This is a genomic window from Aeromonas sp. QDB63 (genome assembly GCF_027707425.1).
GTDB classification, from domain to species: Bacteria; Pseudomonadota; Gammaproteobacteria; order Enterobacterales; family Aeromonadaceae; genus Aeromonas; species Aeromonas caviae.
This window is the reverse complement of sequence record NZ_JAPCIS010000021.1, coordinates 1-56,386: the sequence shown is the minus strand read 5'-3', so window position 1 is coordinate 56,386 and position 56,386 is coordinate 1. Positions and strand designations below refer to the sequence as shown.

The 56,386-nt window shown below is 62.5% G+C and carries 53 protein-coding genes; 20 read left to right on the top strand and 33 right to left on the bottom strand.

Translation table 11 applies throughout. The features are described 5' to 3' along the window. Positions 1-231: 231 nt before the first annotated feature. Both PG879_RS13740 and PG879_RS13735 read right to left on the bottom strand, forming a co-directional pair. The gene (locus PG879_RS13740) at positions 232-888 is read right to left on the bottom strand and encodes an OmpA family lipoprotein (protein WP_010672405.1); all 657 of its coding nucleotides are present in this window, start codon (positions 886-888) and stop codon (positions 232-234) included. Positions 889-1,051: 163 nt separating this feature from the next. Beyond that, the gene (locus PG879_RS13735) at positions 1,052-1,294 is read right to left on the bottom strand and encodes a hypothetical protein (RefSeq protein WP_041212021.1); all 243 of its coding nucleotides are present in this window, start codon (positions 1,292-1,294) and stop codon (positions 1,052-1,054) included. Positions 1,295-1,718: 424 nt separating this feature from the next. Between PG879_RS13735 and PG879_RS13730 the strand changes: the two genes are divergently transcribed. Then, positions 1,719-2,279, top strand: coding sequence for a cysteine hydrolase family protein (locus PG879_RS13730; protein WP_270830325.1), 561 nt, complete (start codon positions 1,719-1,721; stop codon positions 2,277-2,279). Between the two features lie 55 nt (positions 2,280-2,334). Here the strand turns inward: PG879_RS13730 and PG879_RS13725 are convergent, their stop codons facing one another. Continuing rightward, on the bottom strand, positions 2,335-2,913 hold the full coding sequence (locus tag PG879_RS13725; RefSeq protein WP_052814731.1) for a DNA-3-methyladenine glycosylase I: 579 nt from the start codon (positions 2,911-2,913) through the stop codon (positions 2,335-2,337). Between the two features lie 187 nt (positions 2,914-3,100). Here PG879_RS13725 and glyQ point away from each other — a divergent pair, with 187 nt between their 5' ends. The 5 genes from glyQ (at position 3,101) to PG879_RS13700 (ending at position 9,097) form a co-directional block, all read left to right on the top strand. Continuing rightward, the gene (gene glyQ, locus PG879_RS13720) at positions 3,101-4,030 is read left to right on the top strand and encodes a glycine--tRNA ligase subunit alpha (protein ID WP_010672400.1); all 930 of its coding nucleotides are present in this window, start codon (positions 3,101-3,103) and stop codon (positions 4,028-4,030) included. 9 nt (positions 4,031-4,039) lie between these two features. Beyond that, a complete protein-coding gene (glyS, locus tag PG879_RS13715) occupies positions 4,040-6,109 on the top strand; it encodes a glycine--tRNA ligase subunit beta (RefSeq protein WP_270830324.1) in 2,070 nt (689 codons plus the stop codon). 126 nt (positions 6,110-6,235) lie between these two features. Then, positions 6,236-6,736: a hypothetical protein gene (locus tag PG879_RS13710; RefSeq protein WP_270830323.1), complete on the top strand. Its 501-nt coding sequence runs from the start codon at positions 6,236-6,238 to the stop codon at positions 6,734-6,736. Positions 6,737-7,393: 657 nt separating this feature from the next. Continuing rightward, positions 7,394-8,158 (top strand): EAL domain-containing protein, encoded by a 765-nt coding sequence (locus PG879_RS13705; protein WP_103261003.1) that lies wholly within the window; start codon positions 7,394-7,396, stop codon positions 8,156-8,158. Positions 8,159-8,323: 165 nt separating this feature from the next. Then, a complete protein-coding gene (locus tag PG879_RS13700) occupies positions 8,324-9,097 on the top strand; it encodes a hypothetical protein (RefSeq protein WP_048209314.1) in 774 nt (257 codons plus the stop codon). Between the two features lie 57 nt (positions 9,098-9,154). On the opposite strand, the gene PG879_RS13695 is transcribed toward PG879_RS13700, so the two are convergent. Then, entirely contained in the window at positions 9,155-9,331 is a 177-nt protein-coding gene (locus PG879_RS13695) for a hypothetical protein (RefSeq protein ID WP_270830322.1), read from the bottom strand. Between the two features lie 104 nt (positions 9,332-9,435). On the opposite strand from PG879_RS13695, the gene PG879_RS13690 reads away from it, so the two are divergent. Continuing rightward, positions 9,436-9,840, top strand: a complete 405-nt coding sequence (locus tag PG879_RS13690; RefSeq protein WP_010672394.1) for a hypothetical protein — start codon at positions 9,436-9,438, stop codon at positions 9,838-9,840. A gap of 93 nt (positions 9,841-9,933) precedes the next feature. Here the strand turns inward: PG879_RS13690 and PG879_RS13685 are convergent, their stop codons facing one another. The 8 genes from PG879_RS13685 to norV all read right to left on the bottom strand — a co-directional run bounded on the left by PG879_RS13685 (position 9,934) and on the right by norV (position 18,929). Further along, entirely contained in the window at positions 9,934-11,154 is a 1,221-nt protein-coding gene (locus PG879_RS13685) for an aromatic amino acid transporter (RefSeq protein ID WP_069784345.1), read from the bottom strand. 198 nt (positions 11,155-11,352) lie between these two features. Then, complete coding sequence (locus tag PG879_RS13680) at positions 11,353-12,567, bottom strand: aromatic amino acid transporter (RefSeq protein WP_270830321.1); 1,215 nt, start codon at positions 12,565-12,567, stop codon at positions 11,353-11,355. Positions 12,568-12,636: 69 nt separating this feature from the next. Beyond that, the gene (tnaA, locus tag PG879_RS13675) at positions 12,637-14,103 is read right to left on the bottom strand and encodes a tryptophanase (protein WP_010672391.1); all 1,467 of its coding nucleotides are present in this window, start codon (positions 14,101-14,103) and stop codon (positions 12,637-12,639) included. 203 nt (positions 14,104-14,306) lie between these two features. Continuing rightward, positions 14,307-14,378 (bottom strand): tryptophanase leader peptide, encoded by a 72-nt coding sequence (gene tnaC / locus PG879_RS20585; RefSeq protein WP_223302601.1) that lies wholly within the window; start codon positions 14,376-14,378, stop codon positions 14,307-14,309. A gap of 188 nt (positions 14,379-14,566) precedes the next feature. Beyond that, positions 14,567-15,784 (bottom strand): 4Fe-4S binding protein, encoded by a 1,218-nt coding sequence (locus PG879_RS13670; protein ID WP_270830320.1) that lies wholly within the window; start codon positions 15,782-15,784, stop codon positions 14,567-14,569. Positions 15,785-15,906: 122 nt separating this feature from the next. Beyond that, positions 15,907-16,245, bottom strand: coding sequence for a DUF1971 domain-containing protein (locus tag PG879_RS13665; RefSeq protein ID WP_041212030.1), 339 nt, complete (start codon positions 16,243-16,245; stop codon positions 15,907-15,909). A 51-nt stretch (positions 16,246-16,296) separates the two neighbouring features. Further along, on the bottom strand, positions 16,297-17,448 hold the full coding sequence (gene norW / locus PG879_RS13660; RefSeq protein ID WP_270830319.1) for an NADH:flavorubredoxin reductase NorW: 1,152 nt from the start codon (positions 17,446-17,448) through the stop codon (positions 16,297-16,299). After that, entirely contained in the window at positions 17,445-18,929 is a 1,485-nt protein-coding gene (norV, locus tag PG879_RS13655) for an anaerobic nitric oxide reductase flavorubredoxin (RefSeq protein ID WP_270830318.1), read from the bottom strand. The genes norW and norV overlap by 4 nt, the downstream gene beginning before the upstream one ends. A gap of 170 nt (positions 18,930-19,099) precedes the next feature. On the opposite strand from norV, the gene norR reads away from it, so the two are divergent. Beyond that, positions 19,100-20,626 carry a nitric oxide reductase transcriptional regulator NorR gene (gene norR / locus PG879_RS13650; RefSeq protein ID WP_270830316.1) on the top strand — a complete coding sequence of 509 codons (1,527 nt, stop codon included), beginning with the start codon at positions 19,100-19,102 and terminating at the stop codon, positions 20,624-20,626. Between the two features lie 83 nt (positions 20,627-20,709). Here norR and PG879_RS13645 read toward each other — a convergent pair whose 3' ends face one another. After that, positions 20,710-21,714, bottom strand: a complete 1,005-nt coding sequence (locus PG879_RS13645) for a substrate-binding domain-containing protein (RefSeq protein ID WP_042017407.1) — start codon at positions 21,712-21,714, stop codon at positions 20,710-20,712. Positions 21,715-22,149: 435 nt separating this feature from the next. On the opposite strand from PG879_RS13645, the gene PG879_RS13640 reads away from it, so the two are divergent. The 6 genes from PG879_RS13640 to PG879_RS13615 all read left to right on the top strand — a co-directional run bounded on the left by PG879_RS13640 (position 22,150) and on the right by PG879_RS13615 (position 28,025). Then, complete coding sequence (locus PG879_RS13640; RefSeq protein ID WP_039041003.1) at positions 22,150-23,271, top strand: branched-chain amino acid ABC transporter substrate-binding protein; 1,122 nt, start codon at positions 22,150-22,152, stop codon at positions 23,269-23,271. A gap of 66 nt (positions 23,272-23,337) precedes the next feature. Beyond that, positions 23,338-24,264 carry a high-affinity branched-chain amino acid ABC transporter permease LivH gene (gene livH / locus PG879_RS13635; RefSeq protein WP_010672383.1) on the top strand — a complete coding sequence of 309 codons (927 nt, stop codon included), beginning with the start codon at positions 23,338-23,340 and terminating at the stop codon, positions 24,262-24,264. Positions 24,265-24,346: 82 nt separating this feature from the next. Next, complete coding sequence (locus PG879_RS13630; RefSeq protein WP_039041002.1) at positions 24,347-25,615, top strand: high-affinity branched-chain amino acid ABC transporter permease LivM; 1,269 nt, start codon at positions 24,347-24,349, stop codon at positions 25,613-25,615. Then, positions 25,612-26,385, top strand: coding sequence for a high-affinity branched-chain amino acid ABC transporter ATP-binding protein LivG (livG, locus tag PG879_RS13625; protein ID WP_010672381.1), 774 nt, complete (start codon positions 25,612-25,614; stop codon positions 26,383-26,385). The genes PG879_RS13630 and livG overlap by 4 nt, the downstream gene beginning before the upstream one ends. A 10-nt stretch (positions 26,386-26,395) precedes the next feature. Then, a complete protein-coding gene (locus tag PG879_RS13620) occupies positions 26,396-27,097 on the top strand; it encodes an ABC transporter ATP-binding protein (protein WP_010672380.1) in 702 nt (233 codons plus the stop codon). Positions 27,098-27,179: 82 nt separating this feature from the next. Continuing rightward, positions 27,180-28,025 carry an AraC family transcriptional regulator gene (locus PG879_RS13615; protein ID WP_270830315.1) on the top strand — a complete coding sequence of 282 codons (846 nt, stop codon included), beginning with the start codon at positions 27,180-27,182 and terminating at the stop codon, positions 28,023-28,025. On the opposite strand, the gene PG879_RS13610 is transcribed toward PG879_RS13615, so the two are convergent. After that, the gene (locus PG879_RS13610) at positions 28,004-28,597 is read right to left on the bottom strand and encodes a LysE family translocator (protein WP_010672378.1); all 594 of its coding nucleotides are present in this window, start codon (positions 28,595-28,597) and stop codon (positions 28,004-28,006) included. The two genes, PG879_RS13615 and PG879_RS13610, sit on opposite strands and share 22 nt — an antisense overlap. 163 nt (positions 28,598-28,760) lie before the next feature. Here PG879_RS13610 and glpE point away from each other — a divergent pair, with 163 nt between their 5' ends. Together glpE and glpG are read left to right on the top strand one after the other, a co-directional pair. Next, the gene (gene glpE / locus PG879_RS13605; RefSeq protein ID WP_005307320.1) at positions 28,761-29,084 is read left to right on the top strand and encodes a thiosulfate sulfurtransferase GlpE; all 324 of its coding nucleotides are present in this window, start codon (positions 28,761-28,763) and stop codon (positions 29,082-29,084) included. Positions 29,085-29,113: 29 nt separating this feature from the next. Then, on the top strand, positions 29,114-29,947 hold the full coding sequence (gene glpG / locus PG879_RS13600) for a rhomboid family intramembrane serine protease GlpG (RefSeq protein WP_270830332.1): 834 nt from the start codon (positions 29,114-29,116) through the stop codon (positions 29,945-29,947). A 409-nt stretch (positions 29,948-30,356) separates the two neighbouring features. Here glpG and PG879_RS13595 read toward each other — a convergent pair whose 3' ends face one another. Further along, positions 30,357-32,777, bottom strand: a complete 2,421-nt coding sequence (locus PG879_RS13595) for a VolA/Pla-1 family phospholipase (RefSeq protein WP_270830314.1) — start codon at positions 32,775-32,777, stop codon at positions 30,357-30,359. Between the two features lie 301 nt (positions 32,778-33,078). Between PG879_RS13595 and ubiK the strand changes: the two genes are divergently transcribed. Continuing rightward, positions 33,079-33,336, top strand: a complete 258-nt coding sequence (ubiK, locus tag PG879_RS13590; RefSeq protein ID WP_010672374.1) for a ubiquinone biosynthesis accessory factor UbiK — start codon at positions 33,079-33,081, stop codon at positions 33,334-33,336. 139 nt (positions 33,337-33,475) lie between these two features. Here ubiK and fre read toward each other — a convergent pair whose 3' ends face one another. From fre to trxA, 5 genes are all read right to left on the bottom strand, one after another. Next, positions 33,476-34,174: an NAD(P)H-flavin reductase gene (fre, locus tag PG879_RS13585; RefSeq protein ID WP_010672373.1), complete on the bottom strand. Its 699-nt coding sequence runs from the start codon at positions 34,172-34,174 to the stop codon at positions 33,476-33,478. A gap of 155 nt (positions 34,175-34,329) precedes the next feature. Further along, positions 34,330-35,799, bottom strand: a complete 1,470-nt coding sequence (gene ubiD / locus PG879_RS13580) for a 4-hydroxy-3-polyprenylbenzoate decarboxylase (protein ID WP_270830313.1) — start codon at positions 35,797-35,799, stop codon at positions 34,330-34,332. Positions 35,800-35,832: 33 nt separating this feature from the next. Then, entirely contained in the window at positions 35,833-36,840 is a 1,008-nt protein-coding gene (locus PG879_RS13575; RefSeq protein WP_010672371.1) for a hypothetical protein, read from the bottom strand. A gap of 106 nt (positions 36,841-36,946) precedes the next feature. Further along, entirely contained in the window at positions 36,947-38,212 is a 1,266-nt protein-coding gene (rho, locus tag PG879_RS13570; RefSeq protein WP_010672370.1) for a transcription termination factor Rho, read from the bottom strand. Positions 38,213-38,419: 207 nt separating this feature from the next. Beyond that, the gene (trxA, locus tag PG879_RS13565; protein ID WP_010672369.1) at positions 38,420-38,746 is read right to left on the bottom strand and encodes a thioredoxin TrxA; all 327 of its coding nucleotides are present in this window, start codon (positions 38,744-38,746) and stop codon (positions 38,420-38,422) included. Positions 38,747-38,859: 113 nt separating this feature from the next. On the opposite strand from trxA, the gene rhlB reads away from it, so the two are divergent. Genes rhlB through PG879_RS13550 form a run of 3 tightly spaced genes read left to right on the top strand, consistent with a single transcriptional unit; the run spans position 38,860 to position 41,926 of the window. Then, positions 38,860-40,149 carry an ATP-dependent RNA helicase RhlB gene (gene rhlB / locus PG879_RS13560; protein ID WP_029313424.1) on the top strand — a complete coding sequence of 430 codons (1,290 nt, stop codon included), beginning with the start codon at positions 38,860-38,862 and terminating at the stop codon, positions 40,147-40,149. 13 nt (positions 40,150-40,162) lie between these two features. Then, positions 40,163-41,653, top strand: a complete 1,491-nt coding sequence (gene gppA / locus PG879_RS13555; RefSeq protein ID WP_042017418.1) for a guanosine-5'-triphosphate,3'-diphosphate diphosphatase — start codon at positions 40,163-40,165, stop codon at positions 41,651-41,653. Between the two features lie 12 nt (positions 41,654-41,665). Next, positions 41,666-41,926 carry a Rho-binding antiterminator gene (locus PG879_RS13550; RefSeq protein WP_270830312.1) on the top strand — a complete coding sequence of 87 codons (261 nt, stop codon included), beginning with the start codon at positions 41,666-41,668 and terminating at the stop codon, positions 41,924-41,926. Between the two features lie 70 nt (positions 41,927-41,996). Here the strand turns inward: PG879_RS13550 and PG879_RS13545 are convergent, their stop codons facing one another. The 13 genes from PG879_RS13545 to PG879_RS13485 all read right to left on the bottom strand — a co-directional run bounded on the left by PG879_RS13545 (position 41,997) and on the right by PG879_RS13485 (position 56,097). Then, positions 41,997-42,755, bottom strand: a complete 759-nt coding sequence (locus PG879_RS13545) for a class I SAM-dependent methyltransferase (protein WP_233463111.1) — start codon at positions 42,753-42,755, stop codon at positions 41,997-41,999. Positions 42,756-42,806: 51 nt separating this feature from the next. Further along, on the bottom strand, positions 42,807-45,374 hold the full coding sequence (locus PG879_RS13540) for a putative bifunctional diguanylate cyclase/phosphodiesterase (protein ID WP_041214157.1): 2,568 nt from the start codon (positions 45,372-45,374) through the stop codon (positions 42,807-42,809). A gap of 234 nt (positions 45,375-45,608) precedes the next feature. Further along, positions 45,609-47,651, bottom strand: a complete 2,043-nt coding sequence (prlC, locus tag PG879_RS13535; RefSeq protein ID WP_270830311.1) for an oligopeptidase A — start codon at positions 47,649-47,651, stop codon at positions 45,609-45,611. A gap of 221 nt (positions 47,652-47,872) precedes the next feature. After that, on the bottom strand, positions 47,873-48,892 hold the full coding sequence (hemB, locus tag PG879_RS13530) for a porphobilinogen synthase (protein WP_039041081.1): 1,020 nt from the start codon (positions 48,890-48,892) through the stop codon (positions 47,873-47,875). Between the two features lie 3 nt (positions 48,893-48,895). Continuing rightward, positions 48,896-49,681 (bottom strand): TatD family hydrolase, encoded by a 786-nt coding sequence (locus PG879_RS13525; protein WP_270830310.1) that lies wholly within the window; start codon positions 49,679-49,681, stop codon positions 48,896-48,898. 111 nt (positions 49,682-49,792) lie between these two features. Beyond that, a complete protein-coding gene (gene tatC, locus PG879_RS13520; RefSeq protein ID WP_103858683.1) occupies positions 49,793-50,545 on the bottom strand; it encodes a twin-arginine translocase subunit TatC in 753 nt (250 codons plus the stop codon). Next, a complete protein-coding gene (gene tatB / locus PG879_RS13515) occupies positions 50,542-51,000 on the bottom strand; it encodes a Sec-independent protein translocase protein TatB (protein ID WP_270830309.1) in 459 nt (152 codons plus the stop codon). Before tatB ends, tatC begins: the two co-directional genes overlap by 4 nt. A 3-nt stretch (positions 51,001-51,003) precedes the next feature. After that, positions 51,004-51,252, bottom strand: coding sequence for a Sec-independent protein translocase subunit TatA (gene tatA / locus PG879_RS13510; RefSeq protein WP_010672358.1), 249 nt, complete (start codon positions 51,250-51,252; stop codon positions 51,004-51,006). A gap of 39 nt (positions 51,253-51,291) precedes the next feature. Next, positions 51,292-52,932 (bottom strand): ubiquinone biosynthesis regulatory protein kinase UbiB, encoded by a 1,641-nt coding sequence (gene ubiB / locus PG879_RS13505; RefSeq protein ID WP_042017422.1) that lies wholly within the window; start codon positions 52,930-52,932, stop codon positions 51,292-51,294. Next, entirely contained in the window at positions 52,932-53,540 is a 609-nt protein-coding gene (locus PG879_RS13500; protein WP_183149116.1) for a ubiquinone biosynthesis accessory factor UbiJ, read from the bottom strand. Before PG879_RS13500 ends, ubiB begins: the two co-directional genes overlap by 1 nt. Positions 53,541-53,548: 8 nt before the next feature. Further along, the gene (gene ubiE, locus PG879_RS13495; RefSeq protein ID WP_039041078.1) at positions 53,549-54,301 is read right to left on the bottom strand and encodes a bifunctional demethylmenaquinone methyltransferase/2-methoxy-6-polyprenyl-1,4-benzoquinol methylase UbiE; all 753 of its coding nucleotides are present in this window, start codon (positions 54,299-54,301) and stop codon (positions 53,549-53,551) included. Positions 54,302-54,366: 65 nt separating this feature from the next. Then, positions 54,367-54,744: a fluoride efflux transporter CrcB gene (gene crcB / locus PG879_RS13490; RefSeq protein WP_039041077.1), complete on the bottom strand. Its 378-nt coding sequence runs from the start codon at positions 54,742-54,744 to the stop codon at positions 54,367-54,369. Positions 54,745-54,831: 87 nt separating this feature from the next. After that, a complete protein-coding gene (locus PG879_RS13485) occupies positions 54,832-56,097 on the bottom strand; it encodes a cytosine deaminase (protein ID WP_270830308.1) in 1,266 nt (421 codons plus the stop codon). Positions 56,098-56,386: the final 289 nt, after the last annotated feature.

Sequence of the window (56,386 nt, the reverse complement as noted above, 5' to 3'; positions counted from 1 at the left end):
GATGCCGATACAGCCCCGGTCCGTGCCTGCATGCAGGCCCGTCTCGCCCACGAAGGCTACAGGGTGGAAGTACAGCTCACTGCCGCTGTCTAAGAGGCGGTTATCCCCTCATCCCCGACTCTTCTCCCGCAAGGGGAGAAGGGGGCAAGGAGCAAAGGGCACGCACCGGCGCCAATAGAAAGGCCCCGCCATCGCTGGCGGGGCCTTTTTCATGACTGCAACGCAGGCCGCTTAGGCGGTCGGGGTCAGGGTGATGGTCACCCGACGGTTCTGGGCCTTGCCTTCGGCGGTGCTGTTGCTGGCCACCGGCTGATCCGGACCCACACCGCTGATGGCAATGCGGCTGCCGGACACGCCCTGGCCGATCAGCTGGGCGGCGACGGCATCGGCGCGATCCCGGGAGAGCTTCATGTTCAGCTCGCGGGAGCCGGTGCTGTCGGTGTGGCCGACCACGTTCAGACGGGTCTTGTCGAACTCGGCAACCACCAGGGCCACGCCGGACAGGGTGTTGGCACCGGCGGCTTTCAGCTGGGCGCTGGAGCTGTCGAAGGTGACGTTGTTCGGCATGTTGAGGATCAGCTGATCACCGTTGCGGGTCACGCTGACGCCGGTGCCTTGCAGCTTCTCGCGCAGCTTGGCTTCCTGCACATCCATGTAGTAACCGATACCGCCACCCAGGGCCGCACCGGCGGCGACGCCAGTCAGGATGCCCTTTTTGCGGTCGCCCTTGCTGGAGGAGAGCGCCCCCACGGCTGCGCCGGTCGCCGCACCCGCCAACGCGCCCCAGGCGCCCTTGGAGGTCTGGGATTCACCGGTATAGGGGTTGGTGGTACAGCCAGTGATGGCGACGGTCAGGGCAAGTGCAGGAACCAGTTTCTTGAAATGCATGAAAAAACCTCTGAAAAAGAACGACTCTAGCCGATGGCCGCGCATTCTAACCCAGAGAGGCGCCAGAGTGTGACGCGCGCATTGCGAAGATGGGCAGGGGGGCAACACGCCCCCCTGCCCCTAGCGACTTACCCGGTGCAGGCCCTCTTCGGACGGGCCCGCATCAATATTTGATATCCCGGGCCTTGTCTCGCCCCTCCTGCTTGTTGTCACGATGCTCCTGGCGGCAGTCGGCATTGCCCACCAGCCCCTCACGACACTCCTGTTTCGCGTCACGGGACTCCTGACGGGTATCCTGACGCACATCGCGGGCGTCACGGCGCTCCTGGGCCTGCTTGGTGGCCTGTGCAGGCAGGGCGGCCAGCAAGGCGGTGGCGGCAAGCAGCGCCAATACGGACTTCTTCATGATGGCTCCTTCGCCAGACAACCTGAACCGGTCCGGCGTCTTTCAATGATAGGGGAGGGGCAAGATCCCGGTAGCGCAGACTCGGCCCTCGGGGGCGTCGTTTGTGCAGCCTCGGACCTTCTTGCACAGGGCCGGCTTCCCCTCATGTTTGCCCTGACGAGCAACGTCATCCCCAGAGTGCAGCCGATCAGGCCGGGGAAGAGAGGGCGAACGGCGCTCAGTGACACGGGACTCCCTCGTGATGGCGCTCCCGATGGTGAACCCGTGTGACTGTATCCCGGCTGTACCAAGGGGCGAAAAGGCCCCTGGCCCGGCGTAACGGAACATGCTCCCGGAGTCTGGAGTGGTTGCCCCCCAGATGCGGGGTTGTCTCATTAGAGCCCATGGCCCCAGAGTGGGTGACATTTCTCACGGAGCCATGACCATGTCGTCCCTTTCCCGCCCCGCGCTGCTCATCATCGACATCCAGGTGGGCCTCCTTCACGGCCCGGAAGCCCCCCATGCCGGGGCCGAGACCCTGGCCAACATCAATCGCTTGGGCCAGGCGGCCCGCAGTGCCGCTCTCCCTGTGCTGGCGGTGCGCCACACGGGCCCGGCCGGCAGCCCCATCGCCGCCGGCAGTCCGTTCTGGCAGCTTGCGCCTGAGCTGGTCGTCGGCGAGGCCGATCGGGTGTTCGACAAGCAGCGCCCCAGCGCCTTCCATGGCACCGGTCTCGATGGCTGGCTGAAAGAGGACGGCGTGCAGACCCTGATCGTCACCGGCATGAAGACCCAGTACTGCATCGACACCACCTGCCGGGCGGCGGCAGATCTCGGCTACACCGTAGTGCTGGTGAGCGATGCCCACACCTGCATGGACACGCCGCAACTGACCGCCCCCCAGATCATCGCCCATCACAACGCCACCCTGGCCGGCCCCTTCGTGCGGCTGATGAGCAGCGACGAGGTGTGCGAGGCGCTCGGCCGCACCCTTAAGCCCTGCTGATTCAGAGCAAAAAAAGAAGGGAGGCTTGAGCCTCCCTTCTTCGTGCATTTCCCCTTCACGTCGCCGCTGCTTGCTGGCACTCGGCGTGGCAGGGGCAGGTCACCAGATGATCGTTCACCATGCCCACCGCCTGCATGAAGGCATAGCAGATGGTGCTGCCGACGAAGGTGAAGCCGCGCTTCTTGAGGGCCTTGGACATGGCATCCGACTCCGGCGAGGTCGCCGGAATGTCGCCGTTGCCCTGACGCTGGTTGACGATGGGGGCGCCGCCCACGAAGCCCCACAGATAATCGACGAAGTCGATGCCTTCCGCCTCCAGCGCCAGATAGGCGCGGGCGTTTTTGATGATCGATTGCACCTTGAGCCGGTTGCGGATGATGCCGCTGTCCTGCATCAGCCGTTCCACATCCTGCTCGTCGAACTGCACGATGCGCACCGGATCAAAATCCGCATAGGCGCGATGGTAGCTCTCGGTGCGCTTCAAGATGGTGATCCACGACAGCCCCGCCTGTTGGCCATCGAGGCAGAGCTTGGCAAACAACTCGCGGGCGTCATACACCGGCCTGCCCCACTGCTTGTCATGGTATTCGATATATTCCGGGTCTCTGGTCACCCAGGCGCAGCGCAGTTCCATTTCCTCTCCCCTGTTTTTCATCGGCCATCGGCAGGCCGCTTGCGTCGGCGACATCATAGGGCAAGCGGCAACATAGCCCCACTAATCCCCTGTAATTTCGCCTATTATCCGACCATGCCAGACGGTATACTCCCTCGGTTCACATTCAGCAAATCTTGCTCTGATTTCATTTCGCGCGAAAAACACTATGCAAAAATTCGATGTCAAAACCTTTCAGGGCCTGATCCTGCAGTTGCAGGACTATTGGTCCCGCCAGGGCTGTACCATCATTCAGCCGCTGGATATGGAAGTGGGTGCCGGTACCTCCCACCCCATGACCTGCCTGCGCGCCCTGGGCCCGGAGCCCATCGCCTGCGCCTACGTACAACCGTCCCGCCGTCCGACTGACGGCCGCTACGGTGAGAACCCGAACCGCCTGCAGCACTACTACCAGTTCCAGGTGATCATCAAGCCCTCCCCCGACAACATTCAGGAACTCTATCTGGGCTCCCTGAAAGAGCTGGGCATGGATCCCGAGATCCACGACATCCGCTTCGTGGAAGACAACTGGGAAAACCCGACGCTGGGTGCCTGGGGCCTGGGTTGGGAAGTGTGGCTGAACGGCATGGAAGTGACCCAGTTCACCTACTTCCAGCAGGTTGGCGGCCTCGAGTGCAAGCCGGTCACCGGCGAGATCACCTACGGTCTCGAGCGTCTGGCCATGTACATCCAGGGCGTCGACAGCGTCTACGACCTGGTCTGGTCTGACGGCCCCCTGGGCAAGACCACCTACGGCGACGTGTTCCACCAGAACGAAGTGGAGCAATCCACCTACAACTTCGAACACGCCGACGTGGAGTTCCTGTTCCACTGCTTCGAGCAGTACGAGAAGGAAGCCCAGAATCTGCTGGCACTGGAAAAACCGCTGCCGCTGCCTGCCTACGAGCGCATCCTCAAGGCCGCTCACTCCTTCAACCTGCTGGATGCCCGCAAGGCCATCTCGGTCACCGAGCGTCAGCGCTACATCCTGCGCATTCGCACCCTGACCAAGGCCGTGGCAGAGGCATACTACGCCTCCCGCGAAGCGCTGGGCTTCCCGATGTGCCAACGTGGCAGCAACGAGAACAAGCAAGGTTAAGGAACGGACATGGCACAACATACATTTCTGGTAGAGATCGGTACTGCTGAGCTGCCGCCCAAAGCCCTGCGCTCCCTGGCCGAAGCCTTTGCCGACAACTTCAAAGCCGAACTGACCAAGGCCGATCTGGCTTTCGGCGACGTCGAGTGGTTTGCCTCACCGCGCCGTCTGGCGCTGAAGGTAAGCGAGCTGGCTGGCGAACAGCCGAGCAAGAGCGTCGAGAAGCGCGGCCCGGCCGTGGCGCAGGCGTTCGATGCCGAAGGCAAGCCGACCAAGGCTGCCGAAGGCTGGGCCCGTGGCAACGGCATCACCGTTGAGCAGGCCGAGCGTCTGGTCACCGACAAGGGCGAGTGGCTGGTTCACACCGCCAAGGTCGAAGGCCGTCCAGCCAAAGAATTGCTGGGCGAACTGGTCGCCTCCGCACTGGCCAAGCTGCCGATCCCGAAAATGATGCGCTGGGGCGACAAGACCATCCAGTTCGTGCGTCCGGTGTTCACCGTGACCCTGCTGCTGGATGGGGATCTGGTGCCCGCCCACATTCTGGGTATCGACTCTGCCCGCACCATCCGCGGTCACCGCTTTATGGGCGAGAGCGAATTCACCATCGACAACGCCAGCCAGTACCCGCAGATCCTGCAGGAGCGCGGCATGGTGATTGCCGACTTCATGGCGCGCAAGGCCAAGATCAAGGCTGACGTCGAAGCGGCCGCTGCCGCCTTCGGTGGCGTGGCCGATCTGGACGACGCCCTGCTGGAAGAGGTCACCGCACTGGTCGAGTGGCCTGTGGTGCTGACCGCCAACTTCGAAGAGAAGTTCCTGGCCGTTCCGGCTGAAGCGCTGGTGCACACCATGAAGGGTGACCAGAAGTACTTCCCGGTCTACGACAAGAACGGCAAGCTGCTGCCGAAGTTCATCTTCGTCACCAACATCGAGTCCAAAAACCCGAGCCAGATCATCAGCGGCAACGAGAAGGTGGTTCGCCCCCGTCTCTCTGACGCCGAGTTCTTCTTCAAGACTGACCTCAAGCAAACTCTGGCCTCCCGCCTGCCGCGCCTTGAAACCGTGCTGTTCCAGCAACAGCTGGGCACCGTCAAGGCCAAGGTCGAGCGCATCGAGACCGTCGCCGGCTTTATCGCCGAGCGCATCGGTGCTGATGTCACTCAGGCCAAGCGTGCCGGTCTGCTCTCCAAGTGTGATCTGATGACCAACATGGTCGGCGAGTTCACCGACACCCAGGGTGTCATGGGGATGCACTACGCCCGTCACGATGGCGAAGACGAAGCAGTCGCCGTGGCCCTCAACGAGCAGTACATGCCGCGCTTTGCCGGTGATGCCCTGCCGTCCGGTCTGGTTGCCTGCGCCGTCGCGCTGGCCGACAAGTTCGACACCCTGGCCGGTATCTTCGGCATCGGCATGCTGCCGAAGGGTGACAAGGACCCGTTCGCCCTGCGTCGCGCCGCCATCGGTGCCCTGCGCATCATGACCGAGAAGCAGCTGGATCTGGATCTGGTTGAACTGGTTGAAGAAGCGGTACGCGTCTACGGCGACAAGCTGACCAACAAAACCGTCGTTACCGACGTGGTCGACTTTATGCTGGGCCGCTTCCGTGCCGCCTATCAGGACGAAGGCATCGGTGCCGACGTGGTGCTGGCCGTACTGGCCCGCCGCCCGACCCGCCCGCTCGACTTCGATCGTCGCGTCAAGGCCGTCAGCCACTTCCGCACGCTGGATGCCGCACTGGCACTGGCTGCCGCCAACAAGCGCGTGAGCAACATTCTGGCCAAGGTCGAGGTTCCACTGCCCACTACCGTCAAACCGGAACTGCTGGTCGATGCCGCCGAGAAGGCACTCGCCACCCAGGTTGCCGAACTGCAAGCCGAACTGGCCCCGCTGTTCGCTGCCGGTGACTATCAGGCTGCCCTCACCCGTCTGGCCGCCCTGCGCGAGCCGGTCGACACCTTCTTCAACGAGGTGATGGTGATGGCCGACGACGAAGCCCTCAAGGCCAACCGTCTGGCGCTGCTGAACAACCTGCGTAACCTGTTCCTGCAAGTGGCGGATATCTCGCTGCTGCAGTGATTACGATTTGTTGGCTAGATCAAAAAACGGCGCCGAAAGGCGCCGTTTTTATATGACACAATGCCAATACGTACTACGATATAAGCGTTTTTTGAACAACTAAGTTAATCAAACCATGGAAGGCTTATGAAAAAAATATTACTTACCACCACCTCTTTATTATTTATCAACTCTTCATTTGCGGCTGATGATGCTCAAATATCTCGTTTAGTACGAGACTACAGTGAGACTATCGCTTGCCAAGTAGATAGTGAAGGGGAGCCCGGCGAGTTAAAACAATATAGTTCAGTGAGATTATCAGAAGGTTATTCTGCTGAGGATGATTTAGGCTCGAAATGGTTGGTTTATTGGGCTGGAGACGTAGGATGTGGTGGTGGGAATGGATCTCGGCAACCACAACTAACCGTAGTTGCAATTAATGGTTTCAGGAATACACCTGTTGTTGATATTAGTTATAAATTGCCTGATACCAATCTTGTGCAGGTAACTGAAATGAAAATCGATCAAGGCACGGTAACCATTTCCGGTCTTGCTTATGGGGCTAACGATACCCAACACGCTCCAAGAAAAAAAGTTACATATAAATTTAAATTTGACGAACAAACCGATAAAATTATCCTGCAGTAAATATTAAAACTATTTTTTATACAGATATCTTTATCACCAGCCCCCGACCTCAAATCGGTATCTGATTACACCATATCGACGAAAGGTGGGGGCATTTGCCTTATCCAGCCGTATTTCCCTACGGCTGGCCGCCCCTGCTGCATTGACCTTGGGTTACCATAACCCCCCTCATCCCCCCCTCCCCCCACAAGGAGAGAAGGGGCAACTCGTTCGTCCGATTAAGCGGCACTTATCGAACCTGCGAGGCGGTGGCTGGCGCTCTACGCCGGTTGCTCAAGATCGGCCAGTGGCCTTTGCGGGCCTCGAATCGGCCTATTTGTGCCATCGGGGCACACTGCGAGGAGGCATAAGCAAAAATGGGGGCATTTTCCGCAATGCCATCGAATCAGCTTATACCGCTTGCCCCGACTGGTTGGCGGGCAAGACGTGGCCTTGGAGGATGCCAGCGAGGTCAATCCCGGTCCCGAAAAAGGGACAAACAGGCCCACAAGCGGCGGCGCCTGACCCACCATGGACGCCTGTCGGGCAGAAACCAGACCAACCTCTGATATGCCAGAAGACGGCCTGCCTATCCGTAGGAATAACCTCTGCCGGCGAGAGAGGAGCTGTTATCCTTTGAGGCAATCTCTCGCGACCCCACGCCTCGAAAGGAACGTCATGGACATACCTGCCGCCCCGTCCTCCACCCTCTGCCAGCAGTGTCATGAGCAGGTGGATCTCGACTTCGATTTCACCATGGCCTTCCAGCCCATCGTCGATTGCAGCCAGCGCACTGTCTTCGGCTATGAGGCCCTGGTGCGGGGGCTCAACAACGAGTCGGCGCAGAGCGTGATTGACCGGGTCAACGACGACAACCGCTACCGCTTCGATCAGCTGTGCCGGATCAAGGCCATCGCGCTGGCGGCACGGCTCGGGATGAAGGGGATGCTGAGCATCAACTTCCTGCCCAATGCGGTCTATCGCCCGGAGCGCTGCATCCGCACCACGTTGCAGGCGGCCCGCGAGCATCTCTTTCCCATCGAGCAGATCATGTTCGAGTTCACCGAGGTGGAACAGGTGCAGGACAACCGCCATATTCGCGGCATCGTGGATCACTATCAGGCCCTGGGCTTCAAGACGGCGATCGACGACTTTGGCGCCGGTTACTCGGGCCTGAGCCTGCTGGCCGATTTTCGCCCCGACATCATCAAACTCGATATGCACCTGCTGCGCGGCATCGACCAGGACCCGATCCGTCAGGCCATCGTTCGCCACTGTCTGGCGCTGTTTACGGAGTTGCAGATCACCCCGCTGGCGGAGGGGGTAGAGACCCGCGACGAGATGGCCTGCCTGCGGGAGATGGGCGTCAGCCTGATGCAGGGCTATCTGTTTGCCCGCCCCGGCTTCGAAACCCTGCCCGAGGTGGATTTCGCCAGCCTGTAAGCGGCGCTGGCCATCGCCCTTGGTTGGCGTTCATTCGGGCAAGGCGGGACGGGAGGTGGCCTGGAGGGTATCCACGGGCGGACGGCAGAAAGCGCTGGACCGGGCAACCCCCTGGGCTAGGATGGGACTGTCACCCTTTGCAACCACCGCTCTGACAGGGACACCATGGCGCAGGTTTCAGGATACCGCTTCTTCGCTCTTTCACTGCTCTTGCTGCTGGCCTTCCAGGTATGGGGGGCGCAAGGCAGGGGCAACATCACACTGGTAAGCTCCCTGGAAACCAGGGAGTCCCCCTATGGTCGCTGGCTCGATCTCATCTATCGGGATGCGTTCGCCCGCCTGGGCTATGACTTCCAGTACCAGGGCTACCCCGGGGGACGGGCCCCCCTGCTGGCAGAGCAGGGACAGGTCGATGGCGAGATCCACCGCGCCGCCAGCTACCAGCAGCAGACCCGCACCCTCCAGCGCGTGCCCGAGCCCCATTTCGCCGTCTCCTATCAGGCCTATGCCCACCAGCCCGGGATCCAGCTGCAGGGGTGGCACAGCCTGCAGGGCACCGGTTATCGGGTCGAGTTTCGCCGTGGCGCCAAGCTGCCGGAGATGATGCTGGGCAAGGTGGTGGCACCGGACCGGCTCTTTGCCATCGCCACCGCCGAGCAGGGGATGGGCAAGCTGCTCAAGGGGCGCAGTGACCTCTATGTGGAGCAGACCCTGATTGCCAGCCAGGCCCTCGCCGCCCTGACGCGCCAGGACCCGGGCTATGCCGGCATCTACTCCGCCGGGGTGATGGAGCTGGCCGATTCTTACGTCTATCTGCACGAACGGCATCAGGATCTGCTGGCCCCCCTTGCCGGCGTGATCCGGCAAATGAAGCAGGACGGCACGGTGGCGCGCTATGAGCAGCAGGCCATGGCGGCTGGGGGCACCAGCCAACCTTAACGTCCTCTTTTTCCGCACGCCTTCCCGCGCCCTGACCATGCAGGAGACCCGGGGCGATCAATTCTGTCGCAGAGTCATGGCCGCAGCGGGCACCCTGTTCGTCAACACCACGTTGACAAAAACGCCCCCTGTATCAGGGAACTCGCCATATAAAACCCCATCGACCTTGTGTTCATCTGACTTGCGGCCAAAAGGCACCATGTCCGTCTGTACATACCCCAAATCTTGCAACATCCCCCGCTCCGACCGCCTCATCATTTCGATGGAGTCCCGTCATCGTTCAGGCATATCTTCCCCTCGAGGCCCGTGCCAGGGCCCGATCACAGGAGCAATACATAATGAAAAAAGCAGTAACGGCCGCCTTGCTGGCCATGATGATGGCGGCCTCGGTTCAGGCGGCAGACAAGGTGACCACGGTGCCGGTGCACTTCGCCAAAGGCGCGCACAGCGCCAAGGTTGACGGCACCTTCTCCGGTTATGACACCATCAACTACACCCTTGGCGCCAAAGAAGGCCAGACCATGACGGTCGCCATCACCGGCAGCACCAATGCCAACTTCAACGTCTTCGCGCCGGGCGCCATCCCGGGTCAGGCCGAGGCTCTGGGCGGCGGCAACGTGGACACAAAATGGCAAGGCACCCTGCCCAAGTCGGGCAAGTACCTGATCCAGGTCTACCAGATGCGCGCCACCGCCCGTAAAGGCGCCAAGGTCCCCCACTCCCTCTCGGTCGGCATTCAGTAACCGACGCCAATATTGCCTGTGTGACAAGCAAGAAGGAGCCCATGAGGCTCCTTCTTTGTCATTGTGTGCTGGCACTGCGACCCGGGTAACGGCTCAGCCCTTGTAGGCGGGCAGCAGGTCCACCATGTTGAGCAGGTGGAAGGCGGCGGTCAGCACGCCGAACAGGATCACCAGGACAATCATGAAGAGGCCACCGGGGGCGCGGAAGCCCTCGCCACCTTCTTCGCGCCGGGCCGCCCGCACCTTCCAGGCCAGCAGGGGCGGGATGATGCAGGTCCACAGGGTCGCCACGGCGCCCGCATAGCCGATGGCCACCAGGAAGCCGAACGGGAACAGCAAGGAGAGCACGAGGGGCGGCAGGAAGGTCACCGCCCAGGACTTGGCGCGGCCACCCCGGCTGTTGTCGAACTTGAACAGATCCGCCAGGTAGTCGAACACCCCGAGCCCCACCCCGATGAAGGAGGAGAGGATGGCCGCCATGGAGAAGGCGTTGAGGGCGCTGGCCACCGCCTTGGACTCGATCACCGAACCGAGGGCCTTGAGCAGGGCATCCACGTTGCCCCCCTCTGCGATCACCTGGCCGAACTCGCTGCGGGGCAGGTTGCCAAAGACGCTCACCAGCCAGATGAGGTAAAACGCGAGCGCGATCAGGGTGCCCCCCAGAATGGCGCGGCTGGCACGGCGCTCTTCACCGTAGTAGGCGCGCATGGAGGAGACCGAATGGTGGTAGCCGAACGAGGTGAGCGCCACCGGCAGCATCACCAGGGCATAGGGGGCGTAGCTCACTTCGCTGCCCACCCGGTCGAGCAGCAGATCGAGGCGCACGTTCATCGACAGGCCCGAGATGCCGAAGGCAAAGCTCAGCCCCATCAGGATCACCAGCAACACCGAGATGCGGTCCACCGCCCGGGTGGAGTGCCACACCAGCAGGGAGAAGGCCAGGGTAAAGAGCACGGACGCCCACTGGCTGCCCATCCCCGTCATGCCGTCGATGATGAGACCGGCCGAGGTGATGTAGGCATAGAGCAGGATGCCGCCGACGAAGTAGACGCTGAGATTGTTGAGGGCGTTGACCTTCTCCCCCAGCAGATCCCGGGTCACGGTATCGAAGGAGACGCGCAGGGGATAGCCCCGATAGGACTCCAGCAGCATCCAGCCGGAGACCGTCATCACCACCATGGTCAGTGCTACCGCGAGCATGGACCAGAGGGTCCAGGCGCCCGCCCCCGCACTCGGCAGCCCCAGCATGCCGGCCCCCACACAGACGCCGGCAATGATGCATGCCCCGCCCACCAACGATGGTTTCTGTTCCATTACTCCCCCAAACGGATTGTCGACTGGTCACGGCACACCGCCGTGCTTCTCCTGCGTTCGCCACTGCTGGCGCCGGGGGACTTTACCCTGCATGCCTTCGGGTATCAAATCCGGAGGGAAAATGGGGGGAAATGGGCCGGATCCTGCGCCCCATCCGTGAAATATGCTCGGGATGGGGCCAGGTTCAGCACACCAGGGTCAGCCGGTGTAGACGGGCAGCAGACCTGCCATGGCCATCAGGTGGAAGATGGCGGTAAGCACCCCGAAGACGATGACGGCCACCACCATGGGCTGGCCGCCGGGGGCCTTGAACCCCGCCTCGTCCGGGGCCAGCTCCCGGGACTTCTTCGCCAGCAGGGCCGGGATGATGCAGGCCCAGACGGTCGCCGCAGCCCCGGCATAGCCGATGGCCACCACGAAGCCGAACGGGAACATCAGGGAGAGCGCCAGGGGGGGCAGGAAGGTCACCGCCCAGGACTTGGTGCGACCGGCGCGGCTGTTGTCGAACCGGAACAGATCCGCCAGATAGTCGAACACCCCGAGCCCCACCCCGATGAAGGAGGAGAGGATGGCCGCCATGGAGAAGAGGTTGATGGCCTGGGAGACCTGCCTGGACTCGATCACCGAGGCCAGCGCCCCGAGCAGCACATCCACGTCGCCCCCCTTGGCGATGACGGGGCCGAAGGCGGGGCGAGGCAGGTTGCCGAAGATGCTGAGCAGCCACAGCAGATAGAGCGCCAGGGCGATCAGGGTCCCCCCCAGGATCGCCTGCCTGGCTTTCTGCTCCTCACCGTAATAGGCGCGCATCGAGGCGACCGAATGGTGATAGCCAAACGAGGTGAGCGCTACCGGCAACATGGCCAGGGCGTAAGGGGCGCGGCCCAGCTCCTCGGCAAAGGAGTTGAACAGCTTGGTGGTGTCGACCTTGCTGGCAAGCCCGGAGACCCCGAACATGAAGCTCAGCACCATAAAGACGATCAGGACGACCGAAATCCTGTCCACCGCCCGGGTCGAATGCCAGACGAACCAGGAGAACACCAGCACGAACAACACCGAGGCCAGCTGGCTATTGATGCCCAGCAGGCCGCCCAGGATGAGACCCGACGAGGTGATGTAGGCATAGAGCAAAATGCCGCCCACGAAATAGACGGTGAGGTTGTTGAAGAGATTGATCCTGCGACCGAGCAGATCCTTGGTCACCGAGTTGAAGGAGGCAGTCAATGCGTAGGGTTTCAGGGCTTCCAGCAGCATCCAGCCTGAAACCGTCATGACGACCATGGTAAGAATGATGGCGAGGGTTGACCAGCTGGTCCAGGCCCCGGCTCCCGCGCTCGGCAGCCCCAGCATGCCGGCACCGACACAGACGCTGGCAATGATGCAGGCCCCTCCGATGACGGACGGTGTTGATGTCATGTGTGTCACTCCAAATCTTTCACAGAGCAGTAAAAAAAAGGGCACAGAAAAATCTGTGCCCCTGACTCGTTATGCTTCTATCAATTTTTTCTGCGTCTTGCCGGCTGACGGGTCGTTATGCTCGACCTCTTTCAGTCTGGCGGTGAAGTGGCGCAGCACGGCCGGCTCGTAAATGAAGTCGAGCCCCTTCACCCGGTGGGCGTTTTTCTTCACCTCGCCGAAGGCCTCGATGACAAAGTCCATGTGGGTCTGGGTATAGGTGGCACGGGGAATGGTCAGGCGCAGCAGCTCCGCCGGGCAGGGATGCTGCTTGCCGGTGGCGGGGTCGCGCCCCAGCAGCAGGGAACCTATCTCCACCGCGCGAATGCCGGCGACCTTGTAGAGCTCGCAGGCCAGGGCGTGGGCCGGGAACTGATCCGCCGGGATGTGGGGCAGCAGCTTGCCCGCATCCACGAAGGCCGCATGGCCCCCCGCCTGCTGGCACACCACGCCGATGGCCTCCAGCCCGTCCACCAGGTACTGCACCTGGCCGATGCGATAGGCCAGCCAGTCCTGGCGCATGCCGTCCCGCAGGCCCACCGCCAGGCGCTCCATGGCGCCCCCTTCCAGGCCGCCATAGGTCGGGAAGCCCTCCTGCACCACGCACAGGGTGCGGCACTCGGTGTAGACGTCCAGCATGCTGTCATCCTTGAAGCACAGCAGCCCCCCCATCTGCACCATGGCATCCTTCTTCGCCGACATGGCGAGGCCGTCGGCGTACTTATAGGACTCCCTGGTGATCTCCTCGATGGTCCAGTTCGCGTAGCCGGGCTCCCGCTGCTGGATGAAGTAGGCATTCTCGGCGAAGCGGGCGGAGTCCATGATGACCGGGATGTCGTACTTTCTGGCGATCTCGTACACCGCCTTCAGGTTGGCAATGGAGACCGGCTGGCCACCGGCGGAGTTGCAGGTGATGGTGCTGACGATGTAGGGCACGTTGGCGGGGCCCGCCTCCAGGATGGCCTCTTCCAGCTTCACCAGATCGAAGTTGCCCTTGAAGTCGGCGGTGACCGAGGTATCGAACGCCTCCCTGGTGTAGACGTTCTTCGCCACGCAGCAGTTGATCTGGGTGTGGCCCTGGGTGGTGTCGAAGAAGTAGTTGGAGAGGGCCACCATCTTCTTGCGATCCAGCCCCTTCTCCTGCTCCCGCTTCTTGATGAGCACGGGGATGTAAATCTGCTCGGCGCCGCGCCCCTGGTGAGTGGGGATGGTCAGGGAGTAGCCGAAGATCTCCTGCACCGCCTGTTGCAGGGCATAGTAGCTGCGGCTGCCGCTGTAGGCCTCGTCACCGCGCAGCATGGCGGCCTGCATGTCCTGGGTGATGGCGCCGGTGCCGCTGTCGGTCAGCAGGTCGATGAAGACGTCTTCGCTGTCCAGCAGGAAGGGGTTCATGCCCGCCCGGACAATGGCCTCTTCCCGATAGGCACGGGTGGTGCGCTTGACCGGCTCGATGACACGAATACGGAAGGGTTCGGGCAGATGCTTGAAGTTTTCCATAATATAAACACCCCAGATTTAAATATTCAAAATGAGTCTCTTCCCCCGCCGAAAATAGAATGTCCGGCAGGTGGGAAATATTGAGAAATGGGTGCACGACATCGCCTCGCCAGAATAAACAGGCGAAGACAGGTGCAGCTATTTCAGTTCAGGAATGGAGGCGGGCTCGTGGCATGGCAGGCATGCCGCGCCGCCGCGGGGAATTACAGCGGGAAGAAGAACGCGATCTTATGGTCCAGGGTAAACCACTTGGGATAGCTGACCTTGATATTCATGTTGTTGCTCATCCAATTGATATTAACAACGCCAAATAACAGCACCCATTATGGTGGGGAGCGCTATATGATCAATTGCAATATGAGCAAAGTGGGATGGCGCTAACAATTTGGCGGGGGATTTTTATACAGCTTATTATCGCCAATCCGAAAGATCCCCCCATCATCCACCTTTGCCCTTTCCCCCCTCAGTGGCTCAACCAGGGCAGCCGCTGCAACAGCTCGTAGCGGTCAGGGATCGGTGTCTGGCTGACCCAGAGATCCAGCAAGCCGTAAGCGAGCAGCGGCAACACCAGCAGCAACAGACAGAGCAGCCCCAGCAGTTGGCGGGAGGCGAGTCGCTGCCCTTGCGTGCCAAGATGCAGGGCATCGGCCCGCTTGGGGCAGGCGGCCACGCAGCTCTGGCAACTGGTACACTCGAGGCTCTGCACCGCGATGAGCTGGTGCACCTGGATGCGCGAGGGGCAAACCCGGCTGCACTTGTCGCAGTCGTGGCCCGCACTTCGCAGGCAGCGGTCCGGGTCGCGGCGAATGCGCAATGGGGTCAGCAGGCCGAGCAGGGCGAACCAGGCGCCATAGGGGCAGAGGTAGCGACAGAACCCTTGCCGGAAGGTGGCGGTGAGCAGCAGCACCCAGCCAAGGCACAGGCCCGAGATCAGGGTCAGGTTGAAGAAGAAGGCCCCCATCTTCATGTCCGCCGCCTGATGGTAGGGGCTGGCAAGGTAGCCGGGCAGGGCGGCGGCGGGTACCGCCAGCAATATGATGAAGAGCAGAAAGGCGAGCACCAGAAACTTCTGGCCGCGCAACACGGCATCGAGCCAGCGCGGCGGGGTCCACTCCCCCGGCAACAGGCGCGAGCGCAGGCCGTGCAGCCACTCCCCCACCAGCCCGAGCGGGCAGAACCAGGCACAAAACGCCCGACCCAGCAGCAGGGCCGACAGGGAGAGCACCAGCACGGTGACGGTGGCCGCCGGGTGATGGGGGTCCGTCAGCCCCTGCCCGAGCCAGGCCCGCAGCCCGAGACCACCTGCGATGGGCAGGAAACCGTCCACCACGTCAGGGCGCACCAGCCAGGGGCTCATCCCCTGCCCCAACTGTCCGATATGAACAACATATTGAACCGCCACCAACCACCAACATAGCAGCAATAGCTGCCTGGTAGCCGTTCTGAGACGTTGACTGTCTATATGAGCCAGCATGAGCAGGGGGTGATAGCGCAGCCAGATCGCCAGGGTCGTGGCCACCAGCCCCAGTGCGAGCCAGAGTACCGAATCCGCCACCAGCAGCCAGAGCGCGGCGGCCAACAGCAGAGAGAGCGTCCAGCCCCAACCGCTGCGGCCCTGCCACAACAACAGGACCAGATAGACCAGACCCGAGGTCATGGTCAGGGCTTCCAACAGGCTCATGTTTCCCTCACTGTGCTCATCCGAATCGAGGGGGCAGGATAACCAACATCTGAGTTGATGATTTTGATCTGCATGGGCAGAGGGGGCATTTGCCCGCTCCGCCCCCTCAGCCTTAAACCCCGTTATTTGCGGCTGTGGAACAGCGGCTGGTCGGATTCGGCCTGCTCGGCCCAGAAGTGGATATTGAAGCGGGCATCCTCCGACAGCTCCACCCTGTGCCAGTACTGGGGCGGGCTGGTGGCAAACTCCCCGGCCCGGATCACCAGGCTCACCTCCGGCTCCTCGGCCTGTTCGTCGGCAAAGCCGTGATAGGTGACGGTCCCCTCCATCACGCAGAGCTGGCCGAACACCCCGGCCGCGGTGTTGTGGTGGGTGAGCAGGGCCTGGGGCACGTTCTGGCGGGTGAAAAAGGGGGTGGAACGGCGTACCACCCAGTGAGACGGGATCAGTTGCATGGCCATATCGGTTCTCCTCGTGTGGCCGGGTCGACCCGGCCGGTGCAATGAAAGGGGTTAACGGGGCAGCTGACGCAGCAGCGGGAAGGCGGCGCTCATCTGGTCACCCCCCACCACGAAGCCGCACAACTCGCCTGCTTGGTCGCGGGCCTCGGCCACCATGCCGTGGCTGTTCCAGCGGCACTGCCAGGCGAGATCCTCGCCCCGGGTGCGACCGGCCAGTTGCAGCGGGTAGCGCGGCGTCTTCACCTTCACCAGCATGGGCGGCAGGGTCAGCGGGGTCGGTGTGCCGAGCAGGGTGCGCGCCAGCGCATTGGCCCCCAGCACGATGGGTTGCAGGAAGGGGAGCAGCTGACCTTGCCACTGCACGCAATCCCCCAGCGCGAAAATATGGGGATCGCTGGTCTGCAGCCGATCGTCGACCAGGATGCCGCGCTCCACTGCCAGCCCGGCCCCGCGGGCCAGGGCCAGATTCGGCCGCAGGCCGATCGCGGCGATCACCAGATCCTGCTCGCTGACGCGCCCGTCACTCAGGGTGACGCGCCAGCCATCCCCCGGCTGGGCATCCATCCTGGCGAGACCCGTCCCGAACTGCAGACTGACCCCCTGGGTGCGCAGGGCCTGTTGCAGCGGCTCGGTCAGGGCGGCCGGCAGCAGGGCGCTTAAGGGGCTGTCGGCCAGATCCACCAGCGTCACCTCTTTTCCTGCGCTCGCCATGTCCATCGCCAGCTCGCAGCCGATGAGCCCCGCCCCCAGCACCAGGATGCGGCGGGCCTGGCGCAGTTGCGCCTCGATGGCGGCGAACTCCTGCTGGCTGTTGAGGGTGACCAGGGATTCGCTGCCCGGCAGATCGGGGCGCGCCGCACTGGCACCGGTGGCCAGCACCAGCTTGCCGTAGGGGAATTCCCCTCGTTCGGTCAGCACCAACCGCCGGGCAGGGTCGATGCCATGCACCGGGCAGTGGGGCAGCAGCGCGATGCGCTGCTGCTCGGCAAAATCGCTGCCGCTCTGACGGGTCATGGCTGCGGCAGGGCAGCCCCGACTCACCACGTGGCTCAAGTCGGGCTTGTTGTACTCATCGCCGCTGTCGGCGGTGATGAGGCGGATGGGCTGCCCGGCATCCAGCTTGCGCAGGCTCTTGACCAGTTGCTGGGCGGCGAAGCCGCTGCCGATCACCACTATCTCGTCACTGCTGGGGACGGCGCTCATACACAGGCCTCCACGGCGCAGGGTTCGAACACCTCCTTGCCGATGCCGCAGCCGGGGCAGAGGAAGCTCTCCGGTACCTGGGCCCAGGGGGTGCCCGGTGCCACCAGCTGATCCGGCTCCCCCAGCGCCGGGTCATAGACCCACTGGCAGACCGTGCAGAGCATGGCCTGGTCGTCATCCCATTCGGCGGCGGCCGCTGCGGCTTGCGGCTCAACAGCAGGCATCGCGGGGACGGGCGTCACGATTGTCTGGGTTGTGGTGATCGGGCGGGGTGCGTCCAGCGGGTGCAACGCCCACTGACGGGCGAGCTGGCGGCCATGCTCACGGCATTCCGCCAGCGCCGAGCCATCCGGCCGCCACTTGGCCTTGAGAGAGATGCTGATATCGAAGCCCGCATCCATCAATCGGGTCTGGATCCGGTCCACCGCGCCACCGGTCCAGCCGTAACTGCCGAAGGCCGAGGCGCGCTTGTTGCGAAAACGCAGGCCGGTGATCTCTTCGAGCATGCCCGCCACCTTGGGCATCATGACGTTGTTCATGGTGGAGGAGCCCACCAGTATCCCCTTGGAGCGGAACACCTGGGTCAGGATCTCGTTCTTGTCGTGGCGGGCCACGTTGTAGATCTTCACCGCCACGCCGGGGTCCACCTCGTGGATGCCCTGGGCGATGGCGTCGGCCATCATGCGGGTGTTGTTGGACATGGAGTCGTAGAAGAGGGTGATGCGGTCTTCCTGATAGTGGTCGGCCCACTCCAGGTATTTCAGGATGATCTGGGTGGGGTCCTCGCGCCAGACGATGCCGTGGGAGGTGGCCACCATGCTCACCGGCAGGTTGAAGCCGAGCACCTCCTTGATCTTGGCGGTCACCAGCGGGCTGAAGGGGGTAAGGATGTTGGCGTAGTAGCGCTGGCACTGCTCCATCAGCTCGGTCTGGTCCACCTCGTCGTTGAACAGGTGCTCGTCGCAGTAGTGCTGGCCGAAGGCGTCGTTGGAGAAGAGCACCGCATCCTCGGTCATGTAGGTCATCATGCTGTCGGGCCAGTGCAGCATGGGGGTCTCGATGAACACCAGCTGCTTGCCGTTGCCGATGTCCAGGCTGTCACCGGTTTTGACCGGGTGGAAGTTCCACTCCGGGTGGTGATGATGGCCGGTGATGGAGTCGATGGCGTTGTGGGTGCAATAGATGGGGGTGCCGGGGATGCGGGCCATCAGCTCGGTCAGGGCGCCGGCGTGATCCTCCTCGGCGTGGTTGATCACCACGTAGTCGATGGAAGCGAGATCGATCTCGGCCGCCAGGTTCTGCACGAACTCACGGCTGAACTTGTGATCGACGGTATCGATCAGCACATTCTTCCCTTCGCGGATGAGGTAGCTGTTGTAGCTGGTGCCCTTGTGGGTCTTGTACTCGGTGCCGTGGAAGTCGCGTACCTCCCAGTCCCGTTGGCCGACCCAGTGGATGTTGTTCTTGACGTGAATGCTCATCAGGCAGTTCCTCGAATGCAATAGTGGATGTTCAACTGAACCAGCTATTGCAGCGGACGTGCCAACTTGTAACCCATTGTTTTTAATGGCTTCTCATATCACTCGTTGTCATTAAGACACCACACCTTTATAGTCAAAATCACAAACATACTGTCATTTGGACAATTATCGTGATCTCGACCGACAGCCTGGCGCGCATCGCCCTCGACCTGCAACTCGGCATCTCTCATCAGGACCGCTTCCACCGCCTGATCCAGAGCGTGCGCAGCCTGCTGAAATCGGATGCCTCGGCCCTGCTGCGCTACGAGGGGGGCCAGTTCATCCCGCTGGCCATCGACGGCCTGATGCAGGACGTGCTGGGGCGCCGCTTCGCCCTCAAGGATCACCCGCGCCTCGAGGCCATCGCCCGCGCCGGGGATGTGGTGCGCTTCCCCGCCGACAGCGCCCTGTCCGACCCCTATGACGGCCTGCTGCCGGATCACGACGACTTCAAGGTGCACGCCTGCGTCGGCCTGCCGCTCTTCTCGGATCAGGCGCTGATCGGCGCCCTGACCATAGACGGCATGAACCCGGCCCAGTTCGACGGCATCAGCGACGAGGAGCTGCGTCTGGTGGGGGCCCTGGCCGCCGCCGCCCTCGACAACGCCCTGCTGCTGGAGCGGCTCGCCCGCCAAAGCAGCGAGCCCCTGGTCCACGGCACCCGGCCCGGCCCCGAGCAGCCGGAGATGGTAGGCCACTCCCCCGCCATGGCCCGGCTGCGCCACGAGATCGAGGTGGTGGCCAGCTCGGAGCTGAACGTGCTGATTTTGGGGGAGACCGGGGTCGGCAAGGAACTGATCGCCAAGGCGGTGCATGGCGGCTCGCCCCGCGCCCATGCCCCCCTGGTCTACCTCAACTGCGCCGCCCTGCCCGAATCCGTGGCCGAGAGCGAGCTGTTCGGCCACGTGAAGGGGGCCTTCACCGGCGCCATCCACAACCGGGCGGGCAAGTTCGAGCTCGCGGACAAGGGCACCCTGTTTCTCGACGAGATAGGGGAGCTTTCCCTGGCGCTGCAGGCCAAGCTGCTGCGGGTGCTGCAATACGGCGATCTGCAGCGGATCGGTGACGACACCCCGCTCAAGGTGAATGTGCGCATCCTGGCGGCCACCAACCGGGACCTGAAACAGGCGGTGGTCGAGGGGCAGTTTCGGGCCGACCTCTACCACCGGCTGAGCGTGTTCCCGATCCACGCCCCTGCACTGCGGGAACGTCCAGGCGACATTCCCCTGCTGGCCGGTTACTTTTGCGAGCGCTGCCGGCTCGGCCTGGGGCTGGAGCAGCTGCGTATCCAGCCACAGGCGCTGCAACTGCTCGAGCGCCACGACTGGCCCGGCAACGTGCGCGAGCTGGAGCACGCCATCCACCGCGCCGCCGTGCTGGCCAGGGCCGAGCAGGGCAGCCCCTCGCCGACCCTGGAACCCCACCACTTCAACCTGGGGCCGACGGGCTCATCCCTGCCCGCCGACACCGTCAGCCAGCCCGCCTCCCCGGCCATTGCCGGCCTGGGCCTTCGCGCCGCCACCGATCTGTTCCAGCGCCAGCTCATCGAGCAGACCCTGACCGCCCATGACGGCAACTGGGCCGCCACCGCCCGGGCGCTGGATCTGGACGGTGGCAACCTGCACCGCCTCGCCAGGCGGCTCGGCCTCAAGGCCTGACGCCCCCAGATACGAGAGGGGCCCAAAAACAGAAACCCCCTCGCTGGCGAGGGGGTTTCTTGTTCATGGTACCCGTGGCGCCGTCAGCGCAGGGACTTGACCGAGCGGCGGACGATAAGCTCGGGCTGCACCGTCATGGACTCCACTTCCAGCTCCTTGTTGCGGATCCGGCTCACCAGTTGCTGCACCGCCAGCAGACCGAGCTCGGCCTTGGGGTGGCGGATGGTGGTGAGCGGCGGGCTGGAGAAGCGCGCCATCTCCACGTCGTCATAGCCGATCATGGAGATATCGTCCGGCACCTTGACCCCGGCCTCCCAGGCGGCGCAGATGGCACCGATGGCCATGGGATCGTCGAAGGCGAAGACCGCAGTCGGGCGAGGGGTGAGGGCCAGGATGCGCTGCATGGCATCGAAGCCGCTCTGGCTCTCGTAGTCCCCTTCGAAGATCTGCTCTTCTTTCAGGGTCATCCCCTGTTCAGCCAGGGCATCGCGCACCCCGTCCAGCCGTTGCTGGGTAGTCGGCTTGGCGAGATGGCCGGTGATGCAGACGATGTTGGTGTGGCCCTGCTCCAGCAGATGGCGCACCGCCAGACGCGCGCCGATGCGGGCGTTGTCGTTGATCACGTTGGCGAAATCGCACTCGTTGCCCCAGTCCAGCACCACCTGCGGCACCTTCTTGTGGATGCGCAGCATGTCCCTGAACTGGGTGTCGATATCGGTCCCCAGCACCAGCAGACCGTCCACCCGCTTTTCCATCAGCATGCGCAGATAGTGCTGCTGGCGGGGCGGCTGGTTCTCGGTGTTGCACAGGATCAGGCTGTAACCCTGCTCGAAGCAGTAGGCTTCCACCCCCTGTACCACTTCCGCGAAGAAGGGGTTGGCACTGGTGGTCACCAGCATGCCGATGGTCTTGGTCGAATTGATCTTGAGACTGCGCGCCACCGAGTTGGGCGCGTAGTTCAGCTCTGCCACCGCCTCAAGCACTTTCTGGGTTGCGTCTTCGCTGACCCGACGGGTGTGATTGAGTACATGTGAGACGGTGGAGATGGATACGCCTGCGCGCGAGGCGACATCCTTGATAGTTGCCATCTCTGTCTCCTGAATAACAAAGGCGGAACAGTAGCAGATTTCCCGAATAAAGGCTTGGTTTTAACGGGCGCTGCCAGTGAATTATCAATGCTGGCTAATCTATGCGGTCATTTCTTTTTGCGCAAACGGATTTTGGTCAAAATGAGAGCGGACGCAGAATGAAATATCGTCAGTTTTTTACTCTGGAAATTGTCACCATGACAATTTGTTATCTGTATGTTGCACCACCTTGGCGACATTAAACTCCAGTAAAAAGCAAAAAACTGCGTGTTAGTTTCACAAAACCCCTCTCGCGCCTGCTCCGGTTAGTATCTTTAACATCTTGTTATTGCCCGGCGAGGAATGATAGAACCTTATCTATCGCCGGGCTGGCGGGACACAGGCTCGGAATGACGTGCATAAAATGAAACAATTCACTGATTAAGGGACGAATCAATGCATAACTTCAGCAAAATGGCAGTCAGAGCAGCGGTTTCTTTGGCTCTGTTTGGATCAGTTTCCATGGCCAATGCGGCCGATACCATCAAGATCGGCATCGCCGGCCCCCTGACCGGCCCGGTCGCCCAGTACGGTGACATGCAGTTCACCGGCGGCAAGATGGCGGTCGAGCAGATCAACAAGGCGGGCGGCATCAAGGGCAAGCAGATCGAAGCCGTCATCTATGACGACGCCTGCGATCCCAAGCAGGCCGTGGCCATCGCCAACAAGGTGATCAACGACGGCGTCAAGTTCGTGGTCGGCCACCTCTGCTCCGACAACACCCTGCCCGCCTCCGACATCTATGAAGATGAAGGGGTACTGATGGTCACCCCCGCCTCCACCAACCCCAAGATCACCGAGCGTGGTTACCAGCTGACCCTGCGCACCATCGGTCTGGACAGCGACCAGGGCCCGACCGCCGCCAAGTACATCATCGAGCAGGTCAAACCCCAGCGCGTGGCCGTCATCCACGACAAGAAACAGTACGGTGAAGGCATCGCCTCCAGCGTGAAAGCCGCGCTGGACAAGGCAGGCGTCAAGGTCGTGGCCTATGAGGGCATCACCGCCGGCGACAAGGACTTCTCCGCCCTGATCGCCAAGCTGCAGAAAGAGAACGTCGACTTCGTCTACTACGGCGGCTACCACCCGGAGCTGGGTCTGATCCTGCGCCAGGCTGGCGAGAAGGGTCTGAAGGCCAAGTTCATGGGTCCGGAAGGGGTGGGCAACAAGGACATCTCCGCCATCGGCGGCCCGGCTTCCGAAGGCCTGCTGGTGACCCTGCCGAACAAATATGACCTGGTGCCGGCCAACGCCCCCATCGTAGAAGCGTTCAAGGCCAAGGGTCAGGACTCCTCCGGTCCGTTCGTCTGGACCACCTATGCCGCCATGCAGGCCCTGGCGGCCGGTATCGCCAAGGCGGGCGAGGATGATCCGGCTGCCGTCGCTGCCGCCATCAAGGCCGCACCGATCGACACCGTCATGGGCCCCCTGACCTGGGCACCGAACGGTGACCTGAAAGGCTTCGAATTCGGTGTGTTCCAGTGGCATGCCGACGGTACCTCCACTCAACTCAAATAATCTGCCGGTCGGGGTGACGTGAGTCACCCCTCCTTTCTTTGCGGGCAAGTACACAGGGAACGCGGTATGTCCGAACACCTTCTTTATCTGGTTCAGCAGTTGCTGAACGGATTGACCATAGGCAGCACCTATGCGTTGATCGCCATCGGCTACACCATGGTCTACGGCATCATCGGCATGATCAACTTCGCCCACGGCGAGGTCTACATGATCGGCTCCTATGTCGCCTTCATGGTGATGGCCGGGCTCATGATGATGGGCATCGACAGCACCGTGCTGCTGCTGGGGGGCGCCTTCCTGGTCAGCATCATCATCACCGGCAGCTATGGCTGGTCCATAGAACGGGTGGCCTATCGTCCACTGCGGGGCGGCAACCGCCTGATCCCCCTCATCTCCGCCATCGGCATGTCGATCTTCCTGCAGAACATGATGCGGATGGCCCAGGGCTCGCGTGACATCGCCATGCCCACTCTGATCTCCGGGGGCTGGACCCTCGGCGGCGAGGATGGCTTCCAGGCCAGCCTCTCCTACATGCAGCTCATCATCTTCGTGGTGACCTTCGTCACCATGCTGGCGTTGACCCAGTTCATCGGCCGCTCCCGCATGGGGCGTGCCTGCCGTGCCTGTTCCGAAGACATCAAGATGGCCAACCTGCTAGGGATAGACACCCACGTGGTCATCTCCATCACCTTCGTGCTGGGTGCCGCCCTGGCCGCCGTCGCGGGGGTGCTGCTCGGCATGTACTACGGTGTCATCAACCCCTATCTCGGCTTCATGGCGGGTTTGAAGGCCTTCACCGCTGCGGTATTGGGCGGCATCGGCAGCATTCCCGGTGCCGTACTGGGCGGCCTGCTGCTCGGCGTGGTGGAAGCGCTCACCGCGGGCTATCTCAGCACCGAGTACAAGGATGTGATGGCCTTTGCCCTGCTCATCTTCGTGTTGCTCTTCATGCCCACCGGCATCCTGGGTCGTCCGGAGGTCGAGAAGGTATGAAAAACCAATCTATGCATGCCCTCGTGCTGCTGTTCATGACCATCACTGGCATTCTCGGCCGTCCGGAAGTGGAGAAAGTCTGATGAAACGTCAATTTATCCATGCCTGCATCGCCAGCCTGGTGCTGCTGGTGCTCTCCTTCTGGCTGCTCGGCTTCAAGCTGGAGACCGATGGCTCCCGCCTGCTGGTGGTAAGCCGCCTCGATGTATCGCTGGCCTGGCTGCTGGGGGGCGCCACCATCGTCTTCTGGTTCCAGATGCTGCGCGGCCAGATAAGCCGTCTGTTCCAGGCCTCCATCAGCGGCTTCTCCGTCGGCTTCACCAAGCTGGTGCTGCCAAGCCCCGAAGAGGCCCCCAAGCTCTATAACCTCACCGCCGTGCTGGTGCTGCTGTTTGCGGTGAGCTGGCCCTTCATGGCCTCTCGCGGCGCCATCGATCTGGCCACCCTCACCCTGATTTACATCATGCTGGGGCTGGGACTGAACGTGGTGGTGGGCCTCGCCGGTCTGCTCGACCTCGGCTATGTCGGCTTCTATGCGGTCGGCGCCTACAGCTACGCCCTGCTCAACACCTACTTCGGTCTGAGCTTCTGGGAGTGTCTGCCCATCGCCGGTCTGCTGGCGGCCACCTTCGGCTTCCTGCTCGGGTTCCCGGTGCTGCGGCTGCGGGGGGACTACCTGGCCATCGTCACCCTGGGCTTTGGCGAGATCATCCGCATCCTGCTCAACAACATGACCACCCTGACCGGCGGTCCGAACGGGATCTCCGGCATTCCGAAACCTACCCTGGGGGGGCTCGAGTTCAACCGCACCGTCAAGGACGGGGGCTTTGGCACCTTCCACGACTTCTTCGGCATCGCCTACAACGCCAACCACAAGGTGATCTTCCTCTACCTGATGGCCCTGGTGCTGGTAGTGGCCACCCTGTTCGTCATCAACCGCCTGCTGCGCATGCCGCTCGGCCGTGCCTGGGAGGCGCTGCGGGAAGACGAGATCGCTTGCAAGTCCCTGGGGCTCAACCCCACCATCATCAAGCTGACCGCCTTCACCATAGGCGCCTGCTTCGCGGGCTTTGCCGGCAGCTTCTTCGCCTCGCGCCAGGGCTTCATTAGCCCGGAATCCTTCGTCTTCATCGAGTCGGCCATCGTCCTTGCGATTGTGGTGCTGGGAGGCATGGGATCCCAGATCGGGGTGGTGCTGGCTGCCATCGTGATGACGGTGCTGCCGGAGCTCGCCCGCGAGTTCAACGAATATCGCATGCTGATGTTCGGTCTCTTGATGGTATTCATGATGATCTGGCGGCCGCAGGGACTGCTGCCCATGAGTCGACCCCATATGGAGCTGCGTAAATGAGCAACAATCAACCATTGTTGGATGTCTCAGATCTGTCGATGCGCTTTGGCGGCCTGCTCGCGGTCAACGGCGTCAAGCTGGATGTGGAAAAGGGGGAGGTGATCTCCATCATCGGCCCCAACGGGGCGGGCAAGACCACCATCTTCAACTGCCTGACCGGCTTCTATCGCCCGAGTGGCGGTGTCATTCGCTACAAGGGTGAGGAGATCCAGGGGTTGCCCGGCCACCTCATCGCCCGCAAGGGCATAGTGCGGACTTTCCAGCACGTGCGCCTGTTCAAGGAGATGACAGCGGTAGAAAACCTGCTGGTGGCCCAGCACAGGCATCTCAATACCGGCTTCATCGCCGGCCTGTTCAAGACCCCCTCCTTCCGCCGTGCCGAGAAAGAGGGGCTGGAGCAGTCCGCCTTCTGGCTGGAAAAGGTGGGCCTCAAGGATCTCGCCAACCGCGCTGCGGGCAACCTGGCTTACGGCCAGCAGCGCCGCCTCGAGATCGCCCGCTGCATGGCGACCCGGCCCGAGCTGCTGATGCTGGATGAACCGGCCGCAGGCCTCAATCCCAAGGAGACCGATGAGCTCAACGAGCTCATCTCCAACTTGCGGGACGAGTTCGGGGTCTCGGTGCTGCTGATCGAGCACGACATGAAGCTGGTGATGGAGATCTCCAACCGCATCTTCGTGGTCAACCAGGGCACCCCGCTGGCCCACGGCAAACCGGACGAAATCCGCAGCAATCCGGCGGTGATCAAGGCCTATCTGGGCGAGTCGTAAGGACAAAAAGATGTTAGAACTTCGCAACGTATCGACCCACTACGGCAAAATTCAGGCGCTGCACGACGTCAGCGTCGAGGTGAAAGAGGGGGAAATCGTCACCCTGATCGGCGCCAACGGCGCCGGCAAGACCACTCTGCTGATGACCCTGTGTGGCGAGCCCAAGCCCAGCAGCGGCTCCATCTGGTTCGAGGGGGAGCAGATAGACTCCCTCACCACCGCCCGCATCATGCGCAAGGACATCGCCGTGGTGCCGGAGGGGCGCCGCATCTTCGCCCGCCTCACGGTGGAGGAGAACCTGCTGATGGGGGCCTTCTTCGTCGACAAGGCGGAGCAGCGCGGCCTGCTGGATCAGATATTTACCCTGTTCCCCCGCCTGCACGAGCGGCTGGAGCAGCGGGCAGGCACCATGTCTGGCGGCGAGCAGCAGATGCTGGCCATCGGCCGCGCCCTGATGAGCAAGCCGCGCCTGCTGCTGCTGGATGAACCCTCCCTGGGACTCGCGCCCATCGTCATCCAGCAGATCTTCGACACCATAGAGCAACTGCGCCAGAAGGGGATGACCATCTTCCTGGTGGAACAGAACGCGAACCAGGCGCTCAAGCTGGCGGATCGCGGCTATGTGCTGGAGAACGGCCGGGTGGTGCTGCAAGACACGGGAGAGGCCCTGCTGGCCAACCCCGCCGTCCGCCAGGCCTATCTCGGCGGCTGAGGATGCAGCAACCATCGTCACCCTTCCCCTGCCGCTCTCCCCGAGCCCGGCAGGGGAACAGCCCCCCGCCGAGGAGCACATTGTGAGCCGTGCGCGGGCGACGCAGGATCAGCACCACTTCTGGCACGATCCCGCCCTGCCCTTCATCGAGGCGCGGGCGGTGCAGGATGGCCGGCGCGTCTGCTACGACAAGCACAGCCACCCCCACTTCTCCATCGGCGCCATCACCGGCGGCCACAGCCACTACCTCAACCAGCGCAGCCTGCAAGAGGTCGGCCGCGGCAACCTGGTGCTGATGAACCCGGAAGAGGTGCACGCCTGCAATCCCGTCGCGGACCAGCCCTGGTCCTATCTGATGTTCTACATCGACAACCTCTGGTTGCAGCGCCAGCAGGAGGAGGCCGGGCTCGGCAACGCGTTTCGCCCCTTCGACATGACCGCAAGCCGGGATCCCCTGCTCTACCAGGGGCTCTGCCGGCTTCATCGGCAACTGGTGGAGGAGCCGGATCCCCTGGCTCGCGAAGTGGCCTGCCACCTCTTCAGCCGCCAGCTTCTCGCCAGGCTCACCCCGGCCAAGTGGGATGACCGCCCTCCCCAGCACCTGCAGCGAGCCGCCGAGCTGATGCAGGACGAGAGTGCCTGCGCCCTCACCCTGGCGCAGCTGAGTGCGGTGGCCGGGCTTACCCCTTCCCATTTCGTGCGCGCCTTCAGCCGCCACTACGGCATGACGCCCCACGCCTACCTGCTCGATCAGCGCATTCGCCACGCCCGCACCCTGCTGCGCCAGGGGCAGCCCCTGGCGGAAGTGGCCCTTGCCAGCGGTTTTGCCGATCAGGCCCACTTCCAGCGCCAGTTCAAACGCCGGGTGGCCGCCACCCCGGGCCAGTACAGAGCGCAGCTCGCCCCTCAGGACGAGCGCACCAGATAGGCGGCGCTGAGCAGCAGCAAGAGCGCCATGGCCCGATTGAACCAGCGCAATCGGCGAGGAGAGACCAGCCACCCCTGCAATCGGCTGCCCGCATAGGCCCAGCAGGCGATGGAGCCGAGGCAAATCACCAGATAGATGCCGGTAAAGAGGGCGATCTGGCTCATGCCGCCCGCGATCCCATAGGCTCCCATCCCCATGCTGGCGGCAAGCCAGGCCTTGGGATTGAGCCACTGCATCAGGGCCCCGTACCAGAAGGCGGGGGGTACGCCCTCCACTTCCTCCACCTCGCCGCTGTCCACCAGCAACTGCCAGGCCATCCAGCCGAGAAAGAGCACGCCGCCCCAGTGAATGGCCCCCAGCGCCACAGGCCAGCGGGACAGGGCGCCGCCAAGACCCAGCCCCATCAGCAGGAGCAGCAGGATGAAGCCGAGGGTGGCCCCCACCACGTGGCGCAGGCTGGCCGTGAAACCGTACCGGGCGCCGGTGCCAAGGGCGACCAGATTGACCGGCCCCGGGGAGATGGACATGGCCAGGGCAAACCCGGCCATGGATAACAGCAGACTGAATTCCATGGATGATGCTCGTTCAATTGAGGGAAGTCCGAGCCTACCCGGCCCGGGCGGCCCGATATTGAAGAAAATTGCGATCCCCTGGATGCCGCCCCCATTGCACACTTAGCGCAAACCGCCGCTTGCGGTAAACTGCCCTTCAACCCTCCATTTTCAGGACATCTCAATGGACCAGTTTGCCCATATCAGCGCCCATGATGCCCACCAGAAGCTGAGCGCAGGCGAAGCCCGTCTCGTGGACATTCGCGATCCCCAATCCTTCGAGACGGCCCACGCGGTCGGCGCCTTCCACCTCACCAACGGCACCCTAGTTCGCTTTATGAACGAGGTGGACTTCGATACCCCCGTCATCGTGATGTGCTATCACGGCAACAGCAGCCAGGGGGCGGCCCAGTACCTGCTGCAACAGGGCTATGACGAGGTCTATAGCCTGGATGGCGGTTTCGAGGCCTGGCGCAGGGAGTTCCCCATCCAGGCGGGGGACGCATGACAGAGGCGGGTCGTTCCTCCTCCACCGGCATGATCCAGCTGCTGGTGCTGGGCGACGCCCGCATGGCCCAGGCGCTGGTGGATTATCTCGCCACCCTGGGCATTCCGTGCGAGCTGACCCAGTCAGAGCTCGGCGTCTCGGTCTGGCTGGCGGACGAGCGGCGCCTCGCCCAGGCCCAGCAGGAGGTCAAGCGCTTCCTGAGCGAACCCAATCACCCCCGCTACATGGAGGCCTCCTGGCAATCCGGCCATGCCGATGCCCGGATCGACTACAGCAAGGGGATGATGGATCCGGTCACCGATTTCCTCCACCAGGCGGGCCCTCTGACTCTGGTGGTCATCATCGCCTGCCTGGCCATCTACGCTCTGGATGCCATCGGCCTGCCCATCTTCGACGAACTCGCCTTCCACCCCACCCTGGCCCAGTTCACCGACTGGCAGGCCTGGCGCTACGTCACCCCGGCCTTCATCCACTTCTCGGTGCTGCACCTGGTGTTCAACCTGTTGTGGTGGTGGTATCTCGGTGGCCAGATAGAGCAGCGCCTCGGCAGCGGCAAGCTGTTCATCCTGCTCATCGTCGGGGCTGCCCTGCCCAATATCGCCGAGTTCTTTGCCAGCGGCCCGCGCTTTGGCGGCCTCTCCGGGGTGGTCTATGCCCTGCTCGGCTACAGCTGGCTGCGAACCAGGCTTCAACCGAATTGCGGCCTCGCCATGCCGCCAGCCCTGATGGGCTTCATGCTGGTCTGGCTGGTGCTCGGCTTCTTGGACATGCTCGGCACCCCCACCGCCAACATGGCCCATTTGGTCGGCCTGCTGGTCGGCCTTGCCCAGGGCTGGCTGGACAGGCACCACAGGCCGGGGTGAGGCCTGGTTGCCGGCAACGGCTCGGCAACCAAAGCCACCACCAACATGGCTCACCTGGCGGGCCTGCTGGTCGGCCTTGCCCAAGGCTGGCTGGACAGGCAACACAGGCCGGGGTGAAGCCTGGTTGCCGGCAACGGCTCGGCAACCATAGCGACCACCAACATGGCTCACCGGCGGGCCTGCTGATCGGCCTTGCCCAAGGCTGGCTGGACAGGCACCACAGGCCGGGGTGAGGCCTGGTTGCCGGCAACGGCTCGGCAACCATAGCGACCGCCAACATGGCTCACCTGGCAGGCCTGCTGGTCGGTTTTGCCCAGGGCTGGCTGGACAGGCGCCACAGGCCAGCCTGAGCCGATTTGCCATAAAAAAACGCCGCCCCAAGGGGCGGCGTTTTTATTGGTCGGCCGGCTTACTGCTTGAGCAGGCTGGCGTCGGTCACCTTGACCGCGGTACCGCCGCTTGCGAAGAAGCTGCCGAACTGGGTCTGCATCTCGGTGGTGACGGCGCCGGTCGGATCGAAGTTCTCGTCCGGTGCCAGCAGCGAGCTGTGACCCCCGGCCACGAAGCGGGCCGCTCTGTGGTTGGCGGCGCCGGTGGCGGTCAGCGGTTGCAGGGCCAGAACCTTGAACAGCGGCTCGGTGCCACCCAGCGGGGCGGTGGCGATACTGTTCGGGATCACTCGATCCGACAGGCTCAGGGCGCCGTCGCCGACGATTTCGGTGGCAAACAGCGGGAAGTCCGCCGCGATGCCGCTCCCCAGGTTGATGGGGTCTGCCGAATCCAGCACCGACTGCGCCGCAAAGCTGTAGCTCTGCAAGGTACTGGCCGCCGTGGCCTGGGTGGCCGCATCCTGGCTCGGCAGGAACTCGTTGACGAAGCAGGTCGGCACCGCCGTCTTGCAGTTCGGGGCGTAGGCGGTGAAGGCTGCCTTCAGGGCTGCACTGCCAGCGGTCAGCACGCTCATCTGGATGGTCGGACCGAAGGTCGGCGAGTTCAGCAGCAGCGGCGCTATGCCGCCACCCGGCATGGCCAGGCCGCCAGTGTCGAACTTGAACAGGGCGTCTGCCGTCGGGTTGCCAACAGACTGGTTGGCCACCGCCAACAGGTTGGCCCCCGCGATGGCACCCAGGGAGTGACCCAGGAAGTGCACCTTGAGGCTGCCTGCGGTGCCGATGGCGCCCTTGGCATTGGCCAGCCCCACTGCCAGACGCAGGCCCAGCAGATCCGCCACGCTCTGTTTCAGGTTGTCGCGGGCCACGGTCAGGTAGCTCAGGTTCAGGTAGGGGGTCGGGTTGTCGGAGGTGGTCACCGAGTCCATGCTGCCGGTCAGGGCGAAGCCGCGTTCACCGTGCAACGGATGGTCGATCACCACCACGGCCACGTTCTTGCTCGCCTGGGCACCGGCACCGATCTGGCCAAGGGCCAGGGCGTAGGCGTTCTCCTTCACCGAGGTGACGCCGTGCTGATAGATGATCACGTCGGTGATGGTCTTCAGGTCATTGGTAGCGGCGAAGATCCGCATCGGGACGGACTGCACCTCTTCCAGTGCCGGCAGCGGGTTGAAGCGCCCGATATTCATCTCGGGATCCAGCGCCTTGCCGCCGGAGGTGAGGGTCACCCCGATCAGCTTGCTCGCCTCCGCCAGCAGCTCGGCCTGACGGCTCGGATCGGCGATGAGTTCGCCCAGCAGGGCCGGATCCACGCCCGCCCCCACCAGGCCGCCGATCACTTCGGCATCCTGGGCCTTCAGGGCGTTCGCGATGGCGTAGAGGCTGGGGATGGCACCGTGCCAGGACTGGGTCTTCGCCTTGTCCCAGGAGCCGGCGGTAGCCGGGGAGGAGAGGAAGTAGGGCAGCTTGACGGTGCCGCTGTAGACGGTGGTACCCAAGGCCAGATTGTGGAGTGGAGTGCCGTCACCAAAAGCGGCGGCAATCGCATCCTTCTGCTCCTGGGGCAGGAAGTTCTCGGCGTCCAGCTGGGTCAGGAAGGGGCTGCCGCCGCTCACCGACAGGGTATAGGTGCCAGGCAGGCTGGTATTGCCCAGAGCGTCCTGCTTCCACAGGGCGGCGGCGTCCAGGGTCGGGCTCTTGAGCACGGATGCGGCCGCCCCTTTCACCGCCACCAGCACGTCGGCGCCGGACTGGGTACCGAACCAGTCGGAGAAGATCACGTGGTCGCTGGTGATGCCGGTGGCAGCCTTGAACAACCCTTCCTGCAGCACAATCAGGCCGCTGATGGTCTGCTCCTGGGCGTTGCTGCCGGTGCTGGTCTTGTAGTTGCTGTAGTCGCTACCCGGTCGCAGGGGGGCACCCGTGCTGTCTTTGAGGGTATCGGTCGCCACTATCATGTAGTAGGAAGAGGGGTTGAGCGGCTTGAGCGGCACCAGATTCAGCTTGCCGGTCGTCTCGGCCACCACGAAGTCCACCCCGTAGGTCAGCACCTTTTTCACGCCGCTCGGACGCAGGGCCGCACTGTCAAACTCCAGCTCCATCAGGTAGAGGGGTGCCACGGAGGCTGCGAATTCAGCAGCGGCCGGCGCCTTGACCTGGATGCCGGAGGCCGTCACCGGCACGATCTGGATCGCCTGGGTAGTCGACCAGCCATCCAGGGTGGAGAGGGCGGACACCGGGTTGGAGAGATCCGCCGTTTCCGTGGAGAATTTCAGGGTACCGTCGGTCGCACGGGCTGCCAGGGCGCTGGGTCGGACTGCATTGGAGCCGCTCAGCAGATAATCGAGATAGCTTGAGGTATCGCCTGTGTTGTCGTCACTGCCACCACAACCGCTCAGCAGCGCACTGACGACGGCCGCGTAAATTAGCTTTTTCTTCATATCCTTATCTCTTTTATGTTGTTATCCATGATGAGCCTGACGGGGTAGGGTTCAAACCCGACCGAATCATATTAACAGCAACGCAACAATTAATAAGCCTCTGGTCAGTCATCTGATCTGATTTTTTTGTGTACACCATCAAGGAATTGGAATTGATCCCCGGCGTCACAGGGTAGCAGCCAGGGTGCATCAACCAGACCCGACCAGAGCCCGATAGGATCCATGGCGCAAAAAGCCGCTCCGATCTCGGCAAAGGGGACGATTTGTCGGTAGAATGGCGCCATTGCTTAAGGAGACCCCCATGATCGACCCGAAAAAACTGGAAGAGATCGCCAAACAGATACACAACGCCCTGCCCCCCGGCATTCGCAGCATGGGTGAAGAGGTGGAGAAAAAGACCCGTCAGGTCTTGCAGGCCCAGCTCAACAAGCTGGATCTGGTGAGCCGCGAGGAGTTCGACGTGCAGACCAAGGTGCTGCTGCGCACCCGGGAGAAGCTGACCGCCCTCGAGGCCAAGCTGGCCCAGCTCGAGCAGCAGCTCGCTGCCAAGGGCGAATGATCCGGCGTGACCCGCCGTAGATAGCACAAACCCCAGCCAGGCTGGGGTTTGTCGTTTTTATGGGGACAACGAGTTTCTCATCCCCCCTTCTCTCGCAAGACGATAAGGGGGCAGATCGACGCACTGCGGTCGGCCGTGGTCAGATAAACTCGTAGGCATCGCCGAAGATGCGCTCGGGCTCGGCGCCCAGCACCTTGAACTCTTCCCGCGCGGCACCGGCCATCTCGAAGCGGCCCGCCACATAGATGTCGTAGTCATGCAGGCTGACGAAGTCATCCATGATGGCCTTGTGCACCAGCCCGGTCCTGCCGGTCCAGTCGCTCTCGGGCTCCTGCACCACGGGAATGAAAGTCAGCGGCGCGTAGTCGCGCTCCCACTGCTGCATCTGCTCCAGCTCGTAGAGCCAGTGCGCCTGGCGTACCCCCCAGTAGAGGAACACCGGACGCTTGCTGCCGCTGCCGATCAGGTATTCCAGGATGGCGCGGGCATAGGAGAAGCCGGTACCGCCCGCCATCAGGATCAGCGGTCGGGGGGATTCGTCGCGCAGGAACGCCTTGCCGGCGGCCAGCTCGACCTCGATCTCTCCCTGCTCGCGCATGCGGGCCAGCACCTGACCGGCATAGGCATTCTCGGGAGTTGCACCGATCTGCAGCTCCAGCACGCCGGAGCGGGTCGGCGAGTTGGCGATGGAGAAGGGGCGCTTGTCCGAATCGCTCATCACCACCAGCAGATACTGGCCCGGCTTGAAGCTCACCTCCTGCTGCGGCGCCAGCGCCACGTGCCAGATGGTGTCGACATATTCGCGCAGTTCCTCTACGCGGCACTTGATACGTTGCATTCTTGTCCTTGTGAGGGGCCTGCCCGGCCCGCTTCGCTCATGGTTTCACTGTTTTTATGGCGACCAGTTGGTGGTCAGGTCCGTCGAGCATACCCAATTCGGCACGGCAATACCGCACTTTTGCGTCACAATGGCCGCGCCGCATCGGGGATCCCTCAGTCGAGGATCTTCAGCTCGTCCCAGATGGCATCGATCTTCTGCTTTACCGCCTCCTCCTGGACGATGGGCTGACCCCACTCCCGGTTGCTCTCCCCCGGCCACTTGTTGGTGGCATCCAGCCCCATCTTGGAGCCGAGCCCGGAGACCGGCGAGGCGAAGTCCAGGTAGTCGATGGGGGTGTGCTCGATCAGGGTGGTGTCCCTGGCCGGATCCATCCGGGTGGTGATGGCCCAGATCACGTCCTTCCAGTCCCGGGCGTTGATGTCGTCATCGCAGACGATCACGAACTTGGTGTACATGAACTGGCGCAGGAAGGACCAGACCCCCAGCATCACCCGCTTGGCGTGGCCAGGGTAACGCTTCTTGATGGTCACCACCGCCATCCGGTAGGAGCACCCCTCCGGCGGCAGGTAGAAATCCACGATCTCGGGGAACTGCTTCTGCAACAGCGGCACGAACACCTCGTTGAGCGCCACCCCGAGCACCGCCGGCTCATCGGGCGGACGGCCGGTGTAGGTGCTGTGGTAGATGGCATCCCGGCGCATCGTCATGTGGGTGATGGTGAAGACCGGGAACTCGTCCACTTCGTTGTAGTAGCCGGTGTGATCGCCGTAAGGCCCTTCGGGGGCAATCTCCCCCGGCTCCAGATAGCCTTCCAGCACGATCTCGGCGCTGGCGGGCACTTCCAGATCGCAGCTCAGCGCCTTCACCACCTCGGTACGGCTGCCCCGCAGCAGACCGGCAAAGGCGTATTCGGAGAGGCTGTCCGGGACCGGCGTCACCGCGCCCAGGATGGTCGCCGGATCGGCGCCCAGCGCCACCGCCACCGGGAAGCGTTCGCCCGGGTGGGCCTCCTGCCACTCGCGAAAATCGATGGCGCCGCCCCGGTGATCCAGCCAGCGCATGATCAGCTTGTTCTTGCCGATTTTCTGCTGGCGATAGATGCCGAGGTTCTGCCGCTTCTTGTAGGGACCGCGGGTGATGGTCAGACCCCAGGTGACCAGGGGCGCCACATCCCCGGGCCAGCAGTGCTGGATGGGGATCTGATCCAGATCCACCGCGTCCCCTTCCAGCACCACCTGCTGACAGGGGGCCGAAGAGAGCCGCTTGGTCGGCATGTTGAGCACCTGCTTGAAGATGGGCAGCTTCTCCATCAGCTCCTTGAGCCCGCGAGGCGGCTCCGGCTCTTTCAGATAGGAGAGCCAGGTCCCCACCTGGCGCAGGGCGCTGACGTTGGGCTGGCCCATGCCCATGGCAACCCGGTCCGGCGTGCCGAACAGGTTGGTCAACACCGGCATGGTGTAGCCCTTGGGATTCTCAAACAGCAGGGCAGGCCCCCCCGCCCGCAGGGTGCGGTCGCTGATCTCGGTCATCTCCAGATAGGGGTCTATCTCGCGACTGATGCGCCTGAGCTGTCCGTTTTGTTCCAACTGCGCGATAAAATCACGCAAGTCCTTGTATTTCATGCAAGTACCCCAGCGGGATCAGGTGGTCCCGCATTATAACCCTGGCGGCGTATCCGGTGTACCCGTATCGGACCTCATAACGGACGAGGCGTGTCGCCGCTCCTGAAGCGTCAGCCGGTTTGCCAATTGACCCAGGAGCCTGGGCTCGTCCATCTGCAACAACAGGCCGGCCACCAGCCCGCCATACTGGTGCTTGCCGAGTTCGGCCAGGAGGAACTGCTGGGCCCCGTCCGGCAAGGGGGAGAGGCGGCTGAGCTGGTGCAGGGCGGGGACCATCAGGCGGCTGTTCTGGCTGGCGGCGATCAGCAGATCGCTCGCCTCCTGACCTGAATAAAAGCGGGAAATGGTGTGCAGCGCAGTCAGGCTATCGTGATCCACTGGCTGACGCCACAGCTTGAGGTAGAGTGCCGTCTCCCCGGTCTGTTCGATGAAGTGCAGCAGCAACTGGTTGTCCGGCAGGAAGAGATTGAGGGCGGCAAGCCGCTGCGCCTCCCGACGCAGCACGGATACCGGCTGCCGATCGAGCACCGCCAGCAGGGCCTGCTGCTGCTGTGCCAGCTCGGGATTGCGGCTGTAGTAGACCTGCTTGAAGTCGAAGCGATCCTGCTCCAGCAACTGGCGATAGTTGTCCTGCCAGGCCAGCTGCTGCCAGTGGCTCAGCACCAGCCGGGCCTCGGCGGGGAAGTCATAGGCGGGTAGCTGCACCAGGAAACCGTCCACCTTCCCTTCCACCAGCCATTGTGGCGCCTTGGCCGCTTGTGCCCGCACCCAGGCCAGCAGCGCCGGGCTCGGTGCGCCCGATGACTTGAGCTCACCCAGCAACTGGAACAACAGGAACTCCCGCTGCCCCACCGACAGGGTCTCGAGCAACGAGTCCATGGCATCAAACTGCCCGAGCGCCATGCGGCCGTCCAGGTACGCCCGATGCCCCTCCAGTCCCTCGTCCGCCACCAGGGGAGCCTGCAATTGCGGCGGGGAGTCGGCATGCACCGGGGCCGCCAGCCACAACCAACCCATCCATATGAACAACACCAGCTTCATGACGTCCCTTTCCTTGTGACATCGAGGCTTCATACTACTAAGCCAGCCGTGAAATAGATAAACAAAAACCGCGACCTGGGCCGCGGTTTTGTCATTGAAGAGGCTGTTACTTCTGTTGACGCTTCATGGAGTCGAAGAACTCGTCGTTGGTCTTGGTCGCAGCCAGCTTGTCGATGAGGAACTCGATGCTGTCGATCTCGCCCATGGGGTGAATGATCTTGCGCAGGATCCACATCTTCTGCAGCTCGTCCGGGGCGGTCAGCAGCTCTTCCTTGCGGGTGCCGGAACGGGTGATGTCGATGGCCGGGTAGACGCGCTTCTCGGCAATCTTGCGCGAGAGGTGCAGTTCCATGTTGCCGGTACCCTTGAACTCTTCGTAGATGACTTCATCCATCTTGGAGCCGGTATCGATCAGCGCGGTGGCGATGATGGTCAGGCTGCCGCCCTCTTCGACGTTGCGCGCCGCACCGAAGAAACGCTTCGGACGGTGCAGGGCGTTGGCGTCCACACCACCGGTCAGCACCTTGCCGGAAGACGGGATGACGGTGTTGTAGGCGCGGGCCAGACGGGTGATGGAGTCCAGCAGGATCACCACGTCCTTCTTGTGCTCGACCAGACGCTTGGCCTTCTCGATCACCATTTCGGCGACCTGGACGTGACGGGAAGCCGGCTCGTCGAAGGTGGAGGCGATCACTTCACCCTTCACCATCCGCTGCATCTCGGTCACTTCTTCCGGACGCTCGTCAATCAGCAGCACGATCAGCTCACAATCCGGGTGGTTGTAGGCGATGCTCTGGGCGATGTTCTGCAGCAGCATGGTCTTACCGGCCTTGGGCGGTGCAACGATGAGACCGCGCTGGCCCTTGCCGATCGGGGATGCCAGATCCAGTACACGGGCGGTGATATCTTCGGTGGAACCGTTGCCACGCTCCATGCGCAGACGCTCGTTGGCGTGCAGGGGAGTGAGGTTTTCAAACAGGATCTTGTTGCGGGAGTTTTCCGGACGGTCGTAGTTGACGTCGTTGACCTTGAGCAGGGCGAAATAGCGCTCGCCCTCTTTCGGCGGCCGAATCTTGCCGGAAATAGTATCGCCGGTACGCAGGTTGAAGCGGCGGATCTGGCTCGGGGAGACATAGATGTCATCCGGACCAGCGAGATAAGAGCCGTCTGCACTGCGCAGGAAACCGAAACCGTCGGTCAGGATTTCCAGCACACCGTCGCCAAAGATATCCTCGCCGCCCTTGGCGTGCGCCTTGAGGATTGCAAAGATAATGTCTTTCTTGTGCGCCCGAGCCAGATTTTCCAACCCCATGGATTCGCCAAGCTGGACCAGCTCGGACACAGGAGTGTTCTTAAGTTCAGTCAGATTCATAGTGGTGAAAGTCTGTAAGCAAGGATTGAAATGAGGAGACAGTCTGCTGGATTGATGCTGATCGGATTTGACTTGCCAGGCTGGTAGTTAAGCAAAGAGTCAGGCAAAAAGGTTAGCAAACGAGCGATAAACTAGCACCAATCAGGGTGAGCGTCTAGGTGATAAAACACAAGGAGCGCATTATTGCAATGCGCTCCTTCTTGATTATTACAGGTTGCCGTCCAGGAACTCTTTCAGTTGGGTCTTGGACAGGGCGCCGACCTTGGTCGCTGCCACTTCACCATTCTTGAACAGCAGCAGGGTCGGGATACCACGAATGCCGTACTTGGGCGGAGTGTCGGCGTTATGATCGATGTTCAATTTCGCCACGGTCACGCGACCTTCATATTCCTGAGCAACTTCGTTCAGGATCGGGGCAATCATCTTGCACGGTCCACACCATTCGGCCCAGAAATCGACCAGAACAGGGCTGTCGGCGTTGATTACATCGGCCTCGAAGCTGGCATCGCTCAGCTGAACAATCTTGTCACTCATCTCCAACTCCAGTCAGTAATTAAGGCTTTATTGATGGTTCAACAAAGGCAATAGTTGCCCTATTTGAAATGATCCTGTTTATTATTGCAAGCCTAACCTGATAACCTACCGCCATGAGCAAAACACATCTAACGACCGAAAAATTCGCCCAAATGGGCCTCGAACCCGAAGTTCTGGCTGGTCTGGAATCAAAGGGATTTCACTATTGTACGCCCATCCAGGCACTGTCCCTGCCCCTGCTGGTTGAAGGTCATGACCTTGCCGGTCAGGCTCAGACGGGGACCGGCAAAACCCTGGCTTTCCTGGCGGCGACATTCAACTATTTGCTGACCCATCCGCTGACCAGGCCGCGCCTCGTCAACCAGCCCCGCGCCATCATCATGGCTCCGACCCGGGAGCTGGCCGTCCAGATCTATAACGATGCAGAGAGCATGTCCGCCTCCACCGGGCTCAAGCTCGGTCTCGCCTATGGTGGCGAAGGCTACGACAAGCAGCTGGCCGTGCTGGAACAGGGCGTCGACATCCTGATCGGCACCACGGGTCGCATCATCGACTACTTCAAGTCCAAGGTCATTGATCTCGGCAACATCCAGGTCGTGGTACTGGACGAAGCGGATCGCATGTTCGATCTGGGCTTCATCAAGGACATCCGTTTCCTGTTCCGCCGCATGCCCCCCGCCACCGAGCGTCTGAGCATGCTGTTCTCCGCCACCCTCTCCCTGCGGGTGCAGGAGCTAGCCTATGAACACATGAACCACCCGGAACATGTACAGGTCGAACCGGAACAGATGACCGGCGTGCGGATCAAGGAGGAGCTCTTCTACCCCTCCAACGAAGACAAGATGTTGCTGCTGCTCTCCCTGATGGAAGAGGAGTGGCCCGAGAAAGCCATCGTCTTCGCCAACACCAAGCACGTCTGTGAAGACGTTCACGCCTGGCTGGAGAACGACGGCCACCGCGTCGGCCTGCTGACCGGCGACGTGCCGCAGAAGAAGCGGATGAAGATCCTGGAAGAGTTCACCAAGGGCACCCTGGATATCCTGGTCGCCACCGACGTGGCCGCCCGTGGTCTGCACATCCCCGACGTGACTCACGTCTTCAACTACGACCTGCCCGACGATGCCGAAGACTATGTCCACCGCATCGGTCGTACCGGCCGCGCCGGCAGAAGCGGTCACTCCATCAGCCTGGCCTGTGAAGACTATGCCTTCAACCTGCCGGCCATCGAGGAGTACATCCACCACCCCATCCCGGTCAGCAAGTATGACCGCGAGGCGCTGCTGGATGACGTCACCGCACCAAAACGGGTGTTCCGCAACCGCCAGCCGGTGAACCGCAACATGCGGGATCGCCAGGGCGGTGGCAACAGCAACAACCGTCGTCGTCCCCCCCGCAAGAACTGAGGGATCGGCCAAGTTGCACAACTCGCCTCTCTATGCCGCCATCGACCTCGGCTCCAACAGCTTTCACATGCTGGTGGTGCGCGAGGTCGCCGGTGCCCTGCGCACCGTCACCAAGGTCAAGCGCAAGGTACGCCTCGCCGCGGGCCTCGATGCCGATTTTCGCCTCAACCGTGCCGCCATGGAGCGGGGCTGGGATTGTCTGCGCCTCTTCTCCGAGCAGTTGCAGGACATCCCGTCCGACAACATCCGGGTAGTGGGCACCGCCACCCTGCGCCTGGCCACCAACGTCGACGAATTCATCAGCGAAGCGGAACGGGTGCTCAACCACAGCATCGAGATCATTTCGGGCGAGGAAGAAGCCAAGACCATCTATGAAGGAGTCTCCTGGACGTCGGCAGGGGAAGGCAATCGGCTGGTGATCGACATCGGCGGCGCCAGCACCGAGCTGGTGATCGGCGAGCAGAGCGAAGCCAAGCTGCTCAACAGCCTGCACATGGGCTGCGTCACCTGGCTCAACAACCACTTCGGTGATGGCGAGCTCTCCGAGGCGCGCTTCAACCAGGCCATTGCCGCCGCCAAGGCGGTACTGGAGAAAGTGGCTGCGGACTACCGTGTCCTCGGCTGGCGCACCTGCGTCGGCGCCTCCGGCACCGTCCAAGCGCTGCAGGAGATCATGCTTGCCCAGGGCAAGAGCGAGCGGGTCACCCTGCCCAAGTTGCAAGAGCTGATGGGTCAGGCCATCGCCTGCGGCAGACTCGATAAGTTGCAGCTCGAAGGGCTGGCGGCCGAACGGCTGACCGTGTTCCCCTCCGGTCTCGCCATCCTGATCGCCATCTTCGAAACCCTCGACATCGAGAGCATGACCCTGGCGGGCGGAGCCCTGCGTGAAGGGCTCATCTACGGCCTGCTCGGCAACAATCACGACTGTGATGCCCGGGATCGCACCGCCGACAGCCTGATCAGCCGCTACCAGCTCGACAAGGAGCACGCCGAGCGGGTCCGCGACACCGCCATCGAAGCGTTCACCCAGTTGCAGCCGGCCTGGCGCCTCTCCAAGCGCTACGGTCGCCCGATCCTGCGCTACGCAGCCCTGCTGCACGAAATCGGTCTGTGCATCGAGTACAAGAAGGCGCCGCAGCACGCTGCCTACATCATCGACAACATCGACATGCCGGGCTTCACCCCCGCGCAGAAGAAGCTGCTGTCGGCCCTGCTGTTCAACCAGCGGGATGAATTCAAGCTGGAGCCACTGGAGAAACAGGGTGCCGTCACCGGTCGCCAGGCGATCCGGCTGGCCCGTATCCTGCGCATCTCCCTCATCCTCTGCATGCGCCGGACCCAGGGCACTGTGCCCAGGTTCATGCTGCAAGCCGATGAAGATGCCCTGACCCTGACCCTGCCCAAGGGTTGGCTGGACGAACACTACCTGCGCGCCAGCGAGCTGCGCCTCGAGGTGGAGCGCCAGCAGAAGATGGGCTGGTCCACCCGGCTGCTGGAAGCCTGAGCCGCACACCCCATGGCCGATTACCAACCCGTCAGCTGTGACCTGTACGACTGGCTGGAGATCGCCGCCAGCTGTCAGCTGCCCGTCACGATCACCGACCGGGATGGACGAACCTGGGCGGACAGGATCCGCACCATAGAAGCCAGCGACGGAGTCGAATATCTGCTGCTGGAGCGCGCTGAGCGCCTCAGCCTGGCGGACCTGGCGCTCCTGGAACTCGTCTGGCAAGGGGAAGAAAAGCGGATCCACTTCGCCCCACCCCGCAGCCAATGAATAGCAAGAGGGCCAACCTGATCAGGTTGGCCCTCTTGGTTTGACGCTCAGACTCCCTGCCAGTCCCCACTCAACTCGCCAGCGCCGCCATCACGTAGACGTCGAAGCGGTTGCTCTTGGTCTCGATGGCCATGCTGGGCTTGTGCTCGTTGAGCCAGCCCGCATAGTCGGGCCGCTTCACCACCACCCGCTTGTCAGCCATCCTGAGCGCCGCCGGCAGCAGAGCATCCGCGTCGAGATCCGCCCCCACCAGGGACTGGAACACCCGCATCTCTTTTTTCACCAGCGCCGACTTCTGCTTGTGGGGGAACATGGGGTCCAGGTAGATGACCTCCGGCCGCTCGGTCAGCGCCAGCAGGGTCTCCACCGCCGGGCCTTGCAGCAGTTGCATCCGCTCGCGCACCCAGGGGCCTATCTCGGGATCCTGCCCCGCCCGGGTCAGACCGTCCTGGAGCAGGGCCGCCACCACGGGGCTGCGCTCGATCAGGGTCACCTTGCAGCCGAGGGAGGCGAGCACGAAGGCATCGCGCCCGAGCCCGGCGGTGGCATCCACCACGGTCGGCATGGCTCCCGACTTCAATCCCACCGCCTTGGCGATGGACTGGCCGCGCCCGCCACCGAACTTGCGCCTATGGGCCACCGCCCCTTCCACGAAGTCCACATAGACGGCCCCCAGCTTGGGTTCGTCCAGCTTGCGCAGCTCCAACCGCGATGCGGTCAGCACCAGGGCGAAGGGAGCGGGAAACGCCACGTCGGCAAGGCGCTGGCGCAGGGCGTCGAGCTCGCCATCGCGGGCGGGCACTTCACTGAAAACCTGAATATGGGGCATAACATGGACTCATCACGGCGCAGAAGCCGGCATGATAGCAGAAGCGGGGGGTCAGCTCACCGTGGTCAGATTCGCCAAGTTCATTCCCTGACGGTTGAGACTCAGGTACTCGGTCAGATCGTCGAAGGGCAGCGGGCGGCTGAGCAGATACCCCTGGGTGAAGGCGCACCCCTTCTGGCAGAGGAAATTGAGCTGCTCCCGGGTCTCCACCCCTTCGATCACCACCTGCATGCCGAGGTTGTGCACGATGTTGATGATGCCGTCGAGCAGCAGACGGTCCTGCTCGTTGAAGGGAATATGGCGCACGAAGGAGCGATCGATCTTCACCAGATCCACCGGGAAGGTACGCAGGTAGTTCAGTGCCGAATAGCCGGTGCCGAAGTCGTCGATGGCCAACTTGCAGCCCGCCTCGCGCAGGGCATCGATCCGCACCCTGTGCTGATCGCTGGTCTCCATCAGCAGGGATTCGGTGATCTCGATGATGATGTCCGCCGGATCCAGCTCGAAGTGGCGGATCACCCTGAGCCACTCGTTGGCCTCCGGGTCTATGGTCTGGAACTCCAGGGTGGAGCGGTTGATGGACATCTGCAGATCCGGGAAGCCGGACTGCTGCAATCTGGCCAGATCCCGGCAAGACTGCCACAGCACCAGGGCACCCAGCCCCTGGATGAGCCCCGCCTCTTCCGCCAGCGGGATGAAATCCGCCGGTGAGACCTGACCCCAGTGGGGGTGATACCAGCGCACCAGGGCCTCCAGCTTGGCGACCCGGCCGCTGCGGTTGTCCCAGATGGGCTGGTAGGCCATGGTCAGCTGGCCCAGCTTGATGGCCTCCGCCAGATCGTGCTGCATCTGGTGGCGCTGGCTCACCTCTTCCCGCATGGAGGCGTTGTAGGTGCCGAGGGGACGTCCCTGGCGCTTGGCGACGAACAGGGCCTGCTCGGCATTGCGCAAGAGCTCGTCGCTGTCGCCGCCGTCATTGGGACAGAGGGTGATCCCCAGGGTGGCGGTCACATAGAGGTGCTGGTTGGCCAGCATGAAGGGACGGGCAAAGCCGCCGATCACCTGCTTGGCAAACACCTCGGCCTGACGGCGGTTGACGATGCCGGGCACCAAGAAGGCAAACTCGTCGCCGCCGATGCGGGCCACCAGGTCCTCGGTGCGCACCCGGCTCACCAGCCGATCCGATACCTCCCGCAGCAAGGCGTCGCCCACATGGTGATCCATGCTGTTGTTGACCGCCTTGAAGTTGTTGAGGTCGAGCACCATGAGGGCGAAGCGCTCCCCCCGCTCGCAGAAGCGGGCCAGACAGCGACCGAACAGCCAGCGGTTGGGCAGGCCGGTGAGGTTGTCGTAGTTGGCCTGGGCGGCGATCTTCTGCTCCGCCAGCTTGGTCTGGGAAAGATCGCTGAAGATGGCGATGTACTGACTGATCTTGCCCCCTTCCCGCACGGCGCTGATCATCAGCTGCTGGGGATAGAGCTTGCCGTTCTTGCGCTTGTTCCACACCTCCCCACGCCAGATCCCCACCCGCTCCAGAGCGTGGTACATGTCCGCATAGAAGGTCTGATCGTGCAGTCCGGACTTGAGCATGCTGGGCCGCTGGCCGCACGCCTCCTCCTCGCTGTAACCGGTGATCTTCTCGAAGGCCGGATTGACCGAGATGATGCGACTGTCGGCATCGCACACCAGAATGGCTTCGGAGAGGTTGTCATAGACCCGGTGGGAGAGCTTGAGCTGCTCCGCATGGCGCCTGATGGGATCGATGTTCTCCAGCACCACCATGAGATAGTCGGGGTACATCTGCTCGTTGCGGATCAGGGTCACCGTCACCCGTCCCCACAGGACGGTCCCATCCCGATGGAGATAACGCTTCTCCTGGGTAAACGCGGGACGCTCTCCCCGCTTGAGGGCGTCGTAGAGCGCAATACTGGTCTGCCAGTCGTCCGGATGGTTGATTTCGGCGACGGTGAGCTGTTGCAGCTCCTCCTGGCTGTAGCCGAGCATCTTCTCGATGGCCGGGTTCGCCCAGAGGATCTTGCCGCCCAGATCCACCTTGCCGATGCCCACGGGCGCATGGGACATCATGGTGTCCAGGAAGTGGTGATGTTCCGGTTGCGCCGGCTGCTCCTGGCTCTGGCGCTGCTGATACATCAGCGCCAGTTCACGACCGGCGAGCGGGGCCAGCAGACGCAGCAGGCCCACTATCTTCTCCATTCTCGGCATGGCCCGCTTGAACATGACGCTGCACAGGCCGATGGTCTCTCCCTCGGCGTTCTTGAGCGCGACGCCGGCATAGGCTCTCACCTCGCAGCGCTCCAGCACGGCGGCGTGGGGGAACAGCTGGCGGGTGCGATCACTGAACCAGGCTTCACCCTGTTGCATGGCGATCTCCCCCGGAGTGTCGGCGAGGGGGAAGCTGTAGGCGTTGATGTCGAGGGAGGCGGGATAGGCGGCATGCACGGTAAAGAACAGACCCGCCTGATCCTTGCCGGACACCAGGACGAAGTCAGCCCCCACCGCGTTGGCGATTTCACTCACAAAGGCATCAAAATATCCCTGACCACTCGAATGAGACAGGCTGGAGATGATTTGATAGACAGACTCGAGTGCTCGCCTCATGGCAAGGTTCTTTCTCTCCCTGGAAGGTAGAACCCGACTCTACTGAAGAGGCGGGGACAGTGCAAACATGCACTCCGCAAGATATTAAAAAGGCTTGGAAAAAGGGACCAAAAGGTCCCTTTTTCTATCAAAAATCACGTTTCGATCCCACTATGCCGCAAATGTGTACCTGCTTGAAGCTCCCGCAGTGGCGCGGCAGCTCATCCAATCGAGGCTCACTGTGGCGGCGGGACCTCACGCGGCGATACCGCTGTGACGCAGCAGCGCATCCACCTGGGGCTCCCGGCCACGGAAGGCACGAAACAGCTCCATCGGCTCCCTGGAGCCGCCCTTTTCCAGAATGTTCTTCAGGAAGGAGTGGCCCGTGGCCGGGTTGAAGATCCCCTCCTCCTCGAAGCGGGAGAAGGCGTCGGCAGAGAGTACCTCGGCCCACTTGTAGCTGTAGTAGCCCGCCGCGTAGCCGCCCGCGAAGATGTGGGAGAAGCTGTGCTGGAAGCGGTTGAACGCCGGAGGCGTCATCACGGCGACCTGGCTGCGCACCTCAGCCAGCAGCGCAGGGATCTGATCCGCTCTGGTCGGGTCAAAGGTCTGGTGCAGACGGAAGTCGAACAGGGCGAACTCCAGCTGGCGCAGCATCTGCATCGCCGCCTGGAAGTTGCGGGCGGTCAGCATCTTCTCCAGCAGATCGGCGGGCAGCGGCTCCCCGGTCTCGTGATGGCCGGAGATGAAGGCCAGCGCCTCGGACTCCCAGCACCAGTTCTCGAGGAACTGGCTCGGCAGCTCCACCGCATCCCAGGCCACGCCGTTGATGCCGGCCACGCCAGCCACATCGATGCGGGTCAGCATGTGGTGAATGCCGTGGCCGAACTCGTGGAACAGGGTGACCACTTCGTTGTGGGTGAACAGGGCCGGTTTGCCGTCCACCGGGCCGTTGAAGTTGCAGGTCAGGTAGGCCACCGGCTTTTGCAGGGAGCCGTCCTGACGGTAGCGGCGACCCAGGCAGACATCCATCCAGGCGCCGCCCTGCTTGTGCTCGCGGGCGTAGAGATCCAGGTAGAAGCTGCCGCGCAGCTCGTCATCGGCGTCAAAGATGTCGTAGAAGCGCACATCCGGGTGCCAGGTGTCGATGCCGAGACGCTCGCGCACCTTCATGCCGAACACCCGCTTGACCACCTCGAACAGCCCCTTCACGACCCGACCGGCGGGGAAATAAGGACGCAACTGCTCATCAGAGACCGAAAACTTATGCTGTTTGAGCTTTTCTGCGTAATAGGCAAGATCCCAGGCCGCCAGTTCGTCCTGACCGTGCTGCTCGGCGGCAAAGGCGCGGATCTCCTCCAGCTCCGCCTTGCCTTGGGGCAGGGACTTGGCAGCCAGGTCGGTGAGGAAGTCCACCACCTGCTCCGGCTTGTCCGCCATCTTGGTCGCGAGGGAGAGCTCGGCATAGTTGGCAAAGCCCAGCAGTCGGGCCAGCTCCCGGCGCAGGGTGAGCAACTCGGTCATGATGGCGGAGTTGTCCCACTTGCCGGCGTTGGGGCCCTGGTCGGAGGCGCGGGTGGTGAAGGCCTCATACAGCTCGGCACGCAGGGCGCGGCTGTCAGCGTACATCATCACCGGCAGGTAGGAGGGGATGTCCAGGGTGAACAGCCACCCCTCCTTGCCCTTGAGTTCGGCCATCTGGCGCGCAGCAGCCTGGGCGCTCGCGGGCAGACCGGCCAGCTCGGCCTCGTCGGTCACCAGCTTGTGCCAGCCCTGGGTCGCGTCCAGCACGTTGTTGCTGAAACGGGAGGCGAGCTCCGAGAGGCGGGCCTGGATCTCGCCGTAGCGCTGCTGCGCCTCGGCAGGCAGACCGATGCCGGAGAGGCGAAAATCGCGCAGGGTGTTCAGGATCTCCTTGCGCTGGGCATCATCCAGCCGGGGGAAGTCATCGCTCTCGGAGAGGGCCAGATAGGCTTGATAGAGCCCTTCATGCTGACCGACATAGGTCTGAAATTCGGAAAGCAGCGGCAGGCAGGCATCGTGAGCCGCTCGCAGCGCCTCGCTGTTCTGCACGGCATTGAGGTGGCTGATGGGGGACCAGATCCGGGAGAGGCGGTCGTTGACCTCTTCCAGCGGGGCGATCAGGCTGTCCCAGGTGTGAGGCTCCTTCTGGGCCAGCACATCCTCAATCTTCTGTTTGCAATCGGCGATGGCCTGCGTCACGGCAGGTTGCACCTGATCGGGCTGGATCTGGCTGAAGGGAGGCAGCGAGTCCATTGTCAGCAAAGGGTTAGTCATCTGCGGTACCTCTAAATGCTCTGCAGCCCCTGCCGTCCAGAAGCCTGCTTGGACCATCTAAGATGTAGGCAGAAACCCCATTTATCAAGCCTTTGCCGCCAAGAGACGGGCTTGTTGCCCACTTTTTCAGGCATTTTGTTCATAAAACCAGCACTTCATCTGCCAGAGGCGACAATGCCGGCCCGAGGGCCGGCATTGTGAGGGCATGGACACTCCCCGCCTCAGCGTCGGGCGTCCTCTTTCAACCACTGGGCGACCCGCTTGGCGAAGTAGGTGAGGATGCCATCGGCCCCGGCCCGCTTGAAGCAGAGCAGGGATTCCATCACGCACTCTTTCTCCTTGAGCCAGCCATTCTGGATCGCCGCCATGTGCATGGCGTACTCGCCGCTCACCTGATAGGCGAAGGTCGGCACGCCGAACTGATCCTTCACCCGGCGGATGATGTCCAGGTAGGGCATGCCCGGCTTGACCATGACGCTGTCCGCCCCTTCGGCGATGTCGAGGGCCACCTCGTGCAGGGCTTCGTTGCCGTTGGCCGGGTCCATCTGGTAGGTGGCCTTGTTGCTCTTGCCGAGGTTGGCGGCGGAGCCCACCGCATCGCGGAACGGGCCGTAGTAGTGGGAGGCGTACTTGGCGGAGTAGGCCATGATCTGCACGTTGACGAAGCCGTTCTCCTCCAGCGCCGCGCGGATGGCACCGATGCGGCCGTCCATCATGTCGGACGGGGCCACCATGTCGGCCCCGGCGGCCGCATGGGAGAGCGCCTGCTTCACCAGGATCTCGGTGGTGATGTCGTTCTGCACATAGCCTTCGTCATCGATGATGCCGTCCTGACCATGGGTGGTGAAGGGGTCGAGCGCCACATCGGTGATGACCCCGAGCTCCGGGAAGCGCGCCTTGAGGGCACGGGTCGCCCGCTGGGCCAGGGCATCCGGGTTGTAGGCCTCTTCCGCCATCAGACTCTTTCTCTCCAGCGGCGTCACCGGGAACAGGGCCACCGCCGGCACACCCAGGGCCACCAGTTCGGCGGCCTCTTCGAGCAGCAGATCGATGGAGAGTCTGTCCACCCCCGGCATGGAGGCAACGGCCTCTCGCTGACCCTCCCCCTCCAGCACGAACACGGGATAGATGAGATCGTCGACGGTCAGTACGTTTTCGCGCACCAGGCGGCGGCTGAAGTCATGTTTGCGCACCCGGCGCAGGCGACGGCCCGGGAAGGCCCCCGGAAGAGTTGTGGCCATGAATCACTCCAAAAGCGGAAGTTGGAAGAATGCGGCGGAGGTGGCCCGGGTATGGGCCAGCAAGGCCTCGGGCGCTTCACCACGGCAGGCCGCCACCACCTGGGCGATGTGCGGCAAAAAAGCGGGTTCGTTGCGTTTGGGTCTGGGTTTCAGATCCCGCGGCACCAGGTAGGGGGCGTCCGTCTCTATCATCAGGCGACCCGCCGGAATGCGGGCCACCTGCTCGCGCAGCAGCTGGCCACGGCGCTCGTCACAGAGCCAGCCGGTCACCCCGATATGCAGCCCCAGCGCCAGGCTCTCGTCCAGCTCGGCGTCGGAGCCGGTGAAGCAGTGCAGCACGGCCCCCGGCAGGCGGGGCAACCAGGGGCGCAGGATCTCGACGAATTTGTCATGGGCATCGCGGCAGTGGAGAAACACCGGCATCCCGAGCTCGGAGGCAAGCGCCAGCTGGGCGTCAAACACCGCGTCCTGCACCGGGCGGGGGGAGAAGTCCCGGTTGTAGTCGAGACCGCACTCGCCGATGGCCACCACCTGGGGCAGGGCCGCCAGTTCGCGCAAGGCGGGCAGGGTCGCCTCATCGACGCTTTTGGCATCGTGGGGATGCACCCCGGCGGTGGAGAAGCAGTAACCGGGCCAGCGGGCGGCCAATGCGGCGCTTTCGCGGCTGCCGGCCAGATCGGTGCCGGTCAGGATCAGGGCTTCCACCCCGGCGGCGCGCGCGCGTTCCACCAGGTCGGCCTGTTCGCCGGCGAACTGGCTGCTGGTCAGGTTCAAACCGATGTCGATCATGGAGTCAGGGGTTCCGGACAAACGAGGTGCATATCAGGCATTTGAAAACCATCTACTCGATGGGGCCTTACCATACGCCTCGAACGGATGCATGAAAAGAGGAAGGGAGCCTCAGCTCCCCTCTTCCGTTTGTTGCTGCTCTTCGTCCTCTTTCTTCACGTAGAAGCGGGCGAAGAACAGACCTATCTCCCACAGGCCCCACATGGGGATCGCGAGCAGGGTCTGGGAGAAGACATCGGGCGGCGTCAGCAACATACCGACCACGAAGACCCCGACGATGACGTAAGGGCGCTTCTCCTTCAGGCTCCTGGGGGTGGTCACCCCGGTCCAGCAGAGCAGTATGGTGGCCACCGGGATCTCGAACGCCACCCCGAACGCGAAGAACAGGGTCAGCACGAAGTCCAGGTAGCTGGCGATGTCGGTCGCCACCGTCACCCCGGCGGGGGCGGTACTGGTGAAGAAGCCGAACACCAGGGGGAACACCACGTAGTAGGCGAACGCCATCCCCGCGTAGAACAGCACGGCGCTGGAGGCCACCAGAGGCATGATGAGACGCCGTTCATGCTGGTACAGACCGGGGGCGATGAAGGCCCAGGCCTGATAGAGCAGATAGGGGATCGCCACGAAGAAGGAGACCACCAGGGTCAGCTTGATGGGCGTGATGAAGGGTGTCGCCACATCCGTCGCTATCATGCTGGTCCCTGCCGGCAACTGGCTGAGCAGCGGCTGGGCCACGAAGTCGTAGATGTTGTTGGAGAAGTAGATGAGCGCGATGAACACCAGCAGGATGGCGGAGATCGCGCGCAGCAGACGGGTTCTCAGCTCCACCAGATGGCTGATGAGGGGCTGTTCTGCCTGACTCATGGCTTCACCTCCCCTTTGGCTGCGGACTCGCTGGCGGGCACAGGCTCGCTCTCTCGCTGGCTGTTGACCGGTGGCACCTCTGGGGTCGCGGGCACCGAGGCCGTCACCGGAGTGGCTGGCTCAGCCTGGGCGAGCTCCCGAGGCGGGCGGATCTCGTTCTCCCCCTGATAGGGACGATTCACCGACTGGGCGGCCGCTTTCAACTGCTCGATGGACTCCTGCAGCTCGGGGCTCAGGTTGTTCATCTGCAGCCGTTCGGCCTTCTTCAGGTCGTTGTGCAGATCCTGCAACTTGAGCTCCTGTTCCAGCTCGGCCTTGACCGAGTTGGCGGTGCTGCGGATCAGCCTTATCCAGTGGCTGGCGGTGCGGATCGCGACCGGCAACCGCTCGGGGCCCAGCACCACCAGGGCGACGACGCCGATGACGACCAGCTCCCAAAAACCGATGTCGAACATGGCTTAGGCCTGATCTTTGTCTTTCTGCTTGGCGGCTTCGGCGTTGCTGGCCGTCTCGTTCAACTGCTTGGTCGGGAACTCGGCATCTTTCTGCTCGGGTTTGGTGTCGGCCGGCTCATCGGAGAGCGCCTTCTTGAACCCCTTGACCGCCGCGCCCAGATCGCCGCCGATACCGCGCAATTTCTTGGTGCCGAACAACAGCACGACGATGACTGCGATGATCAACAACTGCCAAATACTGATACCACCCATGACTTTCTCTCCGGATAGGCGCCCGAGGGCGCAGGTTATTTAATGGGAACGGGTTCGCAACCAACCCAGCAGCCAGCATAACCCGGCGCCGGCGAGGCTGATTTGTCCCCACTCAATGTGTTGTTTCTGGGTCAGCAAGAATACACCCGCGAGCAGCAGGCTGGCTCCAACCCCTAAGAGGTAGCGGGCCTGCCCCTGACGGCGACTGTGGCGACGGAAATCGGCAAACATCTGGTCGAAGTGGTGCTGCTGATGGCGGGCCTGACGCAGGGTCTCGTAGACCAGCTCCGGCAGCTCCGGCAGTTTCTCCGCCCAGAACGGCGCCTTCTCCTTGATGGCATTCCACACCGCCTTGGGGCCGACCTGCTCGTGCATCCAGTTTTCCAGATAGGGCTTGGCGGTCTGCCACAAATCCAGCTGGGGATAGAGCTGGCGACCCAGCCCTTCCACATAGAGCAGGGTCTTTTGCAGCAGCACCAGTTGCGGCTGCACCTGCATGTTGAAGCGACGGGCGGTGTTGAACAGATTGAGCAGCACGTGGCCGAAGGAGATCTCGGAGAGCGGTTTCTCGAAGATGGGCTCCAGCACGGTGCGGATGGCGAACTCGAACTCGTCCACCTTGGTATCGGGCGGTACCCAGCCTGACTCCACGTGCAGCTCGGCCACACGGCGGTAGTCGCGGTTGAAGAAGGCGAGGAAGTTCTCCGCCAGGTAGCGCTTGTCTTCCCGGTTGAGGGTGCCGACGATGCCGCAGTCGATGCCGATCCAGAGCGGATTCTCGGGGTGTTCGAAAGAGACGAAGATGTTGCCCGGGTGCATGTCGGCGTGGAAGAAGCTGTCGCGGAACACCTGGGTGAAGAACACCTCCACTCCGCGCTCGGCCAGCAGCTTCATGTTGGTGCCGTTGGCCTCAAGGGCGGCAATGTCGGAAACCGGAATGCCGTAGATCCGCTCCATCACCAGCACCTGCTCGCGGCAGTGCTCGGTGAACACCTCGGGCACGTAGAGCGCCTCGGAACCGGTGAAGTTGCGGCGCAGCTGGATGGCGTTGGCCGCTTCGCGCATCAGGTTGAGCTCGTCGAGTATGGTCTTGCGATACTCCTCCACCACCTCGACGGGGCGCAGTCGTCCGCTCTGGGGCACGAAACGGGCCACCAGACGGGCCAGGGCCTGCATCAGGCGCAGGTCGGCCTCGATGACCGGCTCGATATCGGGACGGATCACCTTGATGACGATCTCGCGGCCGTTCTCCTTCAACCGGGCGGTGTGCACCTGGGCGATGGAGGCGGATGCCAGCGGCGTCTCGTCGAAGTCATCGAACAGGGTCTCGACGGGGCAACCCAGGCTCTCTTCTATCTGGCGACGGGCGGCCTGACCACAGAAGGGAGGCACCCTGTCCTGCAGCAGGGCCAGCTCTTCGGCAATGTCGGGGGGCAGCAGGTCTCGGCGGGTCGAGAGCATCTGGCCGAACTTGATGAAGATGGGGCCCAGGGCCTCGAAGGCGAGGCGAATGCGGGCGCCACGGCTCATGCCTTGTTGCTTGTTCTTGAGCCAGAACAGACTGCGACGGGCCAGACGGCCAGGCCAGGGCTGATAACGGGCGGGCACCAGCTCGTCGATGCCCTGTTCCAGCAGGATGCTGACGATGCGATAGAGGCGTTTGAACTCCTTCGGGGTCATCAGCTCACCTGCTGTTCGAGGCGGGCAAGCCGCAACTCGATCGCCTTCATCTGTTGGGCCAGCTCTTCGACATCGTCATTGAAGCTCGCCACTTCCAGCGGACCCGGGGCAAGCCTCGCCTCCTCGGTCAAATACTCGGCCACTTGACGCTGGGAAAGGCACAACTCTCGCCCCACAAAACGGCGAGCCTGACGGGCACCACTGCACAGGGTGTGGGCCACCACATCGCCGGTGTAGCGGGACAGCTCCTCTTCCCAGTCGATATCGAGCTCGCCAAGCAGGGCGCTGAATGCCTGCACCAGCTGGGGGTCACCGCTCAGGTCCAGCTTCTCCTCGCGGATGTAGCGGGTCAGGGCGGAAGGCTCCTTGAGCAGGCCGAGGGCGGTCAGGGAGAGGCTCAGCACCGCATCCGCCTCCCCTTCAAACCTGGCCAGCACATCCAGACGGCGCTCCGAGAAGACAAACCAGAGCGGCTTGAGCTCGCGCAGATCCAGTTTGAGTACCTTGCCCGCGAGCTTGCGCAGCCGCTCCGGGCTCTGTTTGTCCAGGGCCAGCAACTGGTTGAGGCTGGTTTCGATCACCGCGGTGACCATGGCATCCATCGGCATAGGCGACCTTAAAACTTGTAACCGCGGTGCAGGGCAACCACGCCCTGGGTCAGGTTGTAAAACTCCACCTGTTCGAACCCGACATTCTCCATCATTCCTGCCAGGGTCTGCTGATCCGGGTGCATGCGGATGGATTCCGCCAGGTATTTGTAACTTTCGCTGTCATTCGCGACGATTTCGCCCATTTTCGGCAGCAATTTGAAGGAATAGAGATCATACAGCTTGGCGATCACTTCGCTCACCGGCTTGGAGAACTCCAGCACCAGCAGGCGGCCACCCGGCTTGAGCACCCGGAACATGGAGGCAAGCGCCTTGTCCTTGTCGGTGACGTTGCGCAGGCCGAAGCCGATGGTGATGACGTCGAAATGGTTGTCAGGGAACGGGAGCGCCTCGGCATTGGCCTGCACGTAGGAGACGTTGTTGGCCACCCCCAGGTTACGCAGTTTGTCGCGGCCCACTTTCAGCATGGAGTCGTTGATGTCCGCCAGGACCACCTGGCCGGTCTCACCCACGATGCGGGAGAACTTGGCGGTCAGATCCCCTGTGCCGCCAGCCAGATCCAGCACCTTCTGGCCCTTGCGGACACCGGAGCAGTCGATGGTAAAGCGCTTCCAGAGGCGATGGATGCCGAACGACATCAGATCGTTCATCAGATCATACTTGGCCGCTACCGAATGAAAGACACCGGCGACCAGGGTTTCCTTCTCGGTCGCTGCCACGGTTTTATAGCCAAAATGCGTAGTAGTAGTCTGTTCCGACATCCCTCAAATACCCATAGAGCAAAGAATGGCCGCCAGTTTACCAGAGCCGATGGCGTGCGGACACCTCAAACCCGGCTTGCGACCAACTGCATCCCCAGCACGACCATGGCCAGACAGAGGAACAGATTGAGACCGATATTGAGCAGCGCCTTCAGATAGGCCCCTTGCTGGGCCAGCACGACCGTATCGAGGGCAAAGGAGGAGAAGGTGGTCAGGGCGCCGAGGATACCCACCATCAGCAATGGTTTCATCGGGTGTTCCACCACGTGACCATGGCTGATCAGGGCATAGGCAATCCCCATGATGAAGGAACCCACCACGTTGACCACCAGGGTGCCATAGGGAAAGTGGCGTCCCAGCAGCCATGCCATCAGCTCGGCGATGCCAAAGCGCAGGCAGGCACCGAAGGCGCCCCCGACAGCGACAAATAACCAGGTTTGCATCAAGCAGTCTCCAAGATTGTCAGGTTGGCATTATGCAAAATGTCGGCAGCAGGGGACAGCCGGGCAATTAATCGACCCTGCTAGACCCTAGCGGCGAAAGTCTACCGATTCTGCATTCACAAGATGGAGGGTCGTCTCGGCCGGGCGAGTATCGGCGATGACTCTGCCATGGCGGATGGAATAACGCACCGGCACCTGGCGGCGCACCGCATCGAAACCATTCTCTGCAGGAAGGATCAGCAGGTTGGCGGGCTTGCCCACCTCGATGCCGTAGCGATCCTGCACGTTCAGGGTGCGGGCGCTGTGGCTGCCGATCAGCTTGAGGCTGTCGTTGATCTGCTCGTAGCCCATGATCTGGCAGACATGGAGCCCCATGTGCAGCACCTGCAACATGTTGGCCGTGCCCATGGGATACCAGGGATCGAACACGTCGTCGTGGCCGAAGCAGACGTTGATGTTCGCCTCCAGCATCTCCTTCACCCGGGTGATGCCACGACGCTTGGGATAGCTGTCGAAGCGCCCCTGCAGGTGAATGTTCACCAGCGGATTGGCGACGAAGTTGATGTCCGCCATCCTGAGCAGCCGGAACAGCCGCGAGGCATAGGCTCCGTTGTAGGAGTGCATGGCGGTGGTGTGGCTGGCGGTCACCCTATGACCCATGCCGCGCTCGTAGGCCAGGGTTGCCAGCGTCTCGATAAAACGGGACTGTTCGTCATCGATTTCGTCGCAATGCACATCCACCAAAACCTGATATTTCTCCGCAAGATCGAAGACGTAGTGCAGACTTTCGACCCCGTACTCCCGAGTGAACTCGAAATGGGGGATGGCACCGATCACGTCGGCCCCCAGCTTGAGGGACTCTTCCAGCAATGCCTTGCCGTTGGGGTAGGAGAGGATCCCCTCCTGTGGGAAGGCCACTATCTGCAGCTCCACCCACTCCTTCATCTCCTCCCGCACCTCCAGCATCGCCTTCAGAGCAACCAGATTGGGGTCGGAGACATCCACGTGGGTACGGACAAACTGGATGCCGTTCGCAATCTGCCATTTCAGCGTCTGGATGGCGCGCTGTTTCACATCCTCATGGGTCAGCAGCGCTTTGCGCTCGGCCCAACGCTCGATCCCCTCAAACAGGGTACCGGAGAGGTTCCAACTCGGCTCGCCAGCCGTCTGGGTGGTATCGAGGTGAATGTGCGGTTCGATAAAGGGGGGGATGACAAGGCCTTGCTCACCATCAAGCTCGCGGGCAGAGAGCAGCTGAGTGCTCATGGGCTCAATGGCCCGGATCACGCCTCCCTGACAGAGGATTTGCCACATCCCTTCCCTGCCCGTCAAACGCACATTCCTAATCAGCATGTTCTTTCCCCTTCGAAAGCGTGGTTGTCTTTGCCAATCCACAACTTAGCCCGGATCCCTTTAATAGAGAAGCGCCGCCCGGAAAGCATACGGGATAGAAAGGGAGGATATGTCAGCAACAAGAAGGTGCGACATTGCAGGACTGCAATTTGCGATGGATGGCCTGAAAAGCAGATACAAAAAAGCCTCCCGATTGGGAGGCTTTCTTATTTAATGGTGCTGATACCCAGAATCGAACTGGGGACCTCATCCTTACCAAGGATGCGCTCTACCGACTGAGCCATATCAG

Bases quoted from the DNA above. Each gene is read 5' to 3' on its own strand.
- tatA (WP_010672358.1), bottom strand. From the start codon at position 51,252: ATGGGTGGTATCAGTATTTGGCAGTTGTTGATCATCGCAGTCATCGTC.
- PG879_RS13710 (WP_270830323.1), top strand. From the start codon at position 6,236: ATGAAAAAAATATTACTTACCACCACCTCTTTATTATTTATCAACTCT.
- ubiK (WP_010672374.1), top strand. From the start codon at position 33,079: ATGATCGACCCGAAAAAACTGGAAGAGATCGCCAAACAGATACACAAC.
- tnaA (WP_010672391.1), bottom strand. From the start codon at position 14,103: ATGGAAAACTTCAAGCATCTGCCCGAACCCTTCCGTATTCGTGTCATC.
- PG879_RS13630 (WP_039041002.1), top strand. From the start codon at position 24,347: ATGAAACGTCAATTTATCCATGCCTGCATCGCCAGCCTGGTGCTGCTG.
- tatC (WP_103858683.1), bottom strand. From the start codon at position 50,545: ATGAGTCAGGCAGAACAGCCCCTCATCAGCCATCTGGTGGAGCTGAGA.
- PG879_RS13690 (WP_010672394.1), top strand. From the start codon at position 9,436: ATGAAAAAAGCAGTAACGGCCGCCTTGCTGGCCATGATGATGGCGGCC.
- PG879_RS13730 (WP_270830325.1), top strand. From the start codon at position 1,719: ATGTCGTCCCTTTCCCGCCCCGCGCTGCTCATCATCGACATCCAGGTG.
- norW (WP_270830319.1), bottom strand. From the start codon at position 17,448: ATGAGCGCCGTCCCCAGCAGTGACGAGATAGTGGTGATCGGCAGCGGC.
- livH (WP_010672383.1), top strand. From the start codon at position 23,338: ATGTCCGAACACCTTCTTTATCTGGTTCAGCAGTTGCTGAACGGATTG.
- PG879_RS13595 (WP_270830314.1), bottom strand. From the start codon at position 32,777: ATGAAGAAAAAGCTAATTTACGCGGCCGTCGTCAGTGCGCTGCTGAGC.
- PG879_RS13725 (WP_052814731.1), bottom strand. From the start codon at position 2,913: ATGGAACTGCGCTGCGCCTGGGTGACCAGAGACCCGGAATATATCGAA.
- ubiD (WP_270830313.1), bottom strand. From the start codon at position 35,799: ATGAAATACAAGGACTTGCGTGATTTTATCGCGCAGTTGGAACAAAAC.
- PG879_RS13540 (WP_041214157.1), bottom strand. From the start codon at position 45,374: ATGAGGCGAGCACTCGAGTCTGTCTATCAAATCATCTCCAGCCTGTCT.
- glpE (WP_005307320.1), top strand. From the start codon at position 28,761: ATGGACCAGTTTGCCCATATCAGCGCCCATGATGCCCACCAGAAGCTG.
- ubiE (WP_039041078.1), bottom strand. From the start codon at position 54,301: ATGTCGGAACAGACTACTACTACGCATTTTGGCTATAAAACCGTGGCA.
- PG879_RS13685 (WP_069784345.1), bottom strand. From the start codon at position 11,154: ATGGAACAGAAACCATCGTTGGTGGGCGGGGCATGCATCATTGCCGGC.
- PG879_RS13610 (WP_010672378.1), bottom strand. From the start codon at position 28,597: ATGGAATTCAGTCTGCTGTTATCCATGGCCGGGTTTGCCCTGGCCATG.
- PG879_RS13500 (WP_183149116.1), bottom strand. From the start codon at position 53,540: ATGCCGATGGATGCCATGGTCACCGCGGTGATCGAAACCAGCCTCAAC.
- rho (WP_010672370.1), bottom strand. From the start codon at position 38,212: ATGAATCTGACTGAACTTAAGAACACTCCTGTGTCCGAGCTGGTCCAG.
- PG879_RS13705 (WP_103261003.1), top strand. From the start codon at position 7,394: ATGGACATACCTGCCGCCCCGTCCTCCACCCTCTGCCAGCAGTGTCAT.
- PG879_RS13670 (WP_270830320.1), bottom strand. From the start codon at position 15,784: ATGAGCCTGTTGGAAGCCCTGACCATGACCTCGGGTCTGGTCTATCTG.
- crcB (WP_039041077.1), bottom strand. From the start codon at position 54,744: ATGCAAACCTGGTTATTTGTCGCTGTCGGGGGCGCCTTCGGTGCCTGC.
- PG879_RS13640 (WP_039041003.1), top strand. From the start codon at position 22,150: ATGCATAACTTCAGCAAAATGGCAGTCAGAGCAGCGGTTTCTTTGGCT.
- PG879_RS13485 (WP_270830308.1), bottom strand. From the start codon at position 56,097: ATGCTGATTAGGAATGTGCGTTTGACGGGCAGGGAAGGGATGTGGCAA.
- rhlB (WP_029313424.1), top strand. From the start codon at position 38,860: ATGAGCAAAACACATCTAACGACCGAAAAATTCGCCCAAATGGGCCTC.
- glpG (WP_270830332.1), top strand. From the start codon at position 29,114: ATGATCCAGCTGCTGGTGCTGGGCGACGCCCGCATGGCCCAGGCGCTG.
- fre (WP_010672373.1), bottom strand. From the start codon at position 34,174: ATGCAACGTATCAAGTGCCGCGTAGAGGAACTGCGCGAATATGTCGAC.
- ubiB (WP_042017422.1), bottom strand. From the start codon at position 52,932: ATGACCCCGAAGGAGTTCAAACGCCTCTATCGCATCGTCAGCATCCTG.
- PG879_RS13550 (WP_270830312.1), top strand. From the start codon at position 41,666: ATGGCCGATTACCAACCCGTCAGCTGTGACCTGTACGACTGGCTGGAG.
- PG879_RS13700 (WP_048209314.1), top strand. From the start codon at position 8,324: ATGGCGCAGGTTTCAGGATACCGCTTCTTCGCTCTTTCACTGCTCTTG.
- livG (WP_010672381.1), top strand. From the start codon at position 25,612: ATGAGCAACAATCAACCATTGTTGGATGTCTCAGATCTGTCGATGCGC.
- PG879_RS13645 (WP_042017407.1), bottom strand. From the start codon at position 21,714: ATGGCAACTATCAAGGATGTCGCCTCGCGCGCAGGCGTATCCATCTCC.
- PG879_RS13665 (WP_041212030.1), bottom strand. From the start codon at position 16,245: ATGGCCATGCAACTGATCCCGTCTCACTGGGTGGTACGCCGTTCCACC.
- prlC (WP_270830311.1), bottom strand. From the start codon at position 47,651: ATGACTAACCCTTTGCTGACAATGGACTCGCTGCCTCCCTTCAGCCAG.
- tatB (WP_270830309.1), bottom strand. From the start codon at position 51,000: ATGTTCGACATCGGTTTTTGGGAGCTGGTCGTCATCGGCGTCGTCGCC.
- PG879_RS13695 (WP_270830322.1), bottom strand. From the start codon at position 9,331: ATGTTGCAAGATTTGGGGTATGTACAGACGGACATGGTGCCTTTTGGC.
- PG879_RS13545 (WP_233463111.1), bottom strand. From the start codon at position 42,755: ATGCCCCATATTCAGGTTTTCAGTGAAGTGCCCGCCCGCGATGGCGAG.
- trxA (WP_010672369.1), bottom strand. From the start codon at position 38,746: ATGAGTGACAAGATTGTTCAGCTGAGCGATGCCAGCTTCGAGGCCGAT.
- hemB (WP_039041081.1), bottom strand. From the start codon at position 48,892: ATGGCCACAACTCTTCCGGGGGCCTTCCCGGGCCGTCGCCTGCGCCGG.
- PG879_RS13680 (WP_270830321.1), bottom strand. From the start codon at position 12,567: ATGACATCAACACCGTCCGTCATCGGAGGGGCCTGCATCATTGCCAGC.
- glyS (WP_270830324.1), top strand. From the start codon at position 4,040: ATGGCACAACATACATTTCTGGTAGAGATCGGTACTGCTGAGCTGCCG.
- PG879_RS13740 (WP_010672405.1), bottom strand. From the start codon at position 888: ATGCATTTCAAGAAACTGGTTCCTGCACTTGCCCTGACCGTCGCCATC.
- PG879_RS13620 (WP_010672380.1), top strand. From the start codon at position 26,396: ATGTTAGAACTTCGCAACGTATCGACCCACTACGGCAAAATTCAGGCG.
- norV (WP_270830318.1), bottom strand. From the start codon at position 18,929: ATGAGCATTCACGTCAAGAACAACATCCACTGGGTCGGCCAACGGGAC.
- PG879_RS13575 (WP_010672371.1), bottom strand. From the start codon at position 36,840: ATGAAGCTGGTGTTGTTCATATGGATGGGTTGGTTGTGGCTGGCGGCC.
- PG879_RS13525 (WP_270830310.1), bottom strand. From the start codon at position 49,681: ATGATCGACATCGGTTTGAACCTGACCAGCAGCCAGTTCGCCGGCGAA.
- glyQ (WP_010672400.1), top strand. From the start codon at position 3,101: ATGCAAAAATTCGATGTCAAAACCTTTCAGGGCCTGATCCTGCAGTTG.
- PG879_RS13735 (WP_041212021.1), bottom strand. From the start codon at position 1,294: ATGAAGAAGTCCGTATTGGCGCTGCTTGCCGCCACCGCCTTGCTGGCC.